Source organism: Kitasatospora sp. NPDC059327, from assembly GCF_042752535.1.
Classification (GTDB): Bacteria; Actinomycetota; Actinomycetes; order Streptomycetales; family Streptomycetaceae; genus Kitasatospora.
In genome coordinates this window covers 1-49,327 of record NZ_JBHYYB010000066.1, presented here as the reverse complement: position 1 = coordinate 49,327, position 49,327 = coordinate 1, and the positions used below count along the sequence as shown (strand labels likewise).

The following is a 49,327-nucleotide window of genomic DNA, read 5'->3' as shown; positions in this document are numbered from 1 at the left end:
CCTGTTCCCCCACCCGTCTCGGCGACGGTCGAACGCGGGTTCTGGAAGAAGCGCAGCGACCCAGTTCTCGTGTCAGCGAGTCGTCAGCGTCGCCGGGCAGTACGCAGCAGGCGTCCAGGGCCTGCACCATGCGCAGCTCGATCATCTTGTCCCAGAGGTCCTGCGCCGGTGCAGTCCCGGCCGCCGCGCCGTCCGCGACGGCCAGGACGGCGCGGTGCTCACCGTGCTGCTGATCGGCCCGCACCTGTAGCACCGCAGCCGGGCCCGATCCGCGTCGGCAACGGGGACACACGGAAAGGCCGCCGACGCAGGTCCTCTATCCAGGTCATCGAGGCGCCGAGGTGAAGGCCTGCGAGGTAGCTCTCGGGCGTCTTGTCGAACCGAGGGGCGACGCCCCGCCAGGCCTTCGGCCTGTTGGTTGGGTAGGCCGCGCGACGAGGTGCCTGCCATCTGCAGGTCCTTTTCCGCGCGGCCCACCTCCGAACCCGCCGTACGAGTTTCCCCATATCGGGCTCTCCACGGTCACCCGATGGCCGACGCCGCGATCCTCGTTCAGAGAACCTTGGCCAGGAAGGCCCGAGTGCGCTCGTGCTGCGGGTTGGTCAGCACCTCACGCGGGTGACCGGACTCGACGACCACGCCGCCGTCCATGAAGACCAGCGCGTCGCCGACCTCGCGGGCGAAGCCCATCTCGTGAGTGACCACGACCATGGTCATGCCGTCCTCGGCCAGGCCGTGCATGACGTCGAGAACGTCGCCGACCAGCTCGGGGTCGAGCGCCGAGGTGGGCTCGTCGAAGAGCATCAGCTTCGGCTCCATCGCCAGCGCGCGGGCGATCGCCACCCGCTGCTGCTGGCCGCCGGAGAGCTGCGAGGGGTAGCTGCCGGCCTTGTCGCCAAGGCCGACCCGGTTCAGCAGATCCATCGCCTGCTCGCGCGCCCGCGCCTTCGGCATTCTCTTGACCCGGGTCGGGGCCTCGATGACGTTCTCCAGCGCGGTCCGGTGCGGGAACAGGTTGAACCGTTGGAAGACCATGCCGATGTCGCGGCGCTGTGCGGCGACCTCGCGGGCGCGCAGTTCGTGGAGCCTGCCGCCCTTCTCCTGGTAGCCGACCGGCTCGCCGTCGACGTACAGGCGTCCGGCGTCGATCTTCTCCAGGTGGTTGATGCAGCGCAGAAAGGTCGACTTGCCCGAGCCGGACGGGCCGACCAGGCAGCACACCTGTCCGGTCCTGACTTCCAGGTCGATGCCCTTGAGTACCTCGACGGCGCCGTAGCGCTTGTGGACGCGCTCGGCGCGCACCGTCGGTTCGACGCCGGACGGGGCTGCCGTTGCGCCGCTCATACGGTACCTCCGGTGACCGTCGCCCGCTTGGAGCCGAGCAGGTTCTTCCGTACGTTCTGCCAGGGGGTATGCGGCAGCGCGCGGTTGGCGCCTCGGGCGTAGTACCGCTCGACGTAGTACAGGCCGATGGACAGGACCGAGGTCAGCAGCAGGTACCAGAGGCTGATCGCCACCAGCGCCGGGATCTGGTGGAGGGTCCGCGAGGCGATGTCCTGCCCGGCCCGGGTCAGGTCCTCCAGGGCGATGGCGGAGACCAGGGAGGTGGTCTTCAGCATCGAGATCGTCTCGTTGCCCGCTGGCGGGACGATCACCCGCATCGCCTGCGGAAGCACGACCCGCCACAGGGTCTGCGCCTGTGTGAGGCCGAGAGAGTGCGCCGCCTCGGTCTGGCCCTCGTCGACCGAGGTGATGCCCGCGCGGACGATCTCGGCCATGTAGGCGGCCTCGTTGAGGCCGAGCGCGAGGGTGGCCGCGGTGAAGAGACCGACCAGGTCGTTGTAGTTCCAGGTCACGAATGTCGGCCCGAACGGGATGCCTAGGCCGACGGTGGGCACCAGCGCGCCGAGGAAGTTCCAGAAGAACAGCTGGACCAGCACCGGGGTGCCGCGGAACACCCAGATGTACAGCCGGGAGCCCGCGGAGAGCACCGGGTTCCTGGAGAGCCGCATGACGGCGAGCAGGTTGCCGCCGACCAGGCCGATGGCCATGGCCAGGAGCGTCAGGCCGAGTGTTCGGCCGAGACCGGCGATCACGGTCCTGTAGGTGAAGATCTGACCGATCACGTCCCAGTGCAGGACGCTGCTCGTGGCCAGGAGGTGGATGAACATCGCGGCCAGGACCGTGATGACGGCGACCGCGATCCATCGGCCCGGATGCCGCACGGCGACTGCCTGGATGGCTTTCGGGACACGCCGCTCCGGGGGCGCCGCCGTCTGGGAGATCGTCATGGTTGTCTGCCTCACGTACAGGGGGTGATCAGCCGGTGGCGGCGTTGATGAGGACCTGGTCCGCGGTGAGCGCGCCCGACTGGACGCCCCACTTCGTGAGGATCTGTACGTAGGTGCCGTCGTTGATCAGGCCCTTGAGGGCGCCCTGAACCGCTTCGGCCAGCCGACCGTCCCCCTTGGGGATGGCGATGCCGTAGGGGGCGGTGTTGTAGGCGGAGCCGATCTTCATCAGCCGGCCGTTGCTCTGCTGCACCACGTAGTCGACCACCGGGGAGTCGGCCATCATCGCCTGGGCGCGCTTGGCCACCAATGCGGAGACGGCGTCGGTCTGGGCGTTGAACCGGTCACCGTTGTCCGGGATCTCCGGCTTGCCGGCCTTCGTACAGGCGGGGTTGATCGTCTCCGCGATTTCGGTCGCCTCGATGGTGTTGGTCTGCACCGCGACCCTGATACCGCAGAGGTCCTCGGCGTTGCCGGTCAGCTTGTACGGGTTGCCGGCCAGGGTGGCGATGGCCTCGCCGGCGTTGAAGTACCCGACCATGTCGAGCTGCTTCTCGCGTTCTCGGGTGTCGGTGAACGAGGCCAGGCCCAGGTCGTACTTCTTGGCGTCGAGGCCGCCGATGATGATGCCGAAGTCCGCGCTCTGCCACTGCGGCTTCAGGCCGAGCCTCGTGAAGATCGCGTTGCCCAGGTCGACCTCCATACCGATGATGTCGCCGTTCGGGTCCTTGAACGCGTTCGGCGCGTAGGTGGGGTCGGTGGCGATGCGGACGGTGCCCCTGGCCCTGAGTGCGGCCGGGACCAGCGCGACGAGCGCCTGGTCCGCGCTCTGCGCGTTCATCGGCCGCGAGGCGTTCGGGGCGGTGCCGGCAGTGCCGGCGATCTTGGAGCTGCCGCATCCGGCAACGGCCAGGGAGCCCGCCACGGCGAGGGCCGTGGTGCGGGCGAGACGTCTTGGAGGTCTGTTCATGGGAGGTTCCTCATCTGGTGGGGGTGACTGCGCGCAGGTTCCGCACCTGGGGGTCGCAGGCTCCGCGGACGTGGCCGCCGGGGGTACGGGCGGTGCTCCGCAGGAAGGAGACGAGCTCGGTGGTGATGACCTCGCCGGGTAGGACGTTGGGGATGCCGGGCGGGTAGGCGGCCAATGTGCTCGCCGACACCTGGCCGACGGCCTCGTCGGCCGGGATGCTGCGGCTGGGAGCGAAGAAGGCCTCCCGCGCCGTCATCCGTACCTCGCCCGGGGCGGGGAGCTTGAGACGCTCAGGGTTCGGGCCCGCTGGCACCGTGACGGGGAGGGCGTGCAGGGCGTCCACGAAGCGTGTCACGTCCGGGGCGGTGCCCGCGCCGACGACGGCGACGACGGCCGAGTCCGTCGCGACCTCGACCAACACCTGATGATCGGCCATCAGCCGCCAGCGGGCCTCGTGGCCGCTGATGCCGCCGGCGCGGGTGTCGACGGGGATCCTCAGCGGGTCGGCGGCGACGATGTCGGGGAACTCCCCGAACCCGTCGCCGACCACGGCGAAGCGTCCGCGGGCACGGATCCCTTCGCGCATCAGGTCGGCCGCGCGCAGGGAATGCCCGATGGCGTCCGCCCCGGTGGCCAGGCGGCGCCGGGTCAGGTCCAGGGAGCCGAGCAGCAGCGCGCTCTCGCTGGTGGACTGGGTGAGCTGGAACACCCGCTCCACCACGGGTTCGAGCCGGTCGGCGAAGGGTCCGTCGCCGAGGTGCAGCATGGCCGACTGGGTGAGGCTGCCCCCCAGCTTGTGCGTACTGGAGACCACCATGTCCGCGCCGAGTGCGAGGGCATTTCGCGGGAGCCCGGGATGGAAGCCGAAGTGGGCGCCCCACGCCTCGTCCACGACCAGCGGAACCCCGGCGGCGTGGGCGGTGTCGGCCAGGGCCCGGACGTCGGCGACAGCGCCGAAGTAGCTGGGCGTCACCACGTAGGCGGCCGCGGCGTCCGGGTTCTCGGCTAGGCCGACGGCGAGGTCGTGGGCGATGACACCGTGCGCGATGCCGAGCGTGTAGTCCACGTCGGGTTGCACGAACGCGGCCCGCAGACCGGACAGCACCAGGCCGTCGACGACGCTGGAATGCACACTGCGCTGCACGACCAGGCACCCGCCCAGCGACCGCAGCGCCATCACCGCGAGGCGGTTGCCCTGGGACGCGCCGTTGGTCAGGAACCACGTGCGCCGGGCCCCCCACGCCTCGGCGGCGAGCCGCAGCGCCGTCGCCCGCGCACTGCCCGGCCCCAGGTCGATGCCGTCGAGCAGTGGCGGGACGTCCAGGCGCAGCTGGGCATCGCCGGTGAAGGCGGCCAGGTCGGCGAAGGCGTCCGGGTCCGCGGCGTGGCCGGGAACGTTCAACCGTAGCCAGGGTTCCCGCGCGTGGGCGGTCAGCGCATCGGCGTAGGGGGCGCAGGATTGGGAAAGGGAGGGGTTTCGCGTGAGCACGGTTCGAGGATGACGCCGGGCGATGACAAGAGGAATACTGGAATCCTCTTGTGGTCTCCATAGAAGGTATGGTGATTGGCGTGCTGGAGCTTCGCCAGTTCCAGGTACTGCGGGCAATCGCCCGTGAGGGCTCGCTGGCGGCGGCCGCACGGTCGCTGCACCACAGCCAGCCGACCGTCGCGCACCACCTCGCCGCGATCGAGTCGCACTTCGGCGCGCCCCTGGTGCACCGCGGTCCACGCGGCGTCCACCTCACCGAGGTCGGACGGCTGGTGCTGCCCCACGCCGAAGCCGTACTGGGCCGGGTGGGCCTGGTCGAGCAGGAAGTCCGCGCTCTGATCGAACAGGGCGCCAAGTCACTTCGCGCCGCCACGTTCCCCACCGCCGGCGCGCTCCTGCTCCCACCGGCCCTGCGCCAGCTGGCCCGGGAGGGCGTCAAGGTCTCACTCGTGGAAGGCGAGCTTCCCAGCGTGGTCGAGGCCCTGCGCGCCGGGAGCGTGCAGATCGCCCTGGTCTACTCCCAGCCGGGAGAACCCCTCGACCTGGACGAGGAGTTCGTCCTGCACCCCCTGCTCGACGACCCGCTGCTCCTCGCGCTCCCCGCCGACCACCCGTTGGCCGGCCTGGACCGCGTCCCCCTCGGCCGGCTACGTGACGCCGGCTGGATCATGGGCGCCAGCGACTGGGACCCCTGCGACCGCGTGCTCACCTGGGCCTGCGCGCGGGAGGGCTTCGAACCCGTCCGGGTCATGCGCACCGACGACTACGGCATGCTCAAGGGTTTCGTGGCCGCCGGCATCGCGGTCGCGCTCATCCCACGCCTGGCCCTCACCGGCCACGAGTCCGAACTCGACATCGCCGTCCGCCCCGTCGACGGCCCTCCCCTGGCCCGGCGGATCAGCGTGGCCATGCTCCGCTCCACCGTCTCCGACTCCGCCGACACCTTGCGCGAAGCGCTCGCCTCGCAGGCGCGGAGGATCACCGAAGGCTGGAGCGAAAGCCCCTCCTGAAGGCGCCCCGGGCGCTGCGGGCCCGACTGCCGCGAGATCGCCATACCCGGTATGGACACCAGCAGAGGATCTCGGCATTCCTCTTCTCCGGGACCGCTGCCACGCTGTGGACATGAACCCGCACTCCTCCTCCCTCACCGTCTACCGCGGCCCCGCCGGGGACCACAACGACCGCGCCATGAGCGCCGTCACCCCGCTCGGCGAGGCGTTCACCCGTCGGCTCGGCGGCTCCCCCGTCGTCGTCGGCTCCCCGGAGCCGGCGCGGCCGACCGACTGGGACCGGGAGCTGCGCCGCGCCCTTCCCACCCTGCGGCGCATGGCTGAGCGCATCGACCAGGTGATGACCGCCGGACAGGCGCCGATCAGCGTCATCACCCGGTGCGCCGTCGCCCTGGCCACCCAGCCGGTCGTGCTCCGCCACCGCCCCGACGCGGTCGTGGTGTGGTTCGACGCCCACGGGGACATCAACGTCCCCGCCGACACCACCACCGGCTACCTCGGCGGGCTGGCCCTCGCCGGCCCGCTGGGCTGGTGGGACTCCGGTCTCGGCGGCGGCCTCCCCGAGCAGCAGGCCATCCTGGTCGGCGCCCGTGACCTCGACCCCGCCGAGATCCAGCACGTCACAGCCGGCCGCGTGGCCCTCGTGCCCCCGGGCCGCGGACTCGACGAGCGCCTCGCGGACGTCCTCCAGGGCCGCCCCGCCTACCTCCACGTCGACTGCGACGTCATGGAACCGGGGCTGTTCGCGACCGACTACAGCGTCCCGGGCGGCCTCGGCATCGAGGACCTCCACGCCTGCGCGAAGGTCCTCGCCGCGAGCGCGCCCGTCGGCGCCGAGATCGCCGAGTTCGAGGGCAACGGCTCCGCCACGGCCGACGACCTCGTCGCCGCGCTCGAACCCCTCCTCACCGAACTCCACCGCTGAACGAAGGGGCACACCCACCCCCGGTTGACGCTCCGCGCCACCCCTGACCCCAGCAGGTCCTGACAAGCCTCTGCTGGCCTGAGCAGAGCGGTCCGCGCCCCACGGCCGTGAGGACACCGACCCTTCGGCCGTGGTGTGGAGACCGACGCGGGCAAGGAGCAACCCGCATGCTGTCGGTCACCGACCTCTTCGGAATGCTCCGTCGCCTCGAACTCACTCCGACCGCGACGAACATCCTGGACTGAGGCAAGCCGCCTGCGCGACCGGATCGGGGGTGAAGACCCGGTTGTCGCGCACGAGTGCCCATAGGACGCTTACCCGGCGGCGGGCCAGGGCGATGATCGCCTGGACATGTCTGCAGCCCTCGCCACGATTCTTGAGAGAGAAGTCCCGGTTCGGCCCGTCGCGGACGATGCTGGTCTGTGCGGACAGGTAGAACGACCGTCGCAGGCGGCGGCTGTATCGCTTGGGCCGGTGCAGGTTGCCGGTGCGGCGGCCGGAGTCGCGGGGACGGGCACGAGCCCGCCCGCCGAGGCGAGGTGGCCGGCGTCCGCCTAGGACGTCAGGTCGCCGGCGGCGACTACGAGCTCCGCGCCGAGTATGGGCCCGATGCCGGGCAGAGACTCGATGATCCCGGCCTGGGGGTGGGTGTGGAAGATGTCGCGGATCTTCTTGTCGATCCGCTTGATCCGGTCGTCCAGGACCAGGACCTGCGCGGCGAGGTCGGCGGCCAGCTGTGCGGGCACCTCGATCGTGGTGAAGTCTCGGCGGTGGCGGGCGGTTTCGGCGATGACGTAGGCGTCGCGGGCGTCAGTCTTCGCCTCGCCCCGGTAGGCGCCGGCCATGCGGTTGACGGTGCGTCCGGGGACGTAGACGGCCCTCTGGTCGTGGGCCGCGAGCAGCGCCAGCAGCAGCGCTGAGGATGTCCCGGAGATGTCCGCCGCCCAGTGGACCTGACCGGCCAGAGCGAGGATCTCGCCGAGCGCGGTCAGGATCGCGGTCTCGTCGTTATCGATCTTCTTCGACCACGGTGTGGCGCCGCCCTCGTCGACCACCGCTGCCCAGTGATGGCCCTCGCCTGCGTCAACACCGGCCCAGACATGGGCCCTTCGCTCGCTCACACACCCCTCCTCGAACGCACCGGCATCCCGTTGGCCCGAGGAACACCCCGCTGTCGTCTCCGTAATCAGCGACCGCACGAAGCGCGCACATCTCAATCAGCAGCCAGGGCGCCCCGAAGAGCCGGGCGGCTGTACTGATGCCGGACGCAGGCGGGCGTCGCCGCCGGAAGCGGTCGTTGCAGGCCCTCCGTATTGCCTAGGGGCCTGGCGGGCCCAGTCACTCACGCGACGGAGCGAGCCTCCGCCCCGGGACGGCCTCGCCGCCGACGAGCGAGCCGAGCAGGCCGCGGCCGCGCGTAAGAGACTCAGTCACCGCCGGAAGCGGCAGCAGACCTCCGGTGGCGGTGCCTGGGCAGTGCGGCCTGGTCCAGAACGGGCTTTCCCTCAGCTCCTGAGACCGAGCGGCCCGGCTGACCGTGCCGCGGGCCATCGAGATGTCGACCGGGCCACCTTGACGGCCCTCCGGCGGCAGTGGGACCGCAGCCACACGCAGAGGGCTCTGACCTGCGGTATCAAGCTATTCATCAAGGCATCGCCGAACACCTCGGTGGCCGCCCCGACAGCGGACGTACCGGCCACGGCCAGTTCTCCCGGCACCTGCCCGGCGCCGGCCAAGGCCTGGTCACACCTGTTGCAGGTACGCCTCCATCACGGTGTGAGCGGCTTGCTCAGGGGTGTCGTGCAGGATCGGTCCTGGGGGTGATTCACCGGGCCGGGCACGGGTTGTCCCGCCGCCTGGGCCTGGGTCGGGTGCTCGGCGAGCAGCCGCTCCACCAGCTCCCGGTGGCGCTGCATCACGCCGTGGTGAGGCGCAATGGCGGGCCACGGCGTCGCGGGTGCACAGGTGCGCGGTAGGGCAGGCCGGACAGCCGCGGACGTCGACCAGGCCGGCGACGGCGACGGCGACGAAGAACTCCTGGGCGTGCTCGACGGAGCCGACGCCTTCGAAGCCGGCGCACTCCTGGGACGGCGATGTTGGGGGTGTTTCGCCGTACAGGAAGGCCTGGCCGGTGGGAGAATTCGGCCACGGGGACTGTGCCGGTGGGGATTTGGGGTGGAGGCCGAGTGCGTCGATGGGCGTGGTGGACGGCGGCCGGAGTATGTGCGGTGGCCGGAACAGCCCTGGTGGCGGTCCCGGTCCTGGTGGACCTGGAGACCGCGGACAGGCTCGCGAGCGTGGCCGGCGCACTCGCTGCGCTTGTGGGTCTGGCGGTCACGGTGCGCGGGCTGCTGCGGGGGGCCCCAGCTGGTAGGGACGGGGCGCAGGATGGGGGCGATCCTGCGGCCTCTGGTGGTGTGCGTGAGGTGCGTGTGGTGGCCGAGAACGGCGGCGTCGGTGCCGCTGGCGACATCACCGCGGTGGGGGCCGGGCGGCCGTCCGCGCCTGGCGGCGGTGACGCCTCGCCCCGCATCGACAAGCGCGAGATACGCGCCACCGGGCCGGGGTCCGTCGCCGCCGGCGGTGACATCCACGGCATCGACCTGGAGGGGCCCCGGCGGTGACCACACGGGTCTTTCCCTGGCAGAAGAGGCCCGCTGCGGACAACGGCCGAAGCCGCCGCGCGGTTGCGCAGGAGAGCGAGGCGGACGGGAGGATGGGCGGCGGGGTCACCGAGCCGATGCAGCAAGGCCCTGGCGGCGGGACGGATGCGGCGGGTGCGGGCGCGGCGTCGTACTCGGTGCGGGTGGAGGCATCCGGCGACGGGTCGACCGCCGCCGGCCGGGACATCGTCCACCACTACCACTACGGCGCGCCGGCCGCCCCCGCGCCGGTGCACGATCCGCTGGCCGGGGTCGCTCGCGGGTTGGCGAAGGAGGTACGGCGGCGGTGGCAGCGGGAGGAGGAGCACAGTCGGGTTCAGGATCCGTTCCCGTTGCCTGTCCGGTGGCAGGGTGCGCCCGCGGAGCTGCTGGAGCACGACGAGACCGTTCAGTGCCTGCCCGCCGGCTCTGGTTCGTCCCGGACCGATCTGAGTGGTGATCTGCGGAATGTGGCCGAGGTCTATCGGCGGGTCGCGTCAGGCCGATTGGTGATCCTGGGCCGGGCCGGCTCGGGCAAGTCGGTTCTGGCGATCAGGTTCGTGCTGGACTTCCTGGCCGCTCCTTCCCCGTCCGACCGGGTGCCGGTGATCTTCAGCATCGGCTCGTGGGACCCGACGGCCGTCGCCCTGCGGGACTGGCTGGCCGATCGGCTGCTGCGTGACCACCCCGACCTGGCCCGCCGGGGTCCCGGCGGGCCAACGCTGGCTGCCGCACTGGTGAACGCCGACCTGATCCTCCCGGTCCTGGACGGTTTCGACGAGATCGCGGAGGGCCTGCGACGGGAGGCGTTGGAGGCTCTCAACACCGTCGACCTGCGGCTCGTTCTGACCAGTCGGCGCAAGGAGTTCGCCGACGCGGTCCGCGCGGCGCATGCACCGCTGGTTCGGGCCGCCGGTGTCGAACTCATCGACCTCACGCTGGATGATGTCGCGGACTACCTGCCCCGGACCGCCCGTCCGGCCGGCCGAGGCAGTGGTGCAGGGGCTGTATGGGACGCCGTTCTGGCGGAACTTCGGGATCAGCGGACCCCCGGGAGCAGAAATCTCGCCCAGGTTCTCCGTACGCCGTTGATGATCGTCCTGGCCCAGACGATGTACAGCCGGACACCCGAACGGGATCCGGGGGAGCTGCTGAACATCACGCGGTTTCCTACCGGACACTCCGTCGAGAAGCACCTGCTGGCAGGTTTCGTGCCTACGGTCTACCGGCGTCGTGTCCGTGAGCGGGCCGACACCGGCCCCCGGCAGGAGCGTTGGGAGCGCGACCCGGAGCGGGCCGAGCGCTGGCTCGGCTACCTGGCTCACCACATGGCCCGGCTCGGCCGCGACCAGCAGGACCTCGCCTGGTGGCAGATCGGAGATTCGCTGCCACGCCCCACCCGGGCGGCGGCGGTCGTAATGGTCACCACCTTGTGCGTCGCGGTGTCCGCGTGGCTGGTGGGCCTGTTCGCCTACCAGGTCGATCTCGCCGAGTCCTTTCTGATCGGGGCCCTGCTGGGACCGGCCGCCGGTATCGCCTTCGGAGCCGTCTACGGGGTCCTCGCCTGCTTCGGCGGCGGGGAGTTCGGACCGACTCACGTGCGACTACGGCTGCCCGGCACGCGCGGCGGTATCGGCCGCAGGCCGCTGCACACGTTCACCTACCGGTTCGCGATCGTCCTGCTGGGCGGATTCGTCCTGGGAGTCGGATCCTCGTCCGCCCTCACCTTGAATCGCGTGTTCTTCAATGGCGTGCCGCTCACGGCCGCATTGGTCAAGGGCACGCTCTTCAACATGCTGGGCTTCGGATTGATCTTCGGGGCCAGCGCCGGGCTGGTGTTCGGCCTGCTGGCGGTTCTCGAGGCCCCCCTAGACGTGACCTCGGAGGCCACCCCGATCGGCCTGCTGTCCTCCAATCGCGCGACGGTCATCCGTCAGGCCCTCGTGCTCGGGCCTATGCTCGCCCTGACGATCGCCTTCGGCGGCCATCCCGTCGTGGCTGTGCTCCAGCCGTTCCTGGGACCGATGCTGTGGGGGGACGGGTACTTCATCGGAGCCATCAGCGGGCTCGGCGGCGCGCTGTCCTACGTGTTCTCGTTCACCGCCTGGGGGCAGTGGGTGGTCCTGTCGCGCGTCTGGCTGCCGCTGACCGGCAGGCTGCCGTGGGCGATCGCCGCGTTCCTTGAAGACGCCTACCACCGGGGGGTGCTGCGCCAGGCCGGCGCGGTCTACCAGTTCCGCCACATCCGGCTGCAGCGCCACCTCAGTGCTTCCTTCGACCACCGACAGCCCGACTACCCCTCGGCCACGTCCTCGCCTCACGAGGACACCCGCAGCGGCGGGTGAGCACCCACCGGCGGACCGTCCGCTGACTGTGCCGGCCCCCGCAGAAGGCCAGCACAGTCGGATCGTGTGTGTGGTCAGGTGGTGGAGAAGGCCCTTTCCAGGCGGGGGATGTAGTCCACCAGGTCCTGGCCCCAGCAGCCGGCGTTGTGGCCGCCGTCGCACTGGGTGCCCCAGCCGGCCCCGTCGCCGTAGCCCACGTAGTAGTAGGACATGCCGAGGGCGTTGAGGCTGTCCCTGGCGTGCTTGTTCGCTCCCTCGATCCAGAACTCCGGGGCGAGCGGGTTCCCGCCGCCACTGCCGGTGTAGATCGAGATGCCAATGCCTGCCAGCCTGGCCATGTGGGAGGCTGGGTCGGCCTCGTTCCACAGCCGGTCGATGTTGAGCACCGGGTAGGGCGAGCCGAACAGGGCATCGCTCGACACCGCGGGCGTGTAGCTTCCGGTGCAGTCGCCGCCGGTGGACGAGAAAGCGCCACAGAAACCGCCGGGGGCGTTGGTGAGGGAGGCGACGATGGCCAGCCTCAGGTCCATCGAGGCCGCCGACAGGTCAAGGCCCCCCGACAGCGAAGCGACCTGGCTGAACAGTTCGGGGTGCCGCTGGGCGTAGCGCATGGCACCCAGGCCGCCCATCGAGATACCCGCGACGGCACGGCCCCGCTTGGTCGCGACGGTGCGCAGGTTGTCGTCGATGAAGGGGATCACCTGGTTGAGATGGAAGGTTTCCCAGTTCTGCGCGCCGGCTGCGGTGTTCTGGTCACGCCAGTTGGCGTACCAGCCCCTTGGGCCACCGTCCGGGATGACCGTGATCATCGACGTGGAACTGCTCAGAGCGGGATAGGTCTGGTTGACCGGGCTGTCCGGTGAGCCGTGCAGGAAGTACAGCACCGGGTAGCGCTTGGTCGGCTCTGCCCAGTAGTCCCTAGGCAGGATGATCTTGATTGGGTGCTGCTTGGCGACCTGGGCCGTGGTCACGGTGATCACGAAGTTCGTACTGGTGCCGGTCTCGCCGACCTGGGTCAGGCCGTGGCCGTCCGTCAGAACCGGCGGGGGCTGCGGGTCCGCGTGCGCTGGCGGCGCGGACGGCGCCAGCAGTGCGACGACCACAGCGGCGACGGCCGCCCAGGCCCGCAGGCTCCGGCCGGACAGGAATGAACTCATCAGCGTTCCTTCGGAGTCGGGGTGACCGACGTGGGCCGGTCCGGAAAGTCAGGGAGGAGCATCCGAGCACCTGATGCTGTCTGAGATCCTCGGGAATCGTGTGTCCGGCCGGACGGATGTGCACGTTCCGTTGATCGTTCCCGTCGTCGCCGTTGCGATGCTGAGACGGTTCGATCTTCTCGAAGCGACGGACGACTGAGCGGCACCGAGAGCGGTACCAATCCCCGACAGCGTCAGGCAGTGCCCCAAGCATTTCGGAGGTGCCGTCGGTTGGACGAGGGCGCAGACGCGGCGCACGCTGGCAGGCCGCGATCGGGGCGGCGAGGTCAGCACCACGGCGAACCTTCAAACCAGGCCGACCAAGCCGCCGCCACCGGGTCGCGAGGATGCGATCGCGCAGATCGCCAGCCTGTACGCGACGATCGGCCCGAAGACCTGTGCGGACAGCGAGCGTGAGCGCCGCCTCGCGCTGGCGACGCGGGCATACGACCGCGCGGCCGGGGCCATGGTGAAGCGGTCGACCTCGACCATCAGCACCGACACCCCGATCTCCGGAGCCTGCCACACGCCATCCGGGCGCACTTGCGGCTTCCCGCCTGGCAGCAGGAACTCGGTCTCGGTCGACCGGGACCGCACCGTGCCCACCCCACCCGCGGCCCCGGACGCGCTGCCGCCGAGGACGAACGCGACCACGGTCTCGTTGACCGCCATCGCGTGCTGGGCACCGGAGCGGCCGGCGCCCCGGGCGGTGCCGCCCATCTCCGAGCGGACCATCCCAAGTACGGAGGCGGCCGCGTCCAGCCCGGCGGCGCCTTCACCCGGTCACCGACCCTCGCGCCGGGCGCGCCGGCGAGGGTCGTGCTCAGCGCGAATCGTGCCGGAAGCGGAGCCAAGGGCAGTAGCGACATGGAAGCCCCCGTTCTGTCCGCGGACAACTCGGATTGTCCGCCGCTCACCTGGGTGTTCCGGCCGCCTTGTTGATGGACAGCCAGTGTCTCCGCACGGTGGAGTCACCACCGAGTCCCCGGACGGCCCGGCAGAACACCGATCAGGCACGACCAGTGTTCATCGCAGCGAACGCGGCACGCCCGGCCAACGGCCGCCACCAGTCCCGTGTCCTGGATCCGTCCCGGTTCCGCCGGGAGCCGAGGAGAACGGACGGGCGTCCGGCGAACGTGTCGGTCCAGGAACGCCCCGCCGACCCGTCGAACCCATCGAGCCAACGAAGGTAGAAGCAGCATGCCCAAGGTGAAGGAGGCCGACCGACCGGCGGGCCCGAAGCGCTACAGCAGCCCTCACTGGCGTCGCCCTCCGGTCCTGACCGCCATCGCCCTGCTCGCCGCGGCAGCGGGCGCCATCGCAGGAGCGGCCTGCGGAGTCCTCCGACCGGCCAAGGCCCCGAACGATCCGGCCGGCCCCGCAGCACTGGCCGCGCCCGTGAACCAGAACGGCCCCGACCTTCGTGACCTGACTCCGGCCGAGGAGGACCTGCTCCACTCCGCAGAGCAGCTTCTGCTGCGCGACTGCATGCGGGCCAAGGGCTTCGTCTACCAGCCGGTCGCGCGTCAACCGGTACCGGAGGCCCGGGAGTTCCCGTACGTCATTGACGACATCGAATGGGCCCGCCGGCACGGCTACGGCCGGGACATCGAGCGCAGGATGGAGGAGGTCCGGAAGGACGACCCGAACCAGCGCTACTTCGAAGGCCTCCCGGCCGACCGGAAGGCACCTGCGATCGCCGCAGCCCTCGGCCCGCGGGCCGAGGGACTCACCGCGCGCACTCCGGAAGGGATGCCGGTCACCCGCAGTCCCGAAGGGTGCGTCTCACACGGCCAGCGCACGCTGTACCTGGATCTCGGGGCCTGGTTCCAGGCCCGGGTAACGATGGACTCCCTACCCTCGCTGCGCGGCGAAAGGGTGACCGCAGACCAGGAGCTCATCGGCCCCACCGGCGCCTGGGCAGCCTGCATGCGTGCGGCGGGCCACGACTACACAGACCCGGCCGCACTGCGCGCGGCGCAACCGCCCCGGGGTCAGACCTGGCCCCGCGAGCAGGAGACCGCCCTGGCCATCGCCGAGGCCGAGTGCGCGCAGGGCTCCGGCCTCGCCGCGACCACCAGACGCCTGGACCAGAAGTACGACGCGGAGCTGCGGCACCAGTACTGGTCGGACGCCCAGGCCTGGCAGCGCCTACGACTCGCGGCACTGCCCCGAGCCCGCTCGGTCGTCGCAACCGACCCCGGGCACTGACCACCCACCGACCCGGCCAGCCACCGCCCACTCGGAGGCCGGCCGCCACCCGATACACACCCGTCAGAGAGGAAACCCACTATGAAGTCCCTGCGGACCCTGATCGCCGGCGCGGCCGTCGCCGCCGCCCTGGCTGTGAGCGCCGCTCCGCACACCGCCCACGCCGCCGAGGCCGCACCGCACGGAGTGTCCGACGTGCCCCCCGCCCTGGCGGCGGACGGCAGGCTGCACGCCTACTTCAGCACCTGGTACCAGAACGAGTGCCAGTCCTGGTCGACCGACGCCACCTGGGGCGAGTGCAAGAACAACGCGGAATCCCTGTGGAACATGCGCTACCCCGGAAACCTGGACGATGTCTGGGTGTACTACAACAGCAACTTCAGCGGAGCCGGCCGGGGTGTCTACAACGGGGCGGGCCTGCCCGACCTGAGGCAGTGGCAGTTCGGGTCCAACGGGGCCGGCGCGGGGCAGGCGCTCTGGCACAACATCGCCTCCCACCGGTTCGTCAACCTGCCCTGATCACGCAGGCACCTCCCACGGCGCAGGGCGTGCGTCCGGCCACAGCCGGGCGCACGCCCCTCAGCCCCTCCCTCGCCGCGTCCGATGTCCCGGGCCGCGAAGAACCCGGGTCGACGCACCAGACCAGTCCACCAGGTTCCCGACGAAAACGTCACCCGGAGAGCCCGCGGGCGCCGGTCACCGCCCGGGCCGGCGGACGGCGGTGCCGGAGGCGTGGGCCACGACGACGATGCGGCCAGGGACTCCCGGTCGCCGGTTAGGCCGAGCGCCCCGAGGCCGACGGCCCGGCGAGCTGGACGCGCCAGACCTGCGCGGCCTGGATCGCCGCGCTGGACCGCATGAAGGTCGGTGACTACGTCCGGCGGACGGTCGGCCTGGAGGACCGCATCGGCAAGCCGCCGGAGGCCCCCACGAAGGCGACCCGGCTCAGCGCGGTGCGGACGCTCTTCCGGGACTGCCAGGAGTGGGAAGGGATGCCCAGACGCTTCGACTCGCTCACGCACACCTCGGGGTGGCCGCCCGGGATGGGGGTGGGGTCGATGGGGACGAGGCGGGGGTCGCGTCCCAGGCCGCGGGGTTTGATGGGGCAGGCGGCGATGGGGGCAGGGTCTTCGGGTTTCAGAGCACCGCCGACCAGGCGGAAGCGACGGTGGTGGAGGCGGTGCTGTCGGGGCTGAAGAGGTCGGCGGCAACCTGGAGGGTGGCGGTGAGGGCGCCGGGCAGCCGGTGGTGGAGGTCATGCAGGTGGTCAGCGTGCGGTACCAGAACCGTTCGGTGTCCACCCGGCCGATGCCGGAGGCGGCCCGGCGGTCGGCGGTGGGACTTTCGTAGTCGTGGCCGCTGATCGCCTTCGGTCCGCTGCCCCACTGGCTCGCCGCCGCGCCGAGGTCACGCCGGACCATCCGGATACGACCCTGTGCAGGTGGTCCTGGAGGCCGAGAGCATCGAGCACGGCGTGCGTCCACAAGCCGTCTACACCGCGGACGGGGACCACTCCATCAGGTGAACCATGCCACGTCCTGCCGCTTTGAGCCGGAGCCGGTTGGGAGCATCGGCTCATCGGCGAGCAGAAGGTGGGCCTGTGCTGAACGTCAGACCGCGCCGGCAGCGATTGGTGAAGGCATCCGGCATCGACCGCGTTGGGCCGCTGGGCCCGCCGGGTCTCCAGAGTGGGAGCCGAGCCGAGGGGTCCGAGAACCACGCGGACCTCTTCGTCCCGGCTCTGAAACGCTGCTGCGGTCGAGCCCCGGCACGCAAGGCCGCCGCCGGGGCCTCGGGCCTTGTCCGCATCCGTTGAACTGACGGTTCATCAGCAGCACTCCACGACCACCCCGACGACTGACTTACCAGGAGACACACGACGGTGCGGAGGCTCACGTGACGTCTGACGAAACTACCCCCCGGCTGGCCGTTCTGGGGGCCGGGGTCATGGGTGTGGGTATCACGGCCACCGCTCTCGGGCGCGGTGTGCCGGTTGTTCTCATCGAGATCGACGAGAGGAAGCGGGACCGGGCGCGGGGCGCGGTCGAACAGGAGCTGCGGCTGGCCCGGTTCATGGGAGTCGAGCCGAGGGCCGGCGCGCCGGCGGAGCTGTTGATCGGCGAGGCGCCGGCCGACGCGGTAGGCGTGGACGCGGTGATCGAGGCTGTCACCGAGTCCAGGGAAGCGAAGGTCAAGGTCCTTTCCGAGGTGACCTCGGCGGTCGCCCCCGGCACCCTGCTCGTGACCAACACCTCCTCGATCCCGGTCGGCGAGGTGACCGAGGGCCTGGCCCGTCCCGAAGACGTGGTCGGGACGCACTTCATGAACCCCGCGTATCTCATCCCCACCGTGGAGGTCGTCCGCGGACCCCGTACGGGTGACACGGCGATGGCGTCGTTGGACCGTCTCCTCAAGGCACTGGGCCTCAAGGGCGTTCACGTCGCAGACAGCCCGGGGTTCGTGACCAGCCGTCTCCTGCACCGGATGATCAACGACGCGGCCAGGGTCGTCGAGGAGGGCCGGGCCACCCCGCACGACGTCGACCTCCTCATGCAGGACTGTCTGGGTCACCGCACCGGGCCGCTGCGTACCGCCGACCTGATCGGACTGGACAACCTCATCGACTCACTGCGCGTGCTCCACGAGCGCACGGGCGACGACGGGTTCCGACCGTGCGACCTGCTCCTGCGGAAGGTCGAGCGCGGTGATCACGGGCGCAAGAGCGGCCGCGGCTTCTACGACTACAGGGGAGTGCGGTCCTAGATGGCCGGCCACCTCACCGCAGGTCCTGAACTGCTCGACTACGTCCGGGACATGTCCCTCAAGGATGACGAGATCCTCAAGGACCTCCGGAACGAGACGGCCGGAATGCCGGTCCTCCAGGCCATGCTGGTCATGCCGGAGGAGGCCCAGTTCCTCGCCTTGCTCGTCCGCATGACGGGGGCCTCCTCCGTCATCGAGGTCGGCACGTTCACGGGCTACAGCAGCCTGTGCATGGCGCGCGCCCTGCCTGCCAACGGGCGGGTGGTGACCTGCGACATCAGCGAGCGATGGACCCGGATCGCCACTCGGTACTGGCAGCGGGCCGGCGTCGCCGACCGTATCGACCTGCGCCTGGGGGATGCGGCACAGACCTTGCCCCAGCTGCTGTCCGAGCACGGGCCCGGCAGCTTCGACCTGGCCTTCGTCGACGCCGACAAGGCCAACTACCGCCGCTACTACGAGGACGTGCTGGCTCTCCTGCGCCCCGGCGGCTCCGTCGTGCTCGACAACACGCTGTTCTTCGGCCGGGTCGTCGATCCGACCGCGCAGGACCCGGACACCGACGCCATCCGCGAGATCAACAGGCTGCTGCGCGATGACGACCGGGTGGACATCTCCATGCTCGCCGTCGCCGACGGCATCACGATCGCCCGCAAGAAGACCTGAAGGGGAGCAGACATGCCGGAATCTGCCGCCGCCGACGAGCGGCAGCACGCAGCCTCCATCGAGCGGGACATCCAGCACTTCCTGGAGTCCAGGACCAGGACCGCCTGGGACCCGGACACCGACCTGTTCGCATCAGGCGCCGTCTCCTCGCTGTTCGCGATGGAACTGGTTGTCTTCGTGGAGCAGACGTTCGGCATCACCGTGGCCGGCGTCGACCTCGCCCGGGACAATTTCTGCACGGTGCGGCAGATGACCTCCCTGGTGCTACGCCTGGGGGGCGGCACGGGTGGCGCGTGAGAACCTGACGGCCCTGATCTCCCTGGCGGCCACAGACGCGGCGCGGTGGGACCTGAACGGCGCGATCCCGCTGGAGGTCCTTCGCACGCTGGGCGCCGAGGGCGCACTGTGCGCCGAGGTGCCCTCCGCCTACGGAGGTGCGGGCCTGTCCGGTCTGGAGAATGGCGAACTCACGTCACATACGGGCGCGTTGTGCAGTTCGCTGCGCAGTGTCATGACCTCACAGGGTATGGCCGCCTGGACGATCCAGCGATTCGGGGACGAGGCGCAGCGCCGGACCCAGCTGGCCCGGCTCACGGGCGGCGGGCTGGCGGCGGTGGCGTTCAGCGAGCCGCAGGCCGGAAGCGATCTGTCCGCGATGAGCACCCGGATCCGGCCCGAAGGCACCGAGGTGATCGTCGACGGGAGCAAGACCTGGGTGACGGCCGCCGCGTACGCGGATGTGATCGTCGTCTTCGGGACCTACGGCGGGGACGCCGCCGCCGTACTGGTGCCGGCGTCCGCTCCGGGCGTACGGGTCGAGCCGGTCGCCGATCCGCTCGGCTGCCGGGCCGCCGGCCACTGCGGGGTGAGCCTGGAGGCGGTCCGGCTGCCCGCGGACAGCGTGCTGTCCGGATCGCGGGCCCCGGCCGCCCTGATCACCACGATGGCGCTCACCTACGGACGGCTGTCCGTGGCATGGGGCAGCGTGGGCATTGTGCGGGCTTGCCTGGCCGCGTCGGCGTCCCATGCCAAGAACCGGGAGCAGTTCGGCAAGCCGCTGGCCCAGCACCAGCTCGTCGCCCGTCACCTGGCCGAGCTGGTGGTGGCCGAGCAGACCGCGACGCGCGTGTGCGAACACGCCAGCCGCTGCTGGGACAGCCGCTCCCCGGGTCTGGTGACGGCGGCCGTCCTGGCCAAGTACGTCGCGGCCGGCAACGCGGTCCGGGGCGCGTCCTCGGCCGTCCAGGTGCTGGCCTCGGCCGGTGCACGGGACGGCCACGTCGTGGCGCGTGCCTACCGGGACGCCAAGCTCATGGAAATCATCGAAGGAAGCAACGAGATCTGTCAGTTGATGCTGGCAGGCCACGCGATCGAGGGAGCCGCATGAGCATCGGAATCGGCGCGATCCACTGCGTGCTGCCCAGTGACCTGGTCCCGGTCACCGACCTGCCGCAGTTCGCCGGACTCGAAGGCGAAGCGCCCGACGGCGCTGACGTCTCCGGTGTCCGCACGGTGAGCGTGTTCCCGGACGCCACCGCCTGGGAACTGGCCGTTCGTGCCTGCACGGAGCTCCTGACCGCCCGTCCGGACGAGCCGGACCTGATGATCCATGTCGCGCCCCGGCCGGCGGAAGCACTCCTGGGCTCGGACGCCCACCGCATCCAGCACGGGGCGGGCCTGGCGTCGACCTTCCCGTTCACCGTGGGCGGGCAGGGCTGCGCGGGAGCGTCCGTGGCGTGGGCCCTGGCGCGGGACCTGCTGCTCGCCGACCCGGGTCGGCGCAGCGTCCTGGTGGCCCACGGCAGCCGGCCGGACGACCGCAGCCGGGTGCGTCACCCGGTTACGGTCGTCGGTGACGGGGCGTTCGCGATGACCATGGTGCGCGGCGGACGGCCGGTCCTCAAAGCCCACCGGATGGAGGCCGACGGCAGCTTCAACGACCTGTTCCGGGGCAACTACGCGCGAACTCCTGGACAGGAGTGGAGTCTCGAGCACACTCTGGGTGAGCGCTACTTCGAGCTGGCGGCGCACAGCCGAACCCGGATGGGCAAGCTCGTGGACGAGGTGCTGTCCGATGCCGGCCTCACCAAGGACGACATCGCGGCGACGTTGATGCCGAACACCACGGTGAGCGCGTACCGCTTCTACGAGCAGGCCCTCGGCCTGCCGATCCATCCGGTCTGCGAGCAGCACCTCACGGAACTGGGGCACCTGGGTCCGATGGACATCGTGCTCAACCTCGACCGCCTGCTGGCCACAGGGGACCTGGTCAGGGGAGATCACGTAGTCGTCCTGGGCAACGCCCGAGTCGCGGCGTGGACAGTATCCCTGTTTGAAATCTGAGACCCCGGGTGAGGGAAGAGGGAAGACCGTGCGGGACGCGAACCCACTCGTGAAGTGCCTGGTCTGGGACCTGGACAACACCCTGTGGCAGGGAACCCTGCTGGAGGACGGCCAGGTGCACCTCCCAAAGGCGGTCCGTGATGTCGTCGTCGAACTGGACGCCCGCGGCATCCTGCAGTCGGTAGCCAGCCGCAACGACCACGAACACGCGTGGGAGCAAATGCAGAAGCTCGGCATCGGCGACTACTTCGTCCTGCCGCAGATCGGCTGGGGACCGAAGTCGGAGTCGCTCCGCGCAATCGCGCAGGAGCTGAACTTCGCCTCGGCGGCCATGGCGTTCATCGACGACCAGCCGGCTGAACGGGCCGAGGTCGCACACCTCCTCCCGCAGGTGCGCTGCTACGAAGCGGCGGCGGCGCTCACCTTGCCGACGCTGCCGGAGTTCAGTCCGGCGACGGTCACCACCGATGCCCGGCGCCGCCGCGAGATGTACAAGGCAGGCTTTCGGCGCAACGCCGAGCGCTCCCAGTTCACCGGCCCCGACGAAGCGTTCCTGCGCACGCTCGGGCTCGCCATGCGAGTGGAACGAGCCGGAAACGAGGAGATCTCTCGGATCGAGGAACTGACCCTGCGTACCAGTCAGATGAACGCCACCGGCGTGCACTACTCCGACCAGGCGCTGCGGGCACTCGCCGCCGACGACCGGCATGAGGTTCTGGTAGTCATGCTCAGCGACCGGTTCGGCCCGCACGGTGCCGTCGGGGTGATCCTTCTAGAGAAGGGGGTCACCGCCTGGCGCCTGAAGCTGCTGGCGACCTCCTGCCGGGTGGTCTCCTACGGCGTGGGGACAGTACTGCTGCACTGGCTGGCGGACGAAGCCGCCAGGTCCGGGGCGCACCTGCTGGCGGACTTCCACCGGACGGAACGCAACCGGATGATGGAGATCGCCTACCGATTCGTGGGATTCGACGACCGCTCCTGCACCTGCCGTGAAGAACTACCACCCACCGACGGCGCCCAGTTGCTGCATCTCGAACCCACCAGGCAGTCACCGCCCGCACACCTGAACGTCATTGTGCCCGTGCTGCACAAGCCTGGGGCGGCATCCGTCGCATGGGCGCCTCCCGGCGGCTGAGCCGCCGCATCGACTTCACGTTTCGTCGGCTACGGACGGTGCCCCAGCGCGATGGCCCGTCGAGTGACCTCTCCCGCCCGATCGCCTCATGAGCCATGCTTGGACGAAAGCCGCCATCTCGGGAAATGACCTTGTGATCGCCGGGAACTCCCACTCCAGGCACGGGCCATCCTCCCAGGTCAGCCAATTGTGTCGGTTGGCCACGGACGAGCTCGGTGTGTTCGTCCGCGAGCATCATTACGTACAGCCGTTCGCCTACCCTGCGGTAGTGCGGGCGCAAGGTCGTCGTCTCCCAGCCCCAGCACTGACACAGCTCCACCGCGCTGCGCCGGCGCGCGTCCCACCTGCGGACGTCATGCTCGGCCCTGGCGATCCGGCTGATGCTGGTCATGATCCCGGCAGCGGCGAGGGAATCCCGCAGCTCGCGGAAGTCCCTCATGTCTTCCTTGCTGATCGGTGACGACATGGCGTTCCCTTTCGGGAAGGGTGTTGCGCGCGGCCGGGCGGAACGCTCCGGCGCGGACCGGCGGACCCTCAAGGGCTGATGAACTTCACGGCAGGGGGCCCACCACACCTGCTGGCGAACAGGGTAGCCGGGCGAAGAACCGGAACGTAGGCCGCCAGTGCCTCACTTGCGCCACAGCGTGATACATGGGCAAGCGGCCGGTTCGGGCTTTCTGACAGGCCACACAGGCAGCCCTGGCCCTGGCCACCCACGGGTATCAGATCGACGCCCGCACCCTGACGGAGCACGCCCGGTACCTCTACGGAGACGAGTACCGACCGACGCCCGAGTGCGACCTCGACCACCGCCCGGTACATCGACGCCGCCGTCGCCCGGCTCCGCGCCGCGGGCCATGAAATCCGGGACGAGGACAACATCGCCCGGCTCTCCCCGCTCAAGGACCGCAACCCGAACCTGCTCGGCCGCTACAGCTTCACCGCCTCCACCCCGACAGCCGGCGCCCTGCGGCCGCTGCGCGACCCCGATGCGTCCGCGCTCGACGAGGACGACGACGGACAGGAGTGAATACCAGGGGCTCTCGGTCCGCCCCCGCCGCAGACCGTAGCTCCGTCATCATGCTGTCGGTTCAGTGCGTCGCTCGTGGCGTGAGCGTGCAAGCTGGTGGGCGGCTCGCAGCAGCTCACGTGTTGCGGCCTGCGTGCGCTCGCCCGGGTTCACCACGGCCAGCCAGCCCAGGCTGCCGTACACGGGGTGCGCGATCACGGTGTCGGCGGCGCTGGGGTCCACCTCGGCGGAGGCCGGTTCGCGCGGCGCGTGCCCGGTCCACCGGATGAAGGCGTCCTTGCCGGCGGCGATGTTCACACGGAAGGTGTCCGGCCGGTCCAGGCGGGACGACTCGTCACCGGGGTAGTCCTTGGTCACGACGGTCGCGAAGGGCTGGGACGCCGTCGGCGTGACGCCGTCGGGGGCGTAGTAGAAGAACGTGTCGCCCCAACTGATCTCCGGCGTGCCGTCCCCGGATGCGGGCTTGAGGGTCAGGACGCCGTCGAGGGCCTCTACGAAGCCGATGATCTCTTCACTCGTCATGTTCTCCAGCGTTCCATTGAAGTGCTTGTGGAGACTTCTGGCCCCGGACCGCCTCTGGCATAGGGTTCTCTGCATGACAAGCCTCAAATCAGCGGGTATGCGCACTGCTGATGTCGCACGCGGCGTCGGATACTCCGTCCAGCAGATCCGCAACCTCGAACGCGACGGGGTGCTCCCACCCGCGGCTCGCACGGCCACGGGATACCGGACCTACGGCGAGGTGCATCTGCAGTCCGCCCTGGCCTACCGGGCCCTCGCCGCGGCGGCGGGGCCGATCGAGGCCAAGAAGATCGTCCGGGCCTTCCACCGTTGCCCCGCCTCGCAGGCCCTGGCCCTGTTCGACGCGGCGCACGCCCGACTCGACCGGGAGCGCGCCGAGCTGGGACAGGCCAAGGACGCCGCCCGCGCGATCTCCCGCGAGCCGATCGACGACGTACGCGCCTCGGACGCGATGAGCATCTCCGAACTCGCCGCCGCCCTCGATGTACGCCCCTCGACGTTGCGGCACTGGCATGCGGAGGGCCTCGTCGTCCCCGACCGCGACCCCGTGCGCGGAACCCGACGCTACACACCGGCCCAAGTGCGCGACGCACGGATCGTGCACCAGTTGCGCAAGGCCGGATACCGCATCACGCCACTCCGGGCCCTCCTGCCGCCGCTCCGGAACGCCCGCCGATCGCGGGACGTCGATTCGGTGCTGGCCGCCAGGGACGCCGGCATCACCACGCGATCCGCAGCCCTCCTCGACAGCGCCTCGGCACTCCGCGCCGTGCTCTCCCTGCGGGGGCGAACGGACTGATCCGAGGACGGCCGCGAGAACCCCGCCCGGACCGGTGGCGCGCCTTGAAGCACGACGGCCACCCTCATACCCGGCGGTCAGCATCCTTCGACACTCCGCCCACAGCTTCCAACCCTGTCGTCAAACGATCGAATGACGACGGGCGGCCGACACGCCCGATGAACCCGTGCGGTCAGGGGGTTCACGGCGGCCCGAATCCAATCAGATCCGATGGTGATTGCTGACAGGGTTTGACGACAGAGAGGGTCCGATCTCTCCGTCCGGAAGGCCCCCGGGGGGCGAACCTGGTCTACAAGTGGGTCTCGACCGACCAGCAGTCGACCGACCGTCAGAACCTCGTCCTGGGCACCCATGTCTCCACCGGCATCATCGGTGCCGTCCCAGAGCATCCGTTCCTCGCCGCCTGCGTACGGGAGCTGCCGGGCAGGGTCGAAGCGCTCCCCGAGGCGAGCACCGCGGTGAAGACCGGTCCGGGGCTGGCCACCACGGTCTACCGACGGATGTCGGCACAGACCGGCGGGCCCGCGATCACGGTGTTCCCCAGTGAGCTCTTCTGTCCCTACGGGTTCTCCGAGCAGCACCGTGCGGGCGAGGAGTTCCCCACGCCGACGGCGTCCACCACTGGGCCGCCAGAGGCACACCGCAGGAGCGGCACCGTATCGGGGAGTCCTGTCCTGGATCCGCTGTCCGGTGTACGGCGGGGTGCCCAAAACCGTTGCGCCCTGCCTCCACGTGCCGACGTGTCAGTGGTCCCGAGAGGATCTGAGCGGTCCCGGCGGTGCACTGTCGGGGCCGCTGCGTTCCCGGGGCGCGCGTACGGCGTCCGGCGCCCCTTGTGCGCTGCTGCGCCCCCTACCGTCCGCGTGGTGCAGCGGTCAGGATGGCCGGGTTGTTGTTCCGCGTGCGAAGGGGGAGCCCTGGTGGGTAAGCGGGAGAAGGACCAGCCGTTGGACAAGGGCAAGGCACCGCCCGGGAACGCGGACGGGAAGGTCGACAAGCCGGATCCGGGTAGTGAGGGGAAGCACCGGGCGCCGAAGAAGGACTGAGCGTGGACCTCGTGAAGTGGCGGGCGGTCCTTGACGAGGCGATGGAGGCGCGTGGGGCCTGGCCCGAGCGGGCTCCGTGGCTGCGCGAGGCCGTGGCCGCGTTGCCCCGGGACCGGTTCGCGCCGGAGCGGCTGTGGCGGTGGGACGGGCACGCGTACGTGGCGGTGGAGCGGTCGGTCGACCCTGACGGTTGGGCCGGCGAGCTGTACGGGCACCAGTCTGCGGCCGCGATCACCCAGGTGAGCGGCGGGCTGCCGTCGTCCAGCCTGTCCGCACAGGGCGTGGTGGTGGACATGCTGGACTCGTTGCTGTTGGAGCCCGGGCACCGAGTGTGGGACATCGGCGGTGGGCAGGGGTGGAACGCCGCGCTCGCCGCGCGGCGGGCCGGCCCGGGCCGGGTGGTGTCCACCGAGATCGACCCGGGGCTGGCCGAGTTCGCGCGGGCCCGGCTGGCGGCCGCCGGTCTGGACGTCGAGGTGCTGGTCGCCGACGCCACTGGTACGTCGCCGGGTAGTGGACGGTTCGACCGGGTGATCGCCACCTACGCCGTTGAACGGGTGCCCCGGACGTGGGTGGCGGCGACCCGCCCGGGCGGGCGGATCGTCTACCCGTGGGGGCGGCTGGGCCACGTCGCCCTCACGGTCGCCGACGACGGACGCAGTGCGACGGGTTGGGTGCAGGGTCTGGGGCAGTTCATGGCGGACCGGGCCGGCGCCGCGCCGCCGGTGGCGGGGCACACCGGGTACGCGGCGGTACGCGGCGACGGCCCGGCCGCGACCGAGCGGGTGGTGGAGCGGGACTTGGACGCTCTGGAAGGGAACTGGGACCTCCTGTTCGCGCTGCGGGTGGCGGTGCCGGACGCGGTGATCACCACCGGGCGGGACGAGGACGGGGTGAACGCCTGGGTCCACGACGGCGTCGCCTCGTGGGCGGCGTTCTCCGCGGTGGGCGACGGGACGACGGTGCTGCACCAGGGCGGTGAGCGGCGCATCGGTGACGAGCTGATGATCGCTTGGGCGATGTGGGAGGGCCTGGGCCGGCCGGAGCCGTGCGAGTACGGCATGACGGTGCGTCCGGACGGCCAGTTCGTGTGGCTGCGCGATCCGGTGAACGGCCCGCGCTGGACCGCCGGCGAGGCAGTGGCGGCCGGCGGTTCCGCTCGTTGAGCGCGGTGTGAGCAGCGTCCGTGTCGGTGCGGTCGGCCGGGTCGAACCCGGCCGAGCCCACATCGGCCGCCGTGGTGGGCGCCGGCTCGGGCCAGTGGCGGGTGCGCTGGAAAGGCGTACGTCGGCGGCTCGGCCCGCCGCGCCCCCGGGAACGCACCCGACCGGTCCACCCCCAGCCCGCGCTCCCACGCACGACTCACCGCACGCAACACCTGCGCCGGGCCACCCTCCCCGCGGCGCGACGTCCCCAGCACCGCGGCGTCCCCAGCACCGCGACGTCCCAGCCGCGGTCGTCGGGCAAGTCAGCCGTCCGTTCCGGCGGCCCCCCGCGGGCCCGGAGTGCGAGGCACCCCCGGCTCCCGCCGGATCACGTCCAGTGTCGCGACGAACTCCTCGACCTCCGCGGGCTCACCGCAAGGATCCGGACCCTGGAGGGGGAAGCTCTCCGAGCTCCTCGGCGCGCAGGCGTGAACACTCCGGACTCGGTGTCAGCGACCGCGGCTCCCGGCAGAGTTCTCTCCGGAGGAAGCCGTGAACAACCCCATGTGCTTGCGAGATGTGGCAGGGTCATGAGACGGATTCCGATCACCGTGGAGAACCGTGGGACCGCAGAACCGATCCGAGGGCGAAGCATCACTCGACCTGGGAACCTCACTGATCGACAAGGGCCGCTTCCACGACGCGATCGCACCGCTGCTGCGGGCCGCCGCGATCAGCGGTCCGGCGGCTCGGCGCCGGGCGACGGCGACGGCCCTGCTCCGACTCGGATTCGGACTCGGCGAACGGCAGGACTTCGCCGACGCGCTGCGAGTCCACGTCCGGGCGGCGGCGATCTTCGGCCAACTCGGCGATGTCGAACAGGAACTGCGGTGCCGCATCCTCACGGGCGTCTGCGAATGGCAGCTCAAGGCGTACGAGAGCGCGATCCAGATCTTCGAATCCACCGCGGCGAAGGCGCTCAGCGCGGACAGGACCGCGTTCCGGGCCCTGGCGCTGCTGAGCATCTCCTGCATCCTGATCGACCATCTGCGCCAGTACCGGCGGGCGGTCCCGTACGCGACCGAAGCCGCGAGGCTCTTCCGATCGACGGGCGACCACGAGCAGGCGGCCCACGCTCTCCGGCACCTCGACGAGGCGCGGCACGAAGGGAATACCTGATGGACCGGTTCGCCCTCTACTACCCGTACATCCACGTGCGCGACGACGACTGGCTCAAATACGCCGCCCTGTACTGGCCCAGGATGGCCCGGATCCGGCCGCCCGGCTACCCGCTCCAGGACTCGCCCGCCGCGCGGGAACTCCACGCCGCGCGCTGGCTGCTCGACCTCGAACCGCCGGCGTGGGCCGCCGCCGAGGCCGCCGAACCGTTCCTGGAACTGCTCCACGAACACGGCGCCGCCCTCCGGGACCGCTTCGGCCTCGACCGGATCGAGACCTGGGGCCTCCCGGTCGCCGAGGCCGGATTCGGCAACACGGGCGGCTTCTCGGCGGGCCGGGAGGAGCCCGACGAGGGCGACCCGACCTGGCTCAACCCGCGCTTCGGGTACGTCCACGCCGGCCGTATCAGCGGGCCCCTGCTCGACTCGGCCGTCGACCAGGGGCTCGCGCTCGTCGGACCGGGCCGCGGCGGGACCTGGGTGGCGATGCACCCCCGGCTGGCCACCGTCTACATGCTCGCGCTGGCCGAGCAGATAGCCGTCGCGAACCGCCTGCACCCGATCACCGACCAGACGCTGCCGCACGCCGCCATGTCCGGCTGGACCTTCGAGCGGCTCGCGGCGACGCTCCTCGACGGCCTCCCGGCAACGGATTGCGCGGTGCGGCCGGCGCCCGAGGAGGCGTTCGCGTTCATGGCGTTCGCGACGGTGATCCCCGCGGATCTGCGGAACGTCCCGATGGAGAAGATCCTCGATGTCCGCGCCGAATTCGGGGCTGAACTGGACGGGTTCCGGGAGTTCACGGCCGACCAGGTCCGGCAGCTCGGCGCCATCGAGGATGTCCGGGACGCGGGACTCTACCTGGAGTACCTGCACACCCAAGTCGACCGCGAGGTCCGCACGCGGCTCGACGACCTGGACGACCGCTTGCGCGGCGCCGGCCTCGAAACCGCTCGGGCCTTGGCCAATGTCAGGTCCGTGGCCCTCCCGCCGCTGGCCGCGCTCGCGGCGAACGCGGTCGGCGTCACCCCGGCGCTGACCGTCCCCGCCGTGGTCGCCGGCTGCATCGTGGGCGCGCCCCTCCAGTGGCGGCGCAAGCGCCGCGAGATCGCGCAGGAGTCGCCCGTCGGCTACCTGTTCCAGCTCAAGCGGGCCCTCGGCCCGGACACGCTGATCGACAAGTTGCGAAGGGCATGGCCGCTGTGACGGGCGACGGCGCCTCTTTCTCGGAGGCCTTCCACGAAGCGTTCCACGGACTCGACGCCGACTCCAGCCACGTGCTCATCCCCGAGCCCGCCGCTGATCCGGTGGTCCTCGCCCTTGCCGACCGGCAGACCCGGCACCTCGCCGAGTGTCTCATCGCCGAAGCTCCGTCCGACTGCCGGCGGATCACCGCGGTGTTCGCCCTGACGCTCCGGTCCGAGGCCTCACGCGTCCTCCGCTGGAACGGCCGCGCCTCCACCGACGCCGCGCCGGGACCCGGTGCGCTCCGACTGGCCCGCGAGCTGCGCCGGACCACCGCCCGGCTGCCGCGCGGGCCCTGGTGGCGTCTGATGCTCGACCTGCGCGTGGACGGCGGCGTCGACGTGGACTTCGACTACGGTGACGAGCCGTTCCCCGACGAGCACCTGTTCGCCCCCGAGGACTACCGGGCCGACCTCGAAGCCTTCGACTGGTCGGCGGAGAGGCTCCCGACCTGGTTGTCCGCCTTCGTCAGCCACGGCGGCAGACAGGAGCGCAGCCCGCGGAAGGCCGCCGTGCCGGCCGACACGCGCGGGCCGCGATCCGCGAAAGGCGTCTCGCCGAACGACATGCCCGGCCTCACCGAGACCTGGGCCCGCTGGGCCGTCGTGTCGGCGGCGTTCGTCGCGGCCGGTTCCGAACGGGGGCCGCGGATGCGGCCTTCCCACGCGCGGTTCGAGGCCTCGACACGCAGTGGCTCGACCCTGTGGCTGCTCGCGGACGGCCGCGCCGTCCTCTCCGGCGGCGTCTGGAACGCGCCCGGCCTGGTCGATGCCTATCGCGGCGACGCTCCGCACCCCGAACTGTTCGCGGGGGCGCCGGCATGGGTCGCCGATCCGTTGCTCGACGAACGGGGCAAGGTCGGTCTGATGTCCTTCTGTTACTGGTGGGAGAGCGGGCGCTGGCTGCGGGGCGAATCACCGAAGGCGGAGGAGCTCGCGACGGCGATTCCCGGGGTCTGGACTCGCGGAACGGTCGCCGGCATCGTGGCGAAGCTGGCCCGGCGCGTCACGCGATCCACCGAGACGGCCGCATTGCGCCTGGTCACAGCCGCCGAAGAGGGGGTCGCCGAGCGCACCGCGCTGGCCGAGGTCTTCGGGAACGTCGAGGACGCCGACCTCGACGGCGCCTACCACCAGCTGGTGATGGCGGGCGTCACGAACCGCACCGAGCTGCCGCAGCTTCCCCGTCACCAGGCGATCGCGATCGTTCGCCGCTACATGCTCGCCCACGACCTGGACACTCCCGACTACCGGGTCGCGGACCTCGTGGCCGACCGGGTGGACTGCGGATGGATGGTCTACGCGCCGGTCCCCGCCGGCGAGATGAGGATCGGCCGCGGGCTCTTCTTCGTCGCCGACGACGAGGTCCTGGAGATCACGGACACCCAGAGTTCCTACCCGGGCCGATACGCGGAGGAGGTAGCGCGCCGGTACCGTGAGCGCTGGGGGCTGTGAGCGCCGGGAGCTGTGAACGCCGGGGACTGTGAGCGCCGGGAGCTGTGAACGCCGGGGACTGTGAGCGCCGAGGGCTGTGAGCAGGTCAGGGCCGCGGTCCCGCCAGCTCCCAGTCGAGCGTCCACAGGCGTACGTGCCCGTCGCTTCCTCCCGAGACCGCGTATTCGCCGTCGGCCGTCAGAGCGAGCTGGCCCAGCTGCCCGGGCTGGGCCTCCACCGTCCGCAAGCAGGTGCCGGTCGCCAGGTCCCAGAGGCGCAGCTCCTCGCCGTCGTGGCTGGAGAGCAGGAAGCGGCCGTCCGGGGTGAAACGCATCCTCCGCGTGTTACCGCGCTGTCCTTCGAGCACGGCGGCGCAGGCGCCGGTGCCGGTGTCCCACACGCGGATCGACCGATCGTCGTAGCCGCCCGCGGAGGCCGCCAGGCTCCCGTCGGCGCTCATCGTCACGGCCATGACCCCATGGGTGTGACCGCGCAGCACGGCATCGCAGCGGCCGGTCCCGAGGTCCCAGAGGCGGACCGTCCCGTCGCTCGCGCCCGTGGCGGCGATTCGGTCGCCCGGGCCGATCCACACCGCCCGCGGCATTCCCGTGTGGCCCTCAAGCCTTCGCAGGAGGGTGCAGGTCTCCAGGTCCCAGAGCCGGAAACGCTGGTCGCTGCCGTCACCGCCGATGAGCGCGCGGCGCCCGTCGGCGGTGAAGCGGGCCGCGTCGGGACTCATGGCCATGGGGAGGATCCACCTGAGCGACTCGGGAATGACGTCGGTGCCGATGAGCCGGTCGTCGGACACCGAGTACCGTTGCGCGCCGCTGCCGGTCGACCACGCCCTGGCCGATCCACTGCGGCTCCAGGCCATGACGGTGCCGCCGTCGGCGCTGAGTTGCACCTTGTCGATGCCGGCGAGGGGGCCGCTGCCCCCGTGGGCGGTGATGGTCCGCAGGAGCGCGCCGGTGCCCGGGTCCCACAGCCGGATCTCACCGCCGTCACTGGTGGCCATGACGTCCCCGCTCGCACTGATGTCGAGCGAACCCACGGCCGAGCGGTGCGCCGCGAAACCGCGGGCCGGCCAGATCGCGCGAATGCCGGTGTGGACCAGTGACCGGCTGAGGACGTGCCAGGCGGCCATCACGCCGGGAGCACGCTCATGGCCGGGGACGGCGCGGGCGTCCCGGAGTGCGTGGAGCGCGGCGGCACGGTCGCCTGCCGCCTCCCGGGCCGCCGCGGTCTCCAGCAGCTCCCTCACCTTCTCCTCCAACAGGTTCAGCACGCCGTGCCTGCGGGGCAGGCTCACCTGGAAGGGAACGGCGGGAGAGTCGGGCATCCGCCACAGCCGTAGGGTGTTGTCCAGCGACGCGGACAACGCGAACCGGTCGCCCCTTCCCCAGCGGACGTGCCCCGCCGCGCCCTGGTGGCCCCGGAACGTCCGAACGCACTTGCCGGTCTCCAAGTCCCACAGACGGACCGCGCCGTCGCGGGCGCCGACCAGGAGTTTCGCGGCGTCGGCGCTGAGCGCGAGCGACTTGACGGAGCACCTCAGGGTCCGAACCCGCCGCGCTGTCCGCAGATCCCAGATCCCGATGGCATCGTGGCTGTCGGCGATCGCCGCGCGACCGTGGCCCATGTCGAAGCAGAGAACGGGCTGGTTCACACCTTTCCCGTCCAGCACCTGAGCGCACTCCCCGGTGCGCAGGTCCCAGAGGCGGGCGATGCAGTCCTCGTACCCGGCGACGAGGACCCAGCGGCCGTCAGGGCTGAGCTCGGCTTCCGGGAACTGCGCCAGCGGACCGTGCAGCCGGCGGCGGACCTGGCGCTGGCGCAGATCCCACACGACGACGTCGACGCCGTGCACACCGTCCTTCCTGACCCGTTCCGTGGCGACGGCGATGCCCTCCCGCGAACTGACCGCCGCCCAGTCGAGGGAGTTCGCCGCCCTGATGGTCCGCAGGCACCTACCGTCGGAAAGGTCCCAGATACGCATGACCGAGTCGTACTCGACCGAGGCGCAGTACCTGCCGTCGGGAGTGATCCGGACCGACCGGAGCTTGGCCCTGTGGCCGCGAAGCGTGCGCAGGCACCGGCCCGTGCGCACGTCCCACACGCGGACGTGTTCGTCGTCCCCACCGGTCACGGCGGTCCTCCCGTCCGCGGACACGTCGATGTGGAGCATCGGGTCGGGTTCTCCGGCGGCGGTCGGGCTCCAGCGGATCTCGTTGATCCCGACGCAGTCCGCGTCCGGCACGGTCCCGGCGCCGAGCGTCTGCAGCGCCTCGCCCACGTCCCGCAGCCCGGGCCGCTCGCGGTCGACGCGGTCGAGGAGCGGCCGGGCCTCGGCGAGGTCGCCCCGTTCGAGGTGGACGAGGCCGAGCGCGTGCCGTGCCGGCCAGGAGTCGTCGGTGTCGGTGCGGACGGCGTCGAGATCCGCGACCAGCTCTTCGTCGGTGATCTCGCCGCCACGCCAACGCCACAGCCCCGAGTTCAGGGTCGCCTCGGTGTGCTGCGGGTCGGCCGTGAGCGCCGCGGTGAACGCGGCGGCGGCCTCCTCGTCGCGATCGAGGTCGAGCAGTGACAGCGCCCGGTTGTTGAGCTCGTCGGCGCGCAGGTCGGCGGCCTTCGGCTCCAGGCGCCGGTACCGCTCCCCGGTGACCCGCAGATGGATCGCCGCCAGTTCCTCGGCGACGGCGGCCATCGACCCCGGCCGCTTCTCGGGGTCCGGGGCAAGGCAACGCTCCAGCAGATCGGCCAGATCCGGCGGCAGCGGCGGCAGGCCCGGCCCGTACGACTCGATCCCGTGCCGCTCTCTGATCGTGTCGTTCGCGAACGGTCCCCGGCCCCAGCGCGGCCCGCCGGTGAACATTTCGAGAACCGTGACACCGAGACTGAAGGTGTCCGTCCGCCTCCCGACCGGCCGGTTCGAAAGCTGCTCCGGCGAGGCGTACGCCGGTGTCCGCCCGCCCGCCGAGACCGGCGCGCTGACGCCGTGCGCAAGACCCCCGTCGTCCTCGGCGACGATCGGCCGGATGCGAGCCAGGCCGAAGTCGGTGACCTTGGCGACGATGTCGCCGCCCTGGACGTCGAGCAGCACGTTGGCGGGCTTGACGTCCCGGTGCACCAAGCCCGCGGCGTGCGCATGGCCCACGCCCCAGGCCATCTGGACCGCCAGGTCCACGATGCGCGCCACGGCCGCGTCCGGGCCGCCCCCGTACAGGCGGCGGTCGGCGATCCAGTCGTGCAGGCTGCCGTCGCCAACGTACTCGGAGAAGACGTAGGGGACGCCGTCGACCACGCGCACGTAGTGGCACCCGCAGATGTTCGGGTGCAGCCCGAGCGCGACCCACGCCTCGGCCTCGGTGACGAACCGTTCGCGCTGCTCATCGGTCGCGAACACCTCCGGCTTCGGTGTCTTGACCGCCAGGTCGATTCCCCACTGCCGGTGCAGGACCCGCAGCACCCGCCCCATCCCGCCCTCCCCCGCGACCTCCTTGACCTCGTAGCGATCGTCGAGAACCTCCTCGACTGCCCTGTCGCCCATGTCCAACGCGCCTTCGCCGAATCGACTGAAACCTCCTCCCTATTAGAGACCGCGACATCCGGGTCTGTACGGTCAACGACGGATCGGCGCGACGGGCCGGCCTGTCCTCACCCCCGGGGACGGGCCGGCCTGTCCTCACCCCCGGGGACGGGCCGGCCGCGCCTGGGCGCCGACGGCGCTACTTCTGCCAGCCGACGGTCTCGGGCAGCGGGCTGAGGAAGATGGCGGCACCGACGTTGGCGAGTCCCTTCCGCAGGCCGTAGGTGGAGGGTCCGCTGTAGAGCGGCAGCAGGGAGTACTGCTGGAGGGCCTTCTGCTCCAGCTTGTTCACGGCCTCGATCTGCTGGCCGAGGTCGGCGATGTCCCCGGTGGCGCGGATCTCCTGGTCCAGTTCGGGGGTGCCGGCTCCGGTGATGTTGGACTCGCGGTCCGAGCAGTAGAAGTCGCACAGGGACCGCGCGCCGAAGGGGTCCGTCGAGCGGTTGCCGGAGATGAACAGGTCGAAGCGGCGCTCGCTGAGCACCTTGGAGAAGTCGTTCGAGGAGACCTTGTTGACGGTCAGCCGCACGCCGACGGCCTTGAGCATCGCGGTGAACGCCCCGGAGACGGCCTTCTCGACGGGGTCGTCGCCGAGCAGGGTGTAGCCGAGTTCGAGTTCCTTGCCGTCCTTGGCGCGGATGCCGTCGGACCCGGGCTTCCAGCCGGCCGCGTCCAGGGTCTTGCGCGCCTCCTGCGGGTCGTACTTCAGCACGGCGGAGACGTTGTCCTGGTAGCCCTGCTGGAAGCTGTAGAGGACCGCCGAGCCCGGCAGCGGCTCGCTGTAGTTGAGGCCCTGGAACCGGATCTTCGTGATCTGCGAGCGGTCGATGCTCTCCTGCACCGCCTTGCGGACCTGGACGTCACCGAGGAACGGGGACTTGGTGTTGAGGTACAGCGCGTACTCGAAGGGGCTGCCGCCGCTGCGCACCTCGGCGTCCTTGACGGCCTTCACCTGCTTCAGGTTCTCCGCGTCCCCGACCGGGGCGTAGTCGATCTCGCCGTTCTTGAAGGCGTTGATCGAGGCGGCGCGTTCGAGGTTGACGTAGACGCGCTTGTCGAGCTTGCCCTTGCGGCCCCACCAGGTGGGGTTGCGGACGAAGGTGATGTTGCCGGACTGGGCGTCCCAGGTGCCCACGGTGTACGGTCCGGCGCCCCATTCGGGGTGCGCCGTCTTGACGTACGCCTTGTTGAAGTTCTCGACGGTGGCGGCCTGGGGGTGCAGGAAGGTGGTGAACAGCGCGGACCAGGAGGCGTTGACACCCTTGAAGGCGATGACCGCCTGCTTGTCGTCCGCCCCCCGGGTGACGGACGTGATGCGGTCGTAGCCGTCGGTGGAGGAGGCCGCGTACTCCTTGTCCGAGCCGTTGTTGGCCTTCCAGGTGGCCTCGATGGCACGCCAGTCGATCGGGGTGCCGTCGTTGAACACGGCCTTGGGGTTGAGGGTGATGACGACCTTCTGGTCGCCGCCCTCGACGGAGACCTTCACGTCGCTGTAGTAGTCCAGGTTGTACTGGACCTCACCGGTGGGCGAGTAGGTGATGGCGTCGGCGTTGTACCAGGACCAGATCCGCAGCGCGTTGAGGGTGCCGTTGACGTTGAAGGGGTTGCCCTGCTCGTCGAAGGTGCCCGCGGTGGTGTAGGTGCCGCCGTCCTTGAGGTTCTCGTACGGCTGGGGGTTGTAGTCGGTGACCGAGGACGCGACCTTGGCGGCGTTCTGGGTCTCCTTCCCCGAGGAGTCACCCGAGGAGGACGAGGAGGAGCAGGCGGTGGCGGCGACCGAGACGGCCGCGACCAGCGCGAGGGGCAGAGCGAGCTTACGGCGCACGGGATGTCCTTGATGGAGAAGAGGGCTCGGGTGAGAAGGCGCGAGCGGGTGAAAGGGAGGGAGCGGGTGAGAACGCGGGAGCGGGTGTGTCAGACCGCGTGGCAGGCGTACTGGTGGTCGGAGGCGTCCGACGCGCCGACCGTCGAAGGCCGTTCGGTGCGGCAGCGCGTCCGCACGCTCTCGTCGGCCTCCCGGTGGAGCGGGCAGCGGTCGACGAACACGCAGCCCGCCGGCAGCCGGGCGGCGCTGGGCTGCTCGCCCTCCAGGACGACGCGCTCGCGGCGGCGCTCGCGCTCCGGGTCGGGCAGCGGGATCGCCGACAACAGGGCCTTCGTGTACGGGTGCCGCGGCCGGGCGAAGATCTCCTCGGTGGCGCCGGACTCGACGATGTGTCCGAGGTACATCACCGCGATCCGGTCGGAGAAGTACCGCACCACGGCCAGGTCGTGCGCCACCACGAGGTAGGCCAGGCCGAGTTCCCGCTGCAGCCGGACGAGCAGGTTGACGATCTCGGCCTGCACGGAGACGTCCAGGGCGGACAGCGGCTCGTCCAGGACCAGCAGCTTCGGCTCGCGCGCCAGGGCGCGGGCGATGCCGACCCGCTGGCGCTGGCCGCCGGACAGCGCGGCGGGGAAGCGGTCGCCCACGGCCCGGTCCAGCCCCACCAGGTCCAGGAGCTCCGGGACCCGGGACCGGACGGCCGACCGGTCCGCGCCGGCCGCCTGGAGCGGTTCGGCCAGCAGGTCGAAGACGGTCAGTCGGGGGTCCAGGGCGTCCGTCGGATCCTGGAGGACGATCTGGATCTCGCGCCGCAGCTCCCGCACCTGGGCCGCCGAGCGCAGCGTCGCGACGTCGGTGCCCGCCACCTCGATCCGGCCGCCCTCGGGGACGCGCAGGCGCAGGACCTCGCGCAGCGTGGTGGTCTTGCCGCTGCCGGACTCCCCCACCAGGCCGAGGGTTTCGCCCTCGCGCAGCTCGAAGCCGACGCGGTTGACCGCGTGCAGGGTGCCCACCCGGCGCTTGAGGAGGGTGCCCTTGGTGACGGGGAACGTCTTGACCAGGTCCTCGACGCGCAGGACCACGTCGCCGACGGTCCGCTCCGCGGCGCGGGCCGGCACCGCGCCGACGGCGTGCCCGGCCGGGTCCAGGCTGCCGTCGGCGATCTCCTGCGCGCGGTGGCAGGCGACGCGGCCGGGCCGCCCGGCGGGTGCGGTCAGGTCCGGCTCGGTGGTCCGGCAGACGTCCCGGGCCAGCGCGCAGCGCGGTGCGAAGGCGCAGCCGTCGGGCAGGCCGACCAGGGAGGGCGGCTCGCCGCCGATCGGGATCAGGGGTCGTTCGACGCCGCTGTCCACGGTGGGCACGCCGGCCAGCAGCCGGGCGGTGTAGGGCATGGTGGGACGCTCGAAGAGTTCGTCGACGCCCGTGTGCTCGACGATCCGTCCGGCGTACATGACGGCGACGTCGTCGGCGTAGCCGGCCACCACGCCCAGGTCATGGGTGATGAGGACGAGACCGGCGCCGGTCTCGCGCTGGGCCAGGCGCAGCACGTCGAGGATCTGGGCCTGGACGGTGACGTCGAGCGCGGTGGTGGGCTCGTCGGCGACGAGGACCGAGGGCTTGTTGGCGATGGCCAGGGCGATGACGACGCGTTGGCGCATGCCGCCGGAGAACTCGTGCGGGAACGCCTTGGCGCGTTCGCGCGGGTCGGGGATGCCGACCAGGTCGAGCAGTTCCACCGCCTGCTCCCAGGCGTCCTTCCTGGACAGGTCCCGGTGCACGCGCAGGGCCTGGGAGAGCAGCCGGCCGACGCTGAAGATGGGTGTGAGCGCGGACATCGGGTCCTGGAAGACCATGCCGATGTCCTTGCCGCGGACCCGGGAGAGTTGTGTGTCGTCCATCGCGGCCAGGTCGCGGTCGCCCAGCAGGATCCGGCCGCCGAGCCGCGCTTCGGGCGGCAGCAGTCCCATGACGGCGAGGGCGGTGGCGGACTTGCCGGAGCCGGACTCGCCGACGATGCCCAGGGTGCGCCCGGGCAGGAGGTCGAAGTCGACACCGCGCACGGCCTCCACCGGTCCTGCCTCGGAGGGGAAGGAGACGCGGAGGTCGCGTACGGACAGGACGGGTGCGGGCCGGGCGGGCCCGGCCTCGGGTCCGGTACCGGGTCCGGTACCGGTACGGCGGGTGGGTACGAGGGTCATCGTCGGCCTCCTGCCGCGCCGGTGGTGGACGTGGGGTCGAGGGCGTCGCGCAGGCCGTCGCCGACGAAGGTCATCGAGATGGTGAGCAGCACGGTCAGCCCGGCGGGAAAGGCGAAGAGCCAGGGCGCGCTGGTGATGGTGCCCGCGCCGTCGGCGAGCATCGTGCCCAGGGAGACGTCCGGGGTCTGGACGCCGAAGCCGAGGAAGGACAGGGCGGTCTCGCTGAGGACGGTGGAGACGACCCCCAGGGTGAGGTTGACGATGAGCAGGGAGCCCAGGTTGGGGATGATGTGGCGCAGGACGATGCGCAGGGGGCGCACGCCCATGTACTCCGCGGCGAGCACGTAGTCCCGCTCGCGCAGGGACGTGGACACCGACCAGACCACGCGGGTGGTGGACATCCAGCCGAACACCGTCAGGACGAGGATCAGGACCCGCCAGTCGCCCGCCAGCCGGTGCGAGACCAGGGCGAGGATGAGGAAGGAGGGCACGATCAGCAGGAAGTGGATGAGGGCGAGGGTGGCCTTCTCCACCCGGCCCCCGAGGTAGGCGGCGCCCGCGCCCACGACCGCGGAGACGGCGACGGTCAGGACGGACACCGTCACCGCGATCACCAACGAGCGCTGGAGACCGTGCACGGCCGAGGCGTAGACGTCGTTGCCGCCCTGGTTGGTGCCGAACCAGTGCTCGGTGCCGGGAGCCTGGGTCAGGGCCGAGAAGTCGGCGTCCGAGAAGTGGTACGGGGTGAACAGTTGGCCGAACGCGCTGAACAGCACGAGCAGCAGGAAGATCACCACGCCGGCGACGGCGGTCCGGTTGCGCCGGAAGCGGCGCAGGTAGAGGCGGCGCCGGCCGAGGTAGCGCCCGTCGTGCCGGGTGCCCGGCCCCTCGGTGGCCGGCCCGGGCGCGGTGGGCGGCCGCTCAGGGTTCGTGTCGGGCGCGGTGGCGAGGACGCCGTCGGGGGTCGTGTCGGGACTCACGGGGGTGCCCATCTCAGCTCACCCGCACTCTCGGGTCGAGAAGAACGGTGGTGATGTCCGCGAGGATCGCGCCGATCGCGGTCAGGGCGGCGGCGAACGCGGCGGTCGCCACGGTGCCGTGCACGTCGTTCTTGTTGATGGTCTGGATGAAGTACTGGCCCATGCCGTTCCAGCCGAAGATGGTCTCGGTGAGGACGGCACCGGTGAAGACGGCCGGGATGCCGAAGGCCACGGACTGGGCGGTGGGGATCAGGGCGGTGCGCAGGGCGTGCCGGCGGATCGCCTGGGCGCGGGTGAGCCCGGTGGCCCGGGCGGTGCGCACGAAGTCGGAGCCGATCACATCCAGCAGCAGGGAGCGCTGGGTGAGGTGGTAGCCCACGTACCCGGTCAGGGTGAGCGTCAGCGTCGGCAGGATCAGGTGCGCCAGCCGGTCGCCGAGCGTCGCCCAGAACCCCTCCACGTCCGGGGACTTCTCGCCCGCGACGTACAGGAAGTGCCAGCCGGCCTGTTCGTTCAGCCGAATCGCCAGCAGGACCAGGGCGAGTGCGGCGATGGACACCGGCACGTTGAACAGCGCCATGGACAGGGCCTGGGCGGCCCGGTCCCGCCAGCCGTACTGGCGCGAGGCGGTGTGGACGGCGAGCGCGACACCGACGACGACGGACAGGAGCGTCGCGCCGATCACCAGCTGGGCGCTGACGAGGGAGCGGTAGCCGATCTCCCCGTTGACCTCCACCCCGACCGGGGAGCGGCCCCAGTCGAAGCGCAGGACCACCCCGGTCAGCCAGTCCCACCAGCGGTGGAGCAGCGGCTCGTGCGGGTCGAGGTTGTAGGGGGCCAGGGCCCGGGAGATCTGTTCGTCGGTGCGGACCGGGCGCAGCTCCTTGAAGTTCGAGCGCGGGTCGAGGAACGAACTGGCGAGGAAGTACGTGGCGTTGGTGGCCACCGCGATCACCAGGAACCAGCCTGCCGTCCTGCGTGTCACGTACCGGAGCACGGGCGCCACCTCCCCACGGGATACGGCGGGTGCGACTGGGAAACGCCGGGTCTGGCGGATCTGAGCATGGGGGTGGAGCTCTTTCGGTCCAGGGGGGTGCTTGCACTGTGGTGCAGAGGCCAAGTCTGTGTGCGAGCGACAGGTGACACCAGTGGTCCAGACATGTGGACACGAGAACGAAACACCCCTGAAGTACACGGACGTGTCCGCGTCACACGCCGTCACTTCGCAGGTGGGAGCGGGTACGGAAGCCGCAGGGGGCGTGCGGCACGGTCCCAGCGGAGGTGGACGGCATCGAGTGCTCCGAGGCGCTCCGGGAGCAGTTCGTCCTCGCGGATCAGGGCTCGCGTCCGGTCGAGCCATGGCGACTGGCCGCCATCCAACTCGTCGTTGCGGAGATCGAGCCGGAGCAGCCTGATGCCCCTCGACCGCGCGCCGTCTGACCGTCGGACCAAAGAACACCTTGAGCCGTCCGTTCCCATCGCCGTGAACGCTCTCGGACGCCGCGACAAGACCACCAGCCGCCTCCGCGCCATGGCCGTCAGCGCAGAAGACAACCTGCGCCGGTAGGACGAGGCCATCACCTTCGAGACCGATGAGTCCCGGCCGGAGAACCTCCGCAAGGGCCGGGATCACTGGCCCCGGCCACACCTGGGAGCACGCCTACCACCCGCGGTACCGCAACATCCGCCCCGACCACGTCACCCGCCCGCGGGACACCGTCAACCGGCAGGGCTCTCGGCCCGCTTCACGGCCGCGAAGAGCGCCTGACCTCGTCCACCACGACACTCCCGCGTACCCGTCGGCGATCCTGTGCGCCCTTGAGTACGACTCGTGGGAGGGAGGGGTCACCGCGTCGAACGATCCCTCCGGTGACGTCCTGGAGGCGCGCTTCTTCCCGATCGACGAAGCCCTGCGGGTGATGGCCGAGACCACCGGGCTGCCCCATCACCAGCCGGTCGTGGAGTACCTGCTGGGCCGGGCGCCCGCCGGCACCACCTGGATGTACCGCAGGACCGACGGCGGCACCGACGAACTCGTCGCGCATTTCGCGCCCTCCGTTCCTTGACCAGCCGACCGCGGCACCCCGTCGACCCGCGGGCCGGACTGCCGCGTGCGCGGCCCGCTACGACACCGCAGCGGACGGCGCCGAGGCGTTCAGCACTCGGGCAGCGGGCAGCGGGCAGCCGCGGGGGGGGGTGGGGTGAGGGCTTCACGTATGTCGGCGAGCAGGTCCAGGAGGAAGCGCGCGCCACAGCAGCACACCGACGGCGGCGGCACGACAACGGGGCCGCCGACGACCCGACGGCGTCCACCCAGGGCGACGACATCGCCATGACGGGCGCCGCCATCGCGTCCCTTGCGCCGGCGGTGCCCCCGGCACCGACCTGCCCACCGCTACCGTTACCTCCGCCTTCCCCTCCGTCGCTGTGCAGCTGATCCACCGCCAGGACGAAGCGCCGGCGGCAGTCCAGCGTCGGCCGCGCGTGCTCAGGCCCTGGCCCCCGGACCCGGCGCGCGCGGTCCGGTTCGGCGCCCTCCCGGACCGCCGTGTGGACGGCCCGCGCCACCCCGCGCCCCACAGCGAGCGCGGGCCACCGAACGGCTCCGGGCTCTCCCCCGCTCCGGCGCGCCGCCACCGTGACCTCGTCGGACGGCGTACCGGAGCGCTGGTGGCAGACCCACGGTCCCGGACAGGGCGGGTGTCCGCCGGCCATCCGGCAGCGACCGGCGGACACCCGCCTACCGGTCGTCCGAGGAGTCGGCGTCGTCCTCGTCTGCCGGCTTGTGGGGGTCGTCGAAGGCAACATCGATGTGCTGCTCGGGACGGCGTTCCTCCTGGCGGATGAGAGACTCCAGAACCTCCTCGTCACTGTCGGTCAACGGCGGCTGGATCAAGCCGCGCGGCCACAGTCGTCGGGCGAGGACCACGTTCGTCTCCGCCGCGTAGACGGTCACCTGCGCCACCAGATACAGCCAGGACAGCAGGCCGATCACGGTGGAGAAGAACCCGTAGACCTGGGTGGCGTGGCGCAGCTGGTGAGTGACCAGGAGCGCGCCGAAGGCCTGCAGGAGTGTGAACAGCGGTCCGGCGATCGCACAGCCGGGCAGCAGGGCACGCGTGCCGATCTCTTTGGGAGTGAGGATGCGGAAGCACGCCAGGCTCAGGGCGGTGTTGACGAGAGCGGAAAGTACCAGAGCGCCGATGCGGGCGCCCGTGCCTGCCAGGGCGGTCGTGATCAGGCCGGCCGCGACGGTGGCCACGATCAGTCCGGTCCCCAGGACGGCGAACAGCGCGAGGCTGCGGGCCAGGCGCGGCCAGTAGCCGGGACGCTTGATCCCGGGGACGTTCCACACCTCGGCCATGCTGTGCTGCAGGACCTGCGCGATCCCCAGCGCGCCGTACAGCAGCCCCAGGATGCCGACGGCCAGGGCCAGGCCGCTGCCCTGGACGGTGTGGACGTTCTGGCCCAGCTGGTCCCCGATGATCGGGAAGTCGGCGAGCGCGGAGTCGACCACGGCCCGCTGCGCGCCGGGGTGGCCGTGCAGGACGAAGCCGAGCACGGTGGACAGGATCAGCAGCAACGGGATGAGTGAGACGAACCCGTAGTAGGTGATCAGTGCGGCCAGCAGCCCGCCGCGGTCGTCGCCGTACTTCTTGACCACGCCGACGCCCACGGCCAGGGCGGTGCGGCGCTGCTGGACGCGGTCCACGGCCCGGATCAGGCGTTCGACCAGGTTCATATCAGGTCCTCCTGCCGCCTGTGCGATCGGACGTTCCGGGAGGCGTCTACCCGCGAACCGTTCGGGTACCCGGTCCGAACCTGCCGGCGGACACCGCGCGCCCGGTGCGATCCCGGCACACGGACTCGTCCGCGGCACCGCCACGGCGATCGTGTCAGGCTCTCGCAGCGCCGGACGCGAATCGGGCAGCGGATTCGAGCAGCATCGCGTGAACGAAGGCCTGGGGGTAGGTTGCCGGGCGGCCGGCGCCGGGCGACGTCGAACTCCTGCGCGTTCAGACGCGCCGGCCCGCGCGCAGCGCCGTCGCGTTCGAACCGGCGCACCGCCTCGACGATTCCGCGCCGCTGGTACTACTCGGCCAGGGTCTTCGTGAAGCCGCGTAGCGGGAACGCCCTTCCACGGGTGACGGCATGACGGGCGGAGTACTCGAACCAACCCAGTTAACGTCATATTGACGATAACTGGATGTTCGAGCTACGGTGCCGAGTACGACCGGCGAGTGCGGATTCTGAGCATCGCGACACGCTTGTCCATCACCAGCGATCCACATCCCCGAGCAGAAGGCCGCGACCATGAGCACGGACAAGCGCGACCGGATACAGGCCTGCCTGGAAGCCGAGATCAAACGGCTGTGCGCGATCATCAAGGTGCCTCCCTACGGTGTCCCCAATTTCACGTACCTGGAGGGCCCGAGCGGATGCTTGTCGGTGAGACCCGACGGCACCCTGTTCCAGGGCTACTTCGAGCGCGGGGAACTGCTCTCCGAACGGGAGACCCGCGACTGCGACGAGTTCCTCTACTGGATCTTCGTGGACGCCGCCAGCTACACCGCCTACACCCGGGCCCGCGACCGCCCACTCGGAGGCGGCCCGACCGAGCGCGAACTCGCCCACCAGGAATCCCTCCTCCACGCACTCAACCCCCGATGGGCCGAGCGCCGGCGCCGCGAACGACTCGGCGGACGACACGAACACCAGGACGACCGGCCCGCCCCCGAAGCCCCGTCGGCGCCCGCCGGCGGAGACGCCCCGGCATAGCCGCCGCGGTCTCCTCCGGCACGGACGGCCGAGACCGGCGGGGCTGGCGGGTACTGGCTTGAACCGGCCGAAGTAGCGGGCGGTGACCCAGTGCCTCGACCTGTTCGGGTGGGCGCGGATGGCCCACTTGCGGGCGAGCTTCCACATGTAGTCGTCCAGGGAGGCGAAGACCTCGCTGGAAACCACGTCGCGGCAGTAGGCCGCCCAACCCCGGATGATGGGGTTGAGCCGGTGCAGCACCGCCGCCGCGTTGGCCCCGTTCAGGGCGGGCACTTCGGTGCCGAGCCTGTCCCGGATCCGTCTGACGGCCTCGCGGCTGGGTTTGATCAGCAGCTTGCCGTGATAGCGGCGGACGGTGAACCCGAGAAAGTCAAAGCCCTGTTCGAGGTGGACGACACTCGTCTTGTCCTCGTTGAAAGCCAGACCCCGGGGCGCCAGCCACTGGGCGACGTTCCTTAACCTGTTCGGCCTATTCCCGCGAGTGGCACAGGGCGACAAGATCGTCGGCGTATCGAACCAGCAGTGGGGAGCCCGGCATCGTGTCGTCAGCGCGGCGGCCCGCCTGCCGGTGCTGCACTCCCGCGGCCGTCTCCATTCGTGCAGGGCGATGTTCAAGAGGACAGGGCTGATCACGCCGCCTTGAGGAGTTCCCTCCCCGGTCGGGGTGAGCCGGCCGTCCTCGACCACGCCGGCCTTCAGCCAACGCTCGACCGTTCCCCGGGCGGGGAGGGAGCCGAACTGGGTGAGAAGGTGGGTGTGGTCGATCCGGTCGAACGCCGCCACCAGGTCCGCGTCCAGCGCCCACCGACGCAGGGCACTCTTACCCTTGGCCGTCCAGTAGATCGCCGCGATCGCGTCCTGGCAACTGCGGCCGGGCGAAAGCCGTACGGCTTTGACTCGAACCGCGCTTCCCACTCGGGCTGCGCCACGGTAATCACCGTCGCCGTACTAGATCGACCCTTCAGCTGCGGAACTCAGGGCCGACCTGGACAAGGGCCGGAACCCATCCGGCGCACGCGCGGGCCAGCACAAGGCGCCCACCTCTCGGCTGCCCACAGCGAACCACCCCACGGACCTGGGCCTCGCGACCCGTTCCGCAGTCGAAGGTGCCAAGGGCGCGGCGACGTCGCGACGAATCGGGTCGTGCTCACGAGCAACACATGGAATCCGCCTCGTACTCCCATCTCCCTGACTAGGATGCCTTCTTGGCTGGCCGTCGTTCCTGGAGCGCGAGGTGACAGATTGTCCGACATGCTGACTCTGGCAGGCTTGGGCGGGGCCGCGCTGTCCGAGGGGATACGGTTCCTGTATGGGCAGGCCGAGGAGGTGCTCCGGAGGCGCCGCGAAGCTCGGGCAAGCGCGAGCTCGGGAAACTCCTCCTCGCCCTTGTCGCTCTCGGCTGCTGAGTCGACGAGTCCCGACCACGCTCTGGGCGAGCGGTTCGAGGGAGACATCCATGCACTGATGGTCGAGCTTGAACCCTATCGGGCCGGATCCGGCGCACGGCTCCTCGCTGACCCGGGAGACCGGCAACTTGTCGACACCGCCGAGGCATTGCGACGCATTCTGAGCGTCGTCCTCGGGACACCGCTCACGCCGGGCAGGGAGTCAGCCCAGACCGTCGACGTTCAGCTCGATGTCGAGCAGGTAGCCGGGTACGTGGCCGGGGTCCGGGGTCGAGCCCCGAAAGAGGTCGACCTCAAGGTGGTACTCAAGGCCGGCACCGTGGGCGAGGGCGGACAGGTGCTCGGCGTCGATTTCGGTACCGGGGGCTGACGTTGCCCGCGATGGGGAGCTTGTCGTTCGAAGGGTTGGTCCAGCGCCACAACGGCGAGGACCACGTGGAGCGCTATTGGCTGACGACAGCGGTCGATCAGGCCCTCACCGCGGAGTCCACCAGCCTGGTACTGGTCACCGGTGAACCGGGGGCGGGAAAGACGGGGTTGTTGGCGAGCCTGGCCCACTCCCACCCCGATTGGCTGCGCTACTTTGTCGGTGCGGTCGACAACGACGACCGCGCAACTGGAGACATCTCCTCGTTCCTCTTGTCCATTGGACATCAACTTGCCCGCCGTCGACCAGAGTTGTTTGATATCGAACGCCTTTCCGTGGTGGTGGAGCAACACTTCGGAGAGGTCAGGCCAGGTGCCCGGGCGACCGGGATTCGGATTGAGGATCTGACCGTCTCCCCGTTTCACCGGACGGCCACGCTCGTAGTGAAGCAGACCGCCGACTTGCTCGGCGGCTCGGTTCTCGGCGTAGAGATCGGCACAGCCCATCTCGAACCCCGGCTGCTCGCTCCGGACAATCTGGCGCAGCTGGCACTGGTCGGTCCTGCCAGAGTTCTGCTGGCCCAGGATCCTGATGCTCGCATCGTGATCCTTCTCGATGCGTTGGACGAAGCTGCGGAGTCCGGAGATGAGGGCGGCACCGGTCTGCTTCACTGGCTGGCAACGAACGCTGTGCTGCCGCCGAATGTCAGCGTCGTCGTGTCGTCCAGACCGTTCTCTGGTCTCGACCTGTTGCGGATCGCGCGCGTCGAGCAGTTGGCCGAGATCGACCTGGCTCCCGGGATGCGGCAGATCTCGGACGACCTACTGGCCCTTGCCCGGAAAGCGCTCGACACTGCCGAGGTGAACGCCACCGTAGAGACGAAGGGACTGCTGCCGGACCAGTTTCAGCGACGTGTCGCCGCCCGGGCTTCCGGTAACCTCCTTTACCTCGCATGCTACGCACGGGCCTTGACCGATGCCATAGACGAATCGGACGGCCCTGTGGTTGACCGGCTGCTCGATCTCGACGCTCTACCACTGCAGTTGGCCGGCATCTACGGGCTTTTTGTGGAGACTGCTCGACAGCAGATCGAGGCGCTCGGCGTGGTCAGGCTGTCCGAACCGACCGGCCGCGGCTCGACCGTGTATGCATGGGAGACGGTGGGTCAACCCGTCCTCGGTGTACTCACCGTCGCACAGGAACCGCTGACCGAGGACCAGCTCGTCGAACTGTCCGGGGTTCCCGCGCGACGACGACATGTTGAGAATGTCATCGCTCGTCTGCGCTGGCTGCTCGATCTCAGGGACGGACGCATCGCCCTGTATCACTCTTCGGTCGGGGAGTTCCTCAGAAGCGATCTGGCCCGCGCACGCCACAGAAACTGCTGGGTCGACGCGGAGGAGTGGCACGACCAGATCGTGAGCCACTACCGGGGTCCCGCCGCGAGCTGGCCACAGGTGGACTGGTCACGCGTGGACCGATACGGGCTGGCCCACCTCGGGCATCACCTCCTCGAGTCCGGCACACAGCTGTCGGCCGACGCCGCCGAGCTGCCCTGCGCCGGTCTGCTGATTGCGATCAGAACCGAGTTCGGCGCGGAGCGCCGCTTTCTCGATCTCGTCGACCGCACGGCTCGCCGCTTCGCGCACCAGGCTCCGCCGACGGTCGGCCTGCCTGCCCTCATGTACCTGGGTGTGGTGCGCCATCAGGCCGCGCGGCCGAGCACCGCGCTTCCGCCGCCGGTCCTCGGTTTACTCGCCCGGCTCGGACGGCGCAAGGAAGCGGTCGAACGGGCAGCCTCAATCGCACCCTCGGTACAGCAGTTCGCAGCGGTGGGTGAGATCCTCCGCTACCCGGGCCCGGACGACGGGGGGCCGTCGACGCGTGACCTTCTCGAACTGCTCGTTGAATCCGCTCTGGCAATCCCCCGAGGCCGCGAAGCACTCGTCCACGTCGATAGTGCGGTGGAAACCGTCGCGGAGCTTCTCGCCCCGCACGACCTCGACCGCGCATTACGGCTCTGGCACTACGGACAGCGACTGGGCGGGACTTCACGAACCACTCCGCCCGACGCTCTCTACCGGTCCGCCGCACTTGCGGAGCCGGACACCGACCGGGCCACCGCACTGATCGCGGAAATCCAGGTCACGCAATGGAAGGACTTCTTCGATCTGGCCCGACGCGCTGCCCCCGCACAGGCCGCTGCCCTACTGCGCCGCGCCGAGGCCATCCTCGAGGACAGCGAGCCCACCGCGCGCGTGCAGGGGTTCGCCAGCCTCGCCGCCCGATGGTTGCGCTACGACGAGGCCGTCGGTCGAGACCTACTGGCCCGGACCCGAGAGCAGGCACACGAGGTTCGCGAGGACCCACAGGCCGCCGAGGGCCTGGTGGAAGCAGCTCGTCTGGTGGCTCAGCTGGACCCCGCCGCCGCCCGCGCCCTGATCGGCCCCCTGGACACCATCAAGATCAACGGCTACAGCAGCGGCGCGCTCCTGGAAGCTGCCCGGCTGTGGACCGACTGGGCGGAGCCGGGACGGGCGCAGACGCTCGTCGATCGGTATCTCGCCAAATCCCGCGACCCATGGTCGCGGCTCAGCGCGCTGTCAGCGGTGGGCCGGTCGAGCGCCTCCGACGAGACATCAGCACTCGAGGAGATCCTGACGGGCGTACCCGGGCCGGTGAGCGACCCGGACACCCATCCCATGGCCGTCAGCGACCGCGACGACGAGCTCGCGGACGTGGTCCAGCGAATGGCCCGGCACGACCTCCGCCGAGCGGCGCAGATCGCCGGCGAGATCCAACGCACCACCTGGAGGCCCAGCTGGCTGCCGCGCTACGCCGCTACGCCGAACCCGATGCGCGACATCAGCGGTGAGGACCGAAACTCCGTTCTCGCTGCTCTCGCTCACATCCACCTCAACCGGGGAGAGACTGCCGCGGCCGAAGCGATCCTCGACGAACTCCTGGTGGCCCGTCACACCCCGTTGATCGGCGGCGGCCCCTTCGAGTTCCTCTACAGCTCGTCTCCGGAGCCCTCCGACACACCAGACGGGCACGACCAGGACGACGACCTGTTCGGGGAAGTGGGCCTGCACAATCTCTACAATGACTGGTCCGACCGCGTCCGCCGGCACTTCTTCCGGGACCCGGCAGATGTCGTCCGAGCGGTGGAGCTCGGACACCATGGCAGTCTGGCCACTGCCGTCCGCCGATTCGCTGAGCAGTTGGCGGGTACCGATCGGCCACTCTCGCTCTCCTTGATCCACTCGATCGCAGCACCGGAGGAACGAGCTATCGGGCTTGCCACCCTGCACTTAGCGGCCCACGACGCGGGGCCTGACGGCGCCAAGCACGGGCCGGAGGCGGAGGCATACTCCAACGAGCTGAACAACGCCCTCGCGGAAGTCCCCTACTATCGGTGGACCGTCGAGACGGATCCGGACAGCGAGGCGCTGGCCTACCTCCGCCCCGATCACCGGCTGTGCTTCGAACTGGCAGCACGCGTCAGGTACACGTGCCGCGAGGAAGACCTGAATGCGGCTGCGAACCTTCCTTACCTCTACCAGGCAGCTCTGTGCTCGTTCTTTGCCTCGGTGTCGGCAGACTACCCCGAGGCCTTGGCCCGGTCGTCGCCCCGTAAACCTCCCTTCGAGGACTTCCACCAACGGAATCTCCGCCTGCAGAGCGAGTTCCCCGCGCCCGATCCACTAGTGTCCTGCGCCGGAGATCCGTCGTTAGATCGTGCATGAGTGGTTCTCCGGATGTGCCGGTGCGTCGTCGTGGTCCCGCGTTGGAGCCGTTG

The 49,327-nt window shown here is 70.6% G+C and carries 39 protein-coding genes and 5 pseudogenes; 25 read left to right on the top strand and 19 right to left on the bottom strand.

Going from position 1 to position 49,327, the window contains the following annotated elements; genetic code table 11:
- From ACFXHB_RS31245 to ACFXHB_RS31220, 6 genes and pseudogenes are all read right to left on the bottom strand, one after another.
- Positions 1-244 (bottom strand): hypothetical protein (locus ACFXHB_RS31245; protein ID WP_380578043.1); only part of this gene is annotated, 244 nt, incomplete at its 3' end.
- 64 nt (positions 245-308) lie between these two features.
- A pseudogene (locus ACFXHB_RS31240) lies at positions 309-416 on the bottom strand (IS5/IS1182 family transposase); the annotation flags it as partial.
- Between the two features lie 136 nt (positions 417-552).
- Positions 553-1,344: an amino acid ABC transporter ATP-binding protein gene (locus tag ACFXHB_RS31235; protein WP_380578042.1), complete on the bottom strand. Its 792-nt coding sequence runs from the start codon at positions 1,342-1,344 to the stop codon at positions 553-555.
- Entirely contained in the window at positions 1,341-2,291 is a 951-nt protein-coding gene (locus tag ACFXHB_RS31230; RefSeq protein ID WP_380578041.1) for an amino acid ABC transporter permease, read from the bottom strand. Before ACFXHB_RS31230 ends, ACFXHB_RS31235 begins: the two co-directional genes overlap by 4 nt.
- A 28-nt stretch (positions 2,292-2,319) precedes the next feature.
- Positions 2,320-3,261, bottom strand: a complete 942-nt coding sequence (locus tag ACFXHB_RS31225) for an ABC transporter substrate-binding protein (RefSeq protein ID WP_380578040.1) — start codon at positions 3,259-3,261, stop codon at positions 2,320-2,322.
- 10 nt (positions 3,262-3,271) lie between these two features.
- The gene (locus tag ACFXHB_RS31220; protein ID WP_380578039.1) at positions 3,272-4,750 is read right to left on the bottom strand and encodes an aminotransferase class I/II-fold pyridoxal phosphate-dependent enzyme; all 1,479 of its coding nucleotides are present in this window, start codon (positions 4,748-4,750) and stop codon (positions 3,272-3,274) included.
- Positions 4,751-4,830: 80 nt separating this feature from the next.
- Between ACFXHB_RS31220 and ACFXHB_RS31215 the strand changes: the two genes are divergently transcribed.
- Both ACFXHB_RS31215 and ACFXHB_RS31210 read left to right on the top strand, forming a co-directional pair.
- Entirely contained in the window at positions 4,831-5,760 is a 930-nt protein-coding gene (locus tag ACFXHB_RS31215; RefSeq protein ID WP_380578038.1) for a LysR family transcriptional regulator, read from the top strand.
- A 112-nt stretch (positions 5,761-5,872) separates the two neighbouring features.
- The gene (locus ACFXHB_RS31210; RefSeq protein WP_380578037.1) at positions 5,873-6,685 is read left to right on the top strand and encodes an arginase family protein; all 813 of its coding nucleotides are present in this window, start codon (positions 5,873-5,875) and stop codon (positions 6,683-6,685) included.
- Positions 6,686-6,898: 213 nt separating this feature from the next.
- On the opposite strand, the pseudogene ACFXHB_RS31205 reads toward ACFXHB_RS31210, so the two are convergent.
- A pseudogene (locus ACFXHB_RS31205) lies at positions 6,899-7,806 on the bottom strand (transposase).
- A 648-nt stretch (positions 7,807-8,454) separates the two neighbouring features.
- Positions 8,455-8,601, bottom strand: coding sequence for a hypothetical protein (locus tag ACFXHB_RS31200; protein ID WP_380578036.1), 147 nt, complete (start codon positions 8,599-8,601; stop codon positions 8,455-8,457).
- Between the two features lie 501 nt (positions 8,602-9,102).
- Here ACFXHB_RS31200 and ACFXHB_RS31195 point away from each other — a divergent pair.
- The gene (locus ACFXHB_RS31195) at positions 9,103-9,309 is read left to right on the top strand and encodes a hypothetical protein (protein ID WP_380578035.1); all 207 of its coding nucleotides are present in this window, start codon (positions 9,103-9,105) and stop codon (positions 9,307-9,309) included.
- Positions 9,306-11,672: an NACHT domain-containing protein gene (locus ACFXHB_RS31190; protein WP_380578034.1), complete on the top strand. Its 2,367-nt coding sequence runs from the start codon at positions 9,306-9,308 to the stop codon at positions 11,670-11,672. Before ACFXHB_RS31195 ends, ACFXHB_RS31190 begins: the two co-directional genes overlap by 4 nt.
- A 74-nt stretch (positions 11,673-11,746) precedes the next feature.
- Here ACFXHB_RS31190 and ACFXHB_RS31185 read toward each other — a convergent pair whose 3' ends face one another.
- Positions 11,747-12,829, bottom strand: coding sequence for an alpha/beta hydrolase (locus tag ACFXHB_RS31185; RefSeq protein WP_380578032.1), 1,083 nt, complete (start codon positions 12,827-12,829; stop codon positions 11,747-11,749).
- Between the two features lie 73 nt (positions 12,830-12,902).
- Between ACFXHB_RS31185 and ACFXHB_RS31180 the strand changes: the two genes are divergently transcribed.
- Complete coding sequence (locus tag ACFXHB_RS31180) at positions 12,903-13,028, top strand: hypothetical protein (protein ID WP_380578031.1); 126 nt, start codon at positions 12,903-12,905, stop codon at positions 13,026-13,028.
- Between the two features lie 146 nt (positions 13,029-13,174).
- Here the strand turns inward: ACFXHB_RS31180 and ACFXHB_RS31175 are convergent, their stop codons facing one another.
- Positions 13,175-13,588 carry a hypothetical protein gene (locus tag ACFXHB_RS31175; RefSeq protein ID WP_380578030.1) on the bottom strand — a complete coding sequence of 138 codons (414 nt, stop codon included), beginning with the start codon at positions 13,586-13,588 and terminating at the stop codon, positions 13,175-13,177.
- Between the two features lie 480 nt (positions 13,589-14,068).
- Here ACFXHB_RS31175 and ACFXHB_RS31170 point away from each other — a divergent pair, with 480 nt between their 5' ends.
- The 9 genes and pseudogenes from ACFXHB_RS31170 to ACFXHB_RS31130 form a co-directional block, all read left to right on the top strand.
- Entirely contained in the window at positions 14,069-15,079 is a 1,011-nt protein-coding gene (locus ACFXHB_RS31170; RefSeq protein ID WP_380578029.1) for a hypothetical protein, read from the top strand.
- Between the two features lie 81 nt (positions 15,080-15,160).
- Entirely contained in the window at positions 15,161-15,598 is a 438-nt protein-coding gene (locus ACFXHB_RS31165; RefSeq protein WP_380578028.1) for a hypothetical protein, read from the top strand.
- A 1,377-nt stretch (positions 15,599-16,975) separates the two neighbouring features.
- Positions 16,976-17,842 carry a 3-hydroxyacyl-CoA dehydrogenase family protein gene (locus ACFXHB_RS31160; protein WP_380578027.1) on the top strand — a complete coding sequence of 289 codons (867 nt, stop codon included), beginning with the start codon at positions 16,976-16,978 and terminating at the stop codon, positions 17,840-17,842.
- Entirely contained in the window at positions 17,843-18,508 is a 666-nt protein-coding gene (locus ACFXHB_RS31155; protein ID WP_380578026.1) for an O-methyltransferase, read from the top strand.
- Positions 18,509-18,520: 12 nt separating this feature from the next.
- Positions 18,521-18,805, top strand: a complete 285-nt coding sequence (locus ACFXHB_RS31150) for an acyl carrier protein (protein WP_380578025.1) — start codon at positions 18,521-18,523, stop codon at positions 18,803-18,805.
- Positions 18,795-19,895 (top strand): acyl-CoA dehydrogenase family protein, encoded by a 1,101-nt coding sequence (locus tag ACFXHB_RS31145; RefSeq protein ID WP_380578024.1) that lies wholly within the window; start codon positions 18,795-18,797, stop codon positions 19,893-19,895. The genes ACFXHB_RS31150 and ACFXHB_RS31145 overlap by 11 nt, the downstream gene beginning before the upstream one ends.
- Positions 19,892-20,851, top strand: a complete 960-nt coding sequence (locus tag ACFXHB_RS31140) for a 3-oxoacyl-[acyl-carrier-protein] synthase III C-terminal domain-containing protein (protein WP_380578023.1) — start codon at positions 19,892-19,894, stop codon at positions 20,849-20,851. The genes ACFXHB_RS31145 and ACFXHB_RS31140 overlap by 4 nt, the downstream gene beginning before the upstream one ends.
- Before the next feature lie 28 nt (positions 20,852-20,879).
- Positions 20,880-21,986, top strand: coding sequence for an HAD-IIIC family phosphatase (locus ACFXHB_RS31135; protein WP_380578022.1), 1,107 nt, complete (start codon positions 20,880-20,882; stop codon positions 21,984-21,986).
- 808 nt (positions 21,987-22,794) lie between these two features.
- Positions 22,795-23,016, top strand: a pseudogene (locus ACFXHB_RS31130) (hypothetical protein); the annotation flags it as partial.
- 48 nt (positions 23,017-23,064) lie between these two features.
- On the opposite strand, the gene ACFXHB_RS31125 reads toward ACFXHB_RS31130, so the two are convergent.
- On the bottom strand, positions 23,065-23,538 hold the full coding sequence (locus ACFXHB_RS31125) for a DUF6194 family protein (RefSeq protein ID WP_380578021.1): 474 nt from the start codon (positions 23,536-23,538) through the stop codon (positions 23,065-23,067).
- 97 nt (positions 23,539-23,635) lie between these two features.
- Here ACFXHB_RS31125 and ACFXHB_RS31120 point away from each other — a divergent pair, with 97 nt between their 5' ends.
- The 3 genes from ACFXHB_RS31120 to ACFXHB_RS31110 all read left to right on the top strand — a co-directional run bounded on the left by ACFXHB_RS31120 (position 23,636) and on the right by ACFXHB_RS31110 (position 26,549).
- Positions 23,636-24,337: a MerR family transcriptional regulator gene (locus ACFXHB_RS31120; protein WP_380578020.1), complete on the top strand. Its 702-nt coding sequence runs from the start codon at positions 23,636-23,638 to the stop codon at positions 24,335-24,337.
- A gap of 920 nt (positions 24,338-25,257) precedes the next feature.
- Positions 25,258-25,383, top strand: coding sequence for a hypothetical protein (locus tag ACFXHB_RS31115; RefSeq protein WP_380578019.1), 126 nt, complete (start codon positions 25,258-25,260; stop codon positions 25,381-25,383).
- 2 nt (positions 25,384-25,385) lie between these two features.
- Positions 25,386-26,549: a protein-L-isoaspartate O-methyltransferase gene (locus tag ACFXHB_RS31110; RefSeq protein ID WP_380578018.1), complete on the top strand. Its 1,164-nt coding sequence runs from the start codon at positions 25,386-25,388 to the stop codon at positions 26,547-26,549.
- A gap of 10 nt (positions 26,550-26,559) precedes the next feature.
- Here the strand turns inward: ACFXHB_RS31110 and ACFXHB_RS31105 are convergent.
- A pseudogene (locus tag ACFXHB_RS31105) lies at positions 26,560-26,749 on the bottom strand (hypothetical protein); the annotation flags it as partial.
- Positions 26,750-27,149: 400 nt separating this feature from the next.
- On the opposite strand from ACFXHB_RS31105, the gene ACFXHB_RS31100 reads away from it, so the two are divergent.
- From ACFXHB_RS31100 to ACFXHB_RS31090, 3 genes are read left to right on the top strand one after another with little or no spacing between them, the layout of a single operon-like run.
- Positions 27,150-27,707 (top strand): hypothetical protein, encoded by a 558-nt coding sequence (locus ACFXHB_RS31100; RefSeq protein WP_380578017.1) that lies wholly within the window; start codon positions 27,150-27,152, stop codon positions 27,705-27,707.
- Positions 27,707-28,912: a DUF6236 family protein gene (locus tag ACFXHB_RS31095; protein ID WP_380578016.1), complete on the top strand. Its 1,206-nt coding sequence runs from the start codon at positions 27,707-27,709 to the stop codon at positions 28,910-28,912. Before ACFXHB_RS31100 ends, ACFXHB_RS31095 begins: the two co-directional genes overlap by 1 nt.
- Positions 28,900-30,405 (top strand): hypothetical protein, encoded by a 1,506-nt coding sequence (locus tag ACFXHB_RS31090; RefSeq protein ID WP_380578015.1) that lies wholly within the window; start codon positions 28,900-28,902, stop codon positions 30,403-30,405. Before ACFXHB_RS31095 ends, ACFXHB_RS31090 begins: the two co-directional genes overlap by 13 nt.
- 85 nt (positions 30,406-30,490) lie before the next feature.
- Here the strand turns inward: ACFXHB_RS31090 and ACFXHB_RS31085 are convergent, their stop codons facing one another.
- The 5 genes from ACFXHB_RS31085 to ACFXHB_RS31065 all read right to left on the bottom strand — a co-directional run bounded on the left by ACFXHB_RS31085 (position 30,491) and on the right by ACFXHB_RS31065 (position 39,970).
- Positions 30,491-33,931 (bottom strand): WD40 repeat domain-containing serine/threonine protein kinase, encoded by a 3,441-nt coding sequence (locus ACFXHB_RS31085; protein WP_380578014.1) that lies wholly within the window; start codon positions 33,929-33,931, stop codon positions 30,491-30,493.
- A 178-nt stretch (positions 33,932-34,109) separates the two neighbouring features.
- Positions 34,110-35,795: an ABC transporter family substrate-binding protein gene (locus ACFXHB_RS31080; protein WP_380578013.1), complete on the bottom strand. Its 1,686-nt coding sequence runs from the start codon at positions 35,793-35,795 to the stop codon at positions 34,110-34,112.
- Between the two features lie 89 nt (positions 35,796-35,884).
- Positions 35,885-37,993 carry a dipeptide ABC transporter ATP-binding protein gene (locus ACFXHB_RS31075; RefSeq protein ID WP_380578012.1) on the bottom strand — a complete coding sequence of 703 codons (2,109 nt, stop codon included), beginning with the start codon at positions 37,991-37,993 and terminating at the stop codon, positions 35,885-35,887.
- Positions 37,990-38,985: an ABC transporter permease gene (locus ACFXHB_RS31070; protein ID WP_380578011.1), complete on the bottom strand. Its 996-nt coding sequence runs from the start codon at positions 38,983-38,985 to the stop codon at positions 37,990-37,992. Before ACFXHB_RS31070 ends, ACFXHB_RS31075 begins: the two co-directional genes overlap by 4 nt.
- 1 nt (position 38,986) lies before the next feature.
- The gene (locus ACFXHB_RS31065) at positions 38,987-39,970 is read right to left on the bottom strand and encodes an ABC transporter permease (RefSeq protein WP_380578010.1); all 984 of its coding nucleotides are present in this window, start codon (positions 39,968-39,970) and stop codon (positions 38,987-38,989) included.
- Between the two features lie 284 nt (positions 39,971-40,254).
- Between ACFXHB_RS31065 and ACFXHB_RS31060 the strand changes: the two genes are divergently transcribed.
- Positions 40,255-40,413 (top strand): hypothetical protein, encoded by a 159-nt coding sequence (locus tag ACFXHB_RS31060; protein ID WP_380578009.1) that lies wholly within the window; start codon positions 40,255-40,257, stop codon positions 40,411-40,413.
- A gap of 152 nt (positions 40,414-40,565) precedes the next feature.
- A complete protein-coding gene (locus ACFXHB_RS31055) occupies positions 40,566-41,039 on the top strand; it encodes a hypothetical protein (protein ID WP_380578008.1) in 474 nt (157 codons plus the stop codon).
- Positions 41,040-41,713: 674 nt separating this feature from the next.
- Here the strand turns inward: ACFXHB_RS31055 and ACFXHB_RS31050 are convergent.
- Positions 41,714-42,715, bottom strand: a complete 1,002-nt coding sequence (locus ACFXHB_RS31050; protein ID WP_380578007.1) for a YihY/virulence factor BrkB family protein — start codon at positions 42,713-42,715, stop codon at positions 41,714-41,716.
- Positions 42,716-43,287: 572 nt separating this feature from the next.
- Between ACFXHB_RS31050 and ACFXHB_RS31045 the strand changes: the two genes are divergently transcribed.
- Positions 43,288-43,752, top strand: a complete 465-nt coding sequence (locus ACFXHB_RS31045) for an Imm63 family immunity protein (RefSeq protein WP_380578044.1) — start codon at positions 43,288-43,290, stop codon at positions 43,750-43,752.
- A 129-nt stretch (positions 43,753-43,881) separates the two neighbouring features.
- On the opposite strand, the pseudogene ACFXHB_RS31040 reads toward ACFXHB_RS31045, so the two are convergent.
- Positions 43,882-44,667: pseudogene (locus ACFXHB_RS31040) on the bottom strand (reverse transcriptase domain-containing protein); the annotation flags it as partial.
- Between the two features lie 336 nt (positions 44,668-45,003).
- Here ACFXHB_RS31040 and ACFXHB_RS31035 point away from each other — a divergent pair.
- Together ACFXHB_RS31035 and ACFXHB_RS31030 are read left to right on the top strand one after the other, a co-directional pair.
- Positions 45,004-45,528 carry a hypothetical protein gene (locus ACFXHB_RS31035; RefSeq protein ID WP_380578006.1) on the top strand — a complete coding sequence of 175 codons (525 nt, stop codon included), beginning with the start codon at positions 45,004-45,006 and terminating at the stop codon, positions 45,526-45,528.
- A gap of 20 nt (positions 45,529-45,548) precedes the next feature.
- Positions 45,549-49,274 (top strand): hypothetical protein, encoded by a 3,726-nt coding sequence (locus tag ACFXHB_RS31030; protein WP_380578005.1) that lies wholly within the window; start codon positions 45,549-45,551, stop codon positions 49,272-49,274.
- The last annotated feature ends 53 nt before the right edge of the window (positions 49,275-49,327 follow it).

Coding starts and splice junctions, on each gene's coding strand:
- ACFXHB_RS31235 (WP_380578042.1), bottom strand. CDS start 1,344: ATGAGCGGCGCAACGGCAGCCCCGTCCGGCGTCGAACCGACGGTGCGC.
- ACFXHB_RS31230 (WP_380578041.1), bottom strand. CDS start 2,291: ATGACGATCTCCCAGACGGCGGCGCCCCCGGAGCGGCGTGTCCCGAAA.
- ACFXHB_RS31225 (WP_380578040.1), bottom strand. CDS start 3,261: ATGAACAGACCTCCAAGACGTCTCGCCCGCACCACGGCCCTCGCCGTG.
- ACFXHB_RS31210 (WP_380578037.1), top strand. CDS start 5,873: ATGAACCCGCACTCCTCCTCCCTCACCGTCTACCGCGGCCCCGCCGGG.
- ACFXHB_RS31200 (WP_380578036.1), bottom strand. CDS start 8,601: ATGCAGCGCCACCGGGAGCTGGTGGAGCGGCTGCTCGCCGAGCACCCG.
- ACFXHB_RS31185 (WP_380578032.1), bottom strand. CDS start 12,829: ATGAGTTCATTCCTGTCCGGCCGGAGCCTGCGGGCCTGGGCGGCCGTC.
- ACFXHB_RS31180 (WP_380578031.1), top strand. CDS start 12,903: ATGCTGTCTGAGATCCTCGGGAATCGTGTGTCCGGCCGGACGGATGTG.
- ACFXHB_RS31175 (WP_380578030.1), bottom strand. CDS start 13,588: ATGGGCGGCACCGCCCGGGGCGCCGGCCGCTCCGGTGCCCAGCACGCG.
- ACFXHB_RS31170 (WP_380578029.1), top strand. CDS start 14,069: ATGCCCAAGGTGAAGGAGGCCGACCGACCGGCGGGCCCGAAGCGCTAC.
- ACFXHB_RS31165 (WP_380578028.1), top strand. CDS start 15,161: ATGAAGTCCCTGCGGACCCTGATCGCCGGCGCGGCCGTCGCCGCCGCC.
- ACFXHB_RS31155 (WP_380578026.1), top strand. CDS start 17,843: ATGGCCGGCCACCTCACCGCAGGTCCTGAACTGCTCGACTACGTCCGG.
- ACFXHB_RS31150 (WP_380578025.1), top strand. CDS start 18,521: ATGCCGGAATCTGCCGCCGCCGACGAGCGGCAGCACGCAGCCTCCATC.
- ACFXHB_RS31140 (WP_380578023.1), top strand. CDS start 19,892: ATGAGCATCGGAATCGGCGCGATCCACTGCGTGCTGCCCAGTGACCTG.
- ACFXHB_RS31125 (WP_380578021.1), bottom strand. CDS start 23,538: ATGACGAGTGAAGAGATCATCGGCTTCGTAGAGGCCCTCGACGGCGTC.
- ACFXHB_RS31120 (WP_380578020.1), top strand. CDS start 23,636: ATGCGCACTGCTGATGTCGCACGCGGCGTCGGATACTCCGTCCAGCAG.
- ACFXHB_RS31095 (WP_380578016.1), top strand. CDS start 27,707: ATGGACCGGTTCGCCCTCTACTACCCGTACATCCACGTGCGCGACGAC.
- ACFXHB_RS31090 (WP_380578015.1), top strand. CDS start 28,900: ATGGCCGCTGTGACGGGCGACGGCGCCTCTTTCTCGGAGGCCTTCCAC.
- ACFXHB_RS31085 (WP_380578014.1), bottom strand. CDS start 33,931: ATGGGCGACAGGGCAGTCGAGGAGGTTCTCGACGATCGCTACGAGGTC.
- ACFXHB_RS31075 (WP_380578012.1), bottom strand. CDS start 37,993: ATGACCCTCGTACCCACCCGCCGTACCGGTACCGGACCCGGTACCGGA.
- ACFXHB_RS31070 (WP_380578011.1), bottom strand. CDS start 38,985: ATGGGCACCCCCGTGAGTCCCGACACGACCCCCGACGGCGTCCTCGCC.
- ACFXHB_RS31055 (WP_380578008.1), top strand. CDS start 40,566: ATGAGTCCCGGCCGGAGAACCTCCGCAAGGGCCGGGATCACTGGCCCC.
- ACFXHB_RS31050 (WP_380578007.1), bottom strand. CDS start 42,715: ATGAACCTGGTCGAACGCCTGATCCGGGCCGTGGACCGCGTCCAGCAG.
- ACFXHB_RS31045 (WP_380578044.1), top strand. CDS start 43,288: ATGAGCACGGACAAGCGCGACCGGATACAGGCCTGCCTGGAAGCCGAG.
- ACFXHB_RS31035 (WP_380578006.1), top strand. CDS start 45,004: ATGCTGACTCTGGCAGGCTTGGGCGGGGCCGCGCTGTCCGAGGGGATA.